This window comes from Burkholderia sp. BCC1988 (assembly GCF_905339895.1).
Classification (GTDB): Bacteria; Pseudomonadota; Gammaproteobacteria; order Burkholderiales; family Burkholderiaceae; genus Burkholderia.
In genome coordinates, this window is the sequence record NZ_CAJPHA010000031.1 from 1 (window position 1) to 57,671 (window position 57,671).

Sequence of the window (57,671 nt, forward strand, 5' to 3'; positions counted from 1 at the left end):
CGAAGCAGTCGGACCGTTGCGTGATCGCGCACTGCATTCGGATTCAGGATGCCGTCACGGCGCGCGTACGTCCCTGCGTCCTGACGACGGCGCCGTCCCGATGTCATGGCGAACCGTCGCGCGACGAACTCACGCACAGCCTGGCGCGAACTCGTCGCGAAACTCGCAAAACAGCTTGCCGCGCGTGGCGAGGTGGTCGATCTGGGCCAGTGTCAGCGATGCGATGCGCGATGCCGTCATTTCCGAGACGCCGAGTTGTCGTGTGGCCTCGCTCCGGTTGACGAGGAGCAGCCACTTCGCAAGCATGAGATACGATCGATTGAATTCCGCGATCGCATCGGAAATGTCGTGTTGTTCGGCCATGGTCGGTCTTGAAGGGCCAGCGCGTGCGCTTTGCCGGTCGATTCGCTTCGACCCGGTGGTTCGGCACTCGCCGGATTTTCGATGACACACTGTACGTCGCGAACGCAGCGCCGGACCGACAAAGCTCTGAACGGATCCGCCAGCGCGCGCAGGCGCGCGTACCGTGGCGCGCACGTCGATTCGCGCGGCATCGCCACGGCGCCATGCGGATCCGTTCAGTCGGCGTCGGCGAGATACGGCGACGTGAACGCGCGCGGCGGGAACGCCGGCAGGCCGCCTTGCGGCGTAAAGCTGTAGCGGAGATAGACGGCCGCCGTCCACTCGCGGTATTGATACGCATTGCCGAACGAAGCCGCTCCACCAACGGCCAGCTGCGGCGCGACCTGGTATTCGCCGCGCGCGGCGAGCGAATACGCGATGCCCGTCTTGCTGCGGGCGGGATACACGGCCCCCGCGTCCAGCCCTACCGCCTGGCTGGCGGCGGCATTCGCGGCCGCTTGCGCCTGCATGCCGGAATCCAGCGGGAAATACGGCACCGCGTTCTGCCGGTAATGCTGCACGCCGAACGAACCGCTCAAATCGTACGCAAACGCGCCCGTTCGTCCCGCGTACTCGACCGGTATATTCAGGATCACGTATTGCTGAGGACTGAAATAGCCGCCCTGGCCGTACGTGAAATACGACTGGTTCTTGCTGAAGCGCATCCACGTCGCATTGACGCCCACAGTGAGCGTCCGGTCGGCGTCGCTCAGCAGGCGCGTATAGGCGCCGCCGCTGCCCTTGCCGGCGAAGTTGCGTTCGACGTGATGGCCGTCGTAATAGTCGAACGCGCCCGCGAGGTACGCGCCGCTGGTGCCGTCGTCCCAGCTCAGCGCGCCACGCGCGCCGCTGCGCGTCACGCCGCCCCACTTGAGGCCGGCACTCGCATCGCGTGCGCCCGCGAACGACAGCAGGCTGTCGGTCACCGCGCGACGCGTGACGGCCAGCGAGTAGGCCGCCCGATCGGTGATCGCACCGTTGAAGCGCACGCCACCGACCACGTCCTGGTACGGAAACCCGACCGGCGTCGCGCCGATGTCGGCCTTCAATTGCTTGCCTTCGTAACCCAGGGAAAGACCGACGCCGCTCGCCGTTTCGGAACCCGGCGAGCCGCCGGCGGCCGACCGCGAGAGCCCCGCGCCGAACCGGGCGAGAGTCGGCACGTCGGTCGCCGAGTTGCCGCCGTCGAGCATGACCGGCGTGGCGGTCACGACGACGTGACCGTTGCCTGCCTTGATACGCCCTTCCAGCGGCGCCTCGATGTCGGTGAGGCCGGACAGCCCCGCCTCGCCCGTCCGGTTTCGGAACACGAGGCCGCCCGATGCCGTGCTGGCCTGCTCGCTGTTCACCTGGGCCAGTTCCGACGCGACGTCGAGCATCTGAGCGTTGACGCCCGCGCCCGCGTCCCGCTGCGGCGCACGGGCCATGGCGTCGCCTCCCGCATAGCCGGCCGGCGGCTGCGGGATATAGCGAGGCGGCGCATCGGCCTGCCCGTAGGCCGATGAAAGAACGGGCGCGCGCGCCGCGGCGACCTTCGTCCCGCCGCGGGCCTGCCGGGCCGGCCTGGTACCCGACGCGGCCGCCGGCGAACCGGTCGCCGCCGCGGCCCGCGACGCGGGCGACATCGGCCACGGCGTGGCGACGTAGCCGGCACAGTCGTCGTTCGGATCGGACTGCGCCACGCATCCCGCGGACGCCCCCGCCGGCGGAACGTCGGCGGCAGGCTCCCGATAGGGCTGATAGCGCCGCGCGGTCGCGGGCCCGCCCGACTCGCCCGCGCCGGCGGCCGCCTGGCCATAGCCGCCGGGGTCGCCAAGATCGGCCGTGACCGCCTGCGGCGACATGGCGGGCGGCACCATGCGCGCGGCCGGCACGGCGGACGGGGTGACGTAGGTCGCGGGCGGCGCGGGAGGCATCGTATAGGGCACGGTCGGAGCGGAAGAAGACGGGGTGGACCAGGAAGGCACGCCCGGCAGCGGCGATACCGCGGCCCCGAAGCCGGTCGACGGTTGAACGACATCGACGGCGGTCTTGCCTTCGAACGGATTGGTACCGGGCAGCGGGTTCGCGCCGATGCGCCGCATCGCGTCTTCCCAGCCGCGCGGCACGTTCGACGGCGCCGGCTTGCTGCCCGGCGGCGGCGTATTGGCGGCCAGCAGCGAACGCTGCAGATACTGCGCGGCGAGCGAAAGATTCCCCTCCGCGCGATACAGGCGGCCGGTCGCGGCAAGCAAGCCCGGGTCGTCGGGCGCGATGCGCAGCGCCGTGGCCGCGAACGCTTCACCGTCGCGCCATGCCTTCGCGCTGCTCGCCGCGTAGATCGCCGCGACCAGCAAGCCCGTATCGTCGGGCCGGCGGGCCAGCGCGACCCGATAGCATTTCAGCGCGTTCGGCGCGTCGCCGGCCGACGTGTACAGCCGTGCGAGCGCGGCCTGGAGTTCGGGACTGTCCGGCATCGCGGCCAGCCACGGCGCGATGACGGCGTAGCCGCCGGCGAGGTCGCCGGCCTGGCGTACCGCATCGGCCTGACGCACGACGATCTCGAGGTTCAGGCGTTCGAAGTCGCCGCGCTGCGCGGGCGACAGCGGCAGCGCGGCGAGCCGGCGCATCGCGTCGCCCAGCAGCGCATCGTTGCGCACGGTCAGCAGCGTCCGCGCGTACTGCAGCAGCAAATCGGCGTTGTCCGGCTCGCGCGCCAGCGCACGCTGCACGATCCACAGCGCACGCGACGTGTCGCCGGCCGCCGCATAGCCCGCCGACAACTGCGCCGCGAGTCCCGGCACCGACTGGCCGATCCCCTCGACGTCGTGCAGCACCCCGAGCGCCTGCGCGCGGCGGCCTTCGCGCACCAGCCGTGTCGCCAGCGCCACCTGCTGGCCCACCCAGAGGCGGTGCTGCAACGTCGTCATCGCCGCCGTGCGTTGCGCGGGCGCGATGCGCTCCAGCCGCTGCAGCCCGAGGCTCCAGTCCTGCGTCTGCTCGGCCAGCAGCGCGCCGGCATAGAGTGCGTCGGTCATGTCGGGCCGTTCGGCCAGCAATCCGTCCATCATGCTGCGCGCCGACGCGATCGCGCCTTGCCGCACGTACACGCGCGCCAGATCCAGCCGCAGCCACGGATCGTCCGGATTGCCGGCAAGCGCGTCCTCGAACAGGCTGCGCGCCGTGCCCAGATCGCCGCGCGCTTCGGCTTGCCGCGCCTGTGCGGCCTCGGCCGTACGACGCAACCGGTCGAGGCCGCCGGCCTTCGACTGCTGCTCGGCGCTCAGTTGCGTCGCGAACTGCAACGCTTCGTCGCCGCGCCCCTGCGCGGCCAGCGCGCCGACCAGGCCGCGTATCGCGTCCGGGTTGTCGGACTGGCGCCGCAGCGCCATCCGGTACGCCTGCTCGGCGCCGCGCGGATCGCGATTCTCCTGCAGCGCATCGCCGAGCAGCACCTGCGCGGTGACGTTCGACGGATCCGCAAGAATCGCGCGTTCGAACAACGCTTTCGCTCGCGCGAAGTCGCCGTTGCTTTGCGCGCCGAGCGCCTCGCTCGTGTACGACCAGTACGTCGCACTGCCGAGCGCCGAGCGCCAGCGCGCCGCATTCCCGCCTCGCGACGCGCGCTCCAGATCGCTGCGTGCCTGCGCGAAGTGCTCCTGCTTCAGCTCGACGATGCCGCGGCCGCCCAGCGCGTCGCTGTCGTTCGGCGACGTGGCGAGCACGGCATTGAAGCGGGCGCGCGCCGTGTCCAGATCGCCGCGCTCGAGTGCCGCAAAGCCATCCTCGATCGCGTGGCCGCGCGCCTCGTTCGATGCGCTGCGTTGATCGCCCTCGCGCGCGGTTTGATCCTGTCGCACCATGCTGTCGTAGCGCGCCTTGACCGGCGGATCGTCGGGCACCACCTTCAGATAGGCGAGGTAGCGCGCCTGATCCGACGGCCTGGCCGCGAGCCACAGCAGCGCCTGGCGCCAGCTCTCGCGCGCCGCCTTCCCGACTTTCGCGTCGGCGGACAACGACTCGAGCCGCGCGATGCCGTCGCGGCGCGTCGCGTCGCGATAGGTCAGATGCTGCGCATACGCGAGTGCGTAGCGCGGATCGTCGGGGTTGTCACGCGCGAGACGTTCCAGGCCGCGGCGGGCTTCGGCCCATCCGCTCGGCGTCGCCGCGAGCGCCTGGAAGTACTCGAGCTGCAGCGCGGGCGACGACGGCGCGCCTTGCAGCGCGCGCTGATACTGTTGCGCGGCCAGCGCGCTCTGCCCCGTCTGCGCGAGGCGGCGCGCGTCGCTGATCTCGCCGTCGCGCACGCTCGTCTCGCCCAGACGCTGGCCTAGCTCGTCGGTCCGCGCGAAGCCGGGCGCGATCCGGCGCAATTGTTCCAGGTAGCGGCGCGCGCCGTCGACGTCCTTGCGGTCGGCGAGCACCATGCCCATGCCGAACAGCGCGTCGGGCTGATTCGGATCGACGCCCAGCACCTTCTTCCAGGCCTGCGCCGCGAGGTCGCCCCGGCCATGCGCCTGCCAGTATCGCCCCTGATCGACGAGTACCTTCAGCGGGTCGCTGCCGGCCGCCGCCGCGTGCGGCAGTGTCAGCGCGAGCAGCAGACTCGCGATACCGCCCGCGCGGGCGGCGCCGAGCCCGCGTAACCGTCGGTTTCGCATGTCACTCCTTCAGCCGGCGCGCCGCACGCGCACGCAGCAGACGATAGAAGAGCGCCGCCGCGACGAACGCGGCCAGCACGCTGAACAGCGCAAGCAGCAGCGGACGCCCCGACAGAAACCAGCGCAGGTAAGTGAGCGGCGGCAGCGCACCGACGTGATACGACGTTTCGTTCGACGTCACCGTGACGGTGCGATCGCGAATCACGACCATCGCGCCCTGGACCGACGTGAGCATGTCGTCGTCGAGCAGTGCGCGGCCGAGCGCCTCGTCCGCCTGCCCGCTCGCGCTGATCAACGCGACGGCGCTGCGCGTCTTGCGCAACGGCGACTCGAAGCCGGCGATCAGCGCGCGCGTGCCGTCCGAGACGATCGACAGGCCGGCGCGCACGCGTTCGCGCTCGGCGCCAGGCGACGGCGCCGCCTCGGCGCCGCCGAACAGGCCACCGAACCGGCCGCCAAACAGGCCGCCGTCGCGATCCGTGCCGAACGGCATGCGCGCCGCCCAGCGCGTCAGCAGCGGCTGGGTGTCCGGCGCGCCGAGAATCAGCAGATCCTTGGACGCGAACGCGCCGACACCGGCGGCGTCCGTCACCGTCACACCGCTGACCGGATAACCCGTCGACACGCCCATGCGTCCCATCGCGAGCAGGTACAGGCCGTAGACGTCCGCGCCCGGCTCGGCGGGCAGCACGACGGCCGTGTCCGACAGGTCGGCCATCCGCGTGAACGGAAAGCCGCTGTTTGCAAACGCGGCGAGGTCGGGCAGCGCCTTGTAGTGCGGAAACGACGACACGTCGATCGTCGAGTCCGGGTCGATCGAACCCGCGACGTTCTGCAGCAGCCGCCCCGTGCATCGGCCCATGTCCGGGATCTCGTAGAAGAAGTGCAGCTGCAACGGCGTGCGCGGCGTGAGCAGCAGCGGCGGCACGTGCAGCGTCGCGCGGTCGATACCGTTGGCGACGAACGGCAGGTAGCGGCTCAGGCTCCAGCGCGACGTTTCCCGTGCCGGGATCGGCAGCGCCTTCACGAACGTGTCGCCGACGCTCAGGTTGAGCGACGAACGGTCCGCGCGCAGCGTCGGCGTGTAGCGATAACGCAGGTCGATCGGCGCGCCGCGCGTATCCCAGGTGAACAGATCGGGGGCGACGCGCAGATCGATCCGGACGGCGCCCGCGTCGTAGCCGGACACGCTGAGCGCGCGCCCGTCGGCCAGTTCGCCGATCCGCACCGGGCGCGTCGACGACAGCCAGTTCGGCGCGTCGTACGGCACGCGCGGCGCGACGTTCTCGAGCCGGCTCACCGTGGCATGCGTACCCGCGAGCGTCTTGCTGCCGAGCACGAGCGTGAGCGCGGCGACCTTCACTTCGTCCGGCGTGCGACCGAGCACCAGCAGCAGCTGGCCGTGAGCCGGCGCCTGCCGCTCGACGACGGCCAGCGTCGGCCCGTCGATCGCCGGCAGCGTCACGCCGTCCAGACGATCGTCGGCCGTCGCGAACACCACCGCGTTGCCCGATTCAGGCAGGCCGCCGGGCCGGGCCGGAAACCGCGCGCCGCGATACGAGGCCAGCGCGCCGAACCACGACGCGACGATGCCCGCCGCTTCCAGCGTCTCCCGCGGCGGTCGCGCGGCGAATGCGAACGGCAGTTCGAGCCGCCGGACGTCCCGCGAATCGAAGAACGGCGCGGGCAGGACGCCGAGTTCCGGCCGCTCCGGCAGCGCCGCGTAGGTCAGCTCGAGCCGGCTCGCGTTGCTCACCGTTGCCCACAGCGACGAGTTGGCGGGATCCTCGCAATCTTTCGTGTAGTGACCGATCAGCTGAACGTTCAGATGGTTGTACTCGGTGACGAAGCGCGGATCGATCGACACGTCGCGCGCAACCGTCATGCCGGCTTGAGCGGCCGGCAACGGCAGCGTCGCCGCCACTTCGCCGTTGATCAGCACCTTGAGCTGCGACAGATCCGGCAGCAGCGCGGGCGAGTAGCTGTAGACCAGATGCAGCGTCGCCCCCATGACGACCTCGTCGCGCCGGACGGAGAACGCGATGCCGTTCTGGCCGTCGGTGCCCCGCAGCTGCAGCGGATCGCGTGCCCCGAGATCCGCGAACGTCAATGCCTGGCGCCGGCCGCCGGGCACGAGCGTGCCGGGCTCGGCCGTGGTCGGCAGCATACCGAAGCGGCGACGCGCGGCGTCGGCCGCCGGCACCGGTTCGGCGAGCGGCGCGGGGCGCGCGGTGTCGGGCCCGACGACTATGGCCGGCGACGGCGGCGCCGCATCGCCCGACGACATCGCGCCATCCGCCGCGCGCATCGCGCCGGGCGCCTGCATCCCGGCGGCCGCTGCCCAGCTGCCCGATGCGATGCCGCCCGCCATTGCCCAGAGCAGTAGCGACACCATCCTGCGCGACACGCGCGCATACCGGCCGACACGTGCAGGAACCGCGACAACCGCGCCCTGCGAAATGCACGCCTTGCGGCGCGTGCTGCCGCGCTGTCGCGACGCCCACGTCATTCTTTCCGCCTCATGCTATTTTTTTTCGTTGCTGCGGCCGCCACGCGCGTACACGCGCAGGTCCGCGTACAGGCGCGCGATCAGGCGAAGCAAGCCCTGCACGCCGACCTTCAACAGATGCAGGAACGCACGCAGCGGCGAATCGGGACGGCGGCCGTCCGTCCAGTCGATCCATGCGTCGGCTCGGGCAAAGGTCGAACTGACGAGATCGAACTCCTGCTGCTGCGACAGGCTCTCGAACCGGATGCCGACGCGGCCTAGTTCGACGTATTCGACCGTCGCGGGAAATGCGTACTCCTCGACACCGCGAAACAGCGATACCGTCACCGGCTCGCCACGCGGAATGCGCGCATCGTCGGGGACTGCCACGCCGATCCCGCCCTCCGAGTAGTCGCGCGTTTCGCATGCCAGCGTCCGGCCATTCGCGAAGCGCAGCATGACCGGAATCCGCGCCGCGACACGATGGGACACGCGTACCTGCCGGCGCTCGTTCGCCGCCGCGACGGCGAGCCCCAGAATCAGGATGTTGTAGGTCGTCCATGCCAGGTTGAACGCCGTCGTCTGGACTTCGCTGCCGACGTGACGGTTGAGCGACAGGTTCAGGACGCCCACCGCGAGGCCAATCACGTTCAGGACCACCAGGCTCAGATACGGTTTCGACACTGCCCAGTCGAAGTAGCCGCGGTCGATGCGTCCGCCCTTGGCCGTCACGTTGAACTTGCCCAGCCGGGGATTGATCAGCGCAAGCATCGTCGGCAGCGCGATGTACGACGCGAGCACGGCTTCGTAGACTTCGGCCCAGAACGAATGGCGGAAGCGGCCCTGCATCCGCGAGTTCGTCACGTTCGCATGGATGACGTGGGGCAGCGCATAGAGCGCAAGCATCGTGGCCGGGGCATGGATCACATGCGCGTCGAAGAACAGGAACGACAGCGGTGCGGTCAGGAACACGAGCCGCGGGATCCCGTAGAAAAAATGCATCATCGCGTTCAGGTAGCACAGCCGCTGGCTCAGCGTCAGTCCGCGCCCGAACAGCGGGTTGTCGATGCGGAATATCTGCGTCATGCCGCGCGCCCAGCGGATGCGCTGGCCGATGTGCCCGGTCAGGCTCTCGGTGGCCAGCCCCGCCGCCTGCGGTATCGCAAGATAGGCCGTCGTATAGCCGCGGCGATGCAGCTTGAGCGCGGTGTGCGCATCCTCGGTCACCGTCTCCGTCGCGATGCCGCCGATCTCCTCCACCATCGAGCGGCGCATCAGCGCGCACGATCCGCAGAAAAACGTCGCGTTCCAGAGATCGTTGCCGTCCTGCACCAGTCCGTAGAACAGTTCGCCTTCGTTCGGCACCTTTCTGAAAATGCCGAGGTTGCGCTCGAACGGGTCCGGTGAAAAAAAGTGATGCGGCGTCTGCAGCATCGACAGCTTCGGATCCCGAATGAACCAGCCTAGACAGATCTGCAGGAACGAGCGCGTCGGCACGTGATCGCAATCGAAGATCGCGATGTATTCGCCGTCGGTGATCTTCAATGCTTCGTTGAGGTTGCCGGCCTTGGCATGGCGATTGTGATCGCGAATCGTCCAGTGCACGCCGACCGACTCGCAGAACGCGCGGAATTCCGGGCGACGTCCGTCGTCCAGCACGTGGATCGACAGCTTGTCGGCCGGGTAATCCAGCGCGAGCGCCGCGTAGATGGTCGGCTTGACGACGCTCAACGGTTCGTTGTACGTCGGAATGAACACGTCGACGCTCGGCCAATGCGCGCGCGACGCGGGCAACGGCATCGGCTTGCGCCCGAGCGGCCACGCGGTCTGGAAGTAGCCGAGGATCAGCACCGCCGCCGCATAGACTTCCGCCGCCGCGAGCAGCGTGCCCCACACCGCGTCGAGCGGATGCGACCACACCAGCGTGCCGGACAATCTCCAATACATGTAACGGCCGGTGGCCACCACCGACAGCACGATCATGACGAGCGTCGCATAGCGTCCGCCCAGGCGACGGACCACCAGCGAACAGGCGATGCAGCAGGTGGCGAACACGAGCTGCCCGATCGCGTCGAGCGGCACCGTACACACGAAATACAGCGCCAGCAGCGTGCATGCGGCCACCGGCAGCGCGACGAACCAGCCGCTTCCGGGCAACGCATCGACGAACCGGTCGACCGCCGACGACCGCGCGACCTCCCCGCGGGCGCTCAAGCGATGCTCCGCGCGGTGTCGCGCCGATCGAGCACGCGCTCGAGCCATGCACCGCACGCGTTCAGGTCGGCGGCGGCCTGCGAACGCGGGTCGTAGCGATTCACGGTCGTCCGGGACGCGAGCGATTCCGCGACTCCTTCATCGCGGTGAATCACGCCGCCGAACCGGGCCGCGCCGAGGCTGTCGCACAGCACGCGCAGCACATCGCGGCCCAACTCGCGCGACTGATCGACCTGATTGACCACGTAGCCGTCGCCCACGAAATCCGCGCGGCTCGCGGCATACGCGTCGAGCATCCGCCGCATCTGCGGAATCGTTGCGTACGAGGCCGCATCGGCCAGCACGACCTTGAGCACGAAATGCGCGGCCGTCAGCGCGGCGCGCATGTATACCGAGGTGCCCGGCGGTGTATCGATGATCACGATGTCGTCGTCGCCGAGCCCGAGCGTGGCAAGCCCGTGCGCGAGCCACGACGGGTCGCGGTCGAGCAGCCGCTCGAAACGGCGTTGATCCGTTTCGCTGACCAGGCCAAATGGAAACACCGTGATCCCGTCGACGACCACGGCCGGCCAGTTCAGCCTGTCGAGCGCGGCATGGGCGAGCCCGTCGGTCATGTCGAGCGGCACGCCGAAATGCAGCTTCAGCGCATTCTGCGGATCGAGATCCACCACGCTCACGCGCCGCCGTCGCGACGCCGCCAACACGGCCGCGAGATTCGCCGCCAGCGTCGTCTTGCCGACGCCGCCCTTTGCCGAAGCGATCGCGACGATTTTCATGAGCGGCCGGTCCACACCGATGGCTTCTTCGGCGCCTCTCCCGTCGGCTCCGTGCGCAGCCGCTCGAACAACCGAACCAGCGGCTGTGACGGACCTTGCGTGTCCGTGCCATCCGGTTCCGCCGGCCTGCCGACCAGTTTCTTCAGCGTGCCGGATGCTTGTTCCCGCCCGCCGTTATCCTGCGCGGACGCAGGCAACGCACGCGTGTCGGCCAGTACGATTTTGCGCAGGCTATCCGCGCCGTCCGGCGACCCGGCGCCCGGCTGCCCCTGCGACTCGCTCGCGCGCAACTCGACACCGCCGAGCAGCGGCCAACGCGCGCGGGCCACTTCGGCATCCGCTTCCGCACGTACTTCGTGATAGCGTCCGGCATCGCCGCCAAAACGCTTGAACAACGATTCGATATCCCGTGAAGTCGACATAGCGTGCCCATTGGTTGTCGCGGAAGTTCCGGCCGGCCCGGTCGCTCAGTTCTTTGCGCGCGCAACACGCAGCTCGATCCGCGAATCGTCCGGCGGCGCGACGTCCTGCGTCACGCGCAAACCGGCCGCGCCGACACTGTCGAACCAGCCCTGATACGCGCCTTCGAGGAAGGCGGAAGACCATGCGAGACAGCCGTCGCCGAACGCGCGCAACGGCGCGGCGTAATGAACGATGCGCAGGAAATCGTGCTCGTCGGACAGTTCGGCGTAACCCCACTGCATGTCGCGCCAGCGGGCATTCAATGCATCCGCGAGATCGTCCGTCGACTCGCAAGGGCCAAGTGGATGCGCGGCCGCGAAGCGCATGCCGATGCGCGCCATCAATTGCCTCAGCTCGTCCCGATCGAGCTGATCGGTGAATTCACCGGCCAATGCCTCCAGGAAGCCGCGCCATTGGATCGACACATGGCGCTCGAGTAGATGCTCCAACATTCCCTGCATGGACGACGAATCCCCGGTGAAAGACAATTATCGGCGTGGCCGCATCGTGTGCTTCGCGTGCGGACATCGTGGCAACAGCGTTTTTGCGCATCGTAGCGAATCCAATTAGACGAATGGGATTCGACATCTAGCCGAAAAACGCCAAACTATCGGCCACCGCCGACAATTGACGGGTGTGGCCACGGCGGCAGCCGAGCTGCGATCGGTCGCGGACAGGCAAGCCGGTATACGGCCGGGCTCGTGCGCGGCGCGACGCATGAAACGTTGGAAAGGTCGCCGTATCAGGCCCGGCCGGGCGAGGATTCCGCGCGGAATTCGCAGAACAATTCGCGACGCTCGGCGAGTTCGTCGATCTGTGCCGGCGTCAATGCGGCGACGATTGCAGCCGTCTCGTCCGACATGCCCAGCTGTTGTTTCGCCGCTTCGCGATCCGCTTGCAGCAAGCGCTGGGCAAGCGTCAGATACGAACGGTTGAATTCCGCAATCGCGTCGAAGATGTCGTCCTGTTCGGGCATGGGCGTTCCTGATTTTGGACGGTGATTGCATTCAGCCGGCCGCAGCGCGCGTATTGGCAATACGCGGAGTTTCGGCCCCGCACTCTACGTGTCGCGCACGGCGACGAGCGGACAAAACCTAGCGGTAATCCGCCACCTCGCGGGTTGCTCGTATTTCCGTTCGTGAAAGCACGACACGACGGAGCGGCGGCATGCGGTTCGGCAAAGTCGCGTGGCGATCGCCGGCCCACCCAAATGCTTGCCGGAACGCGCAGCGCCGCCGGCAGATGCCTGCTATGCAGCCCGTATCACGCGCTCGCGCCAGAAATCCCCGCGGGCGCCGAAAATCTTGCTGCACCATTTGGTGCCGTCCCAATACACGGGAAAGCCGTATGGATGTCCCGGCCATCGGCCCTCACACCACATCGGTTGCGCGGGAGGATCGGTGCATGGAAGCCAGACACCGGCCCAGCCGGTGCGCTGCCGTTGTTCGGATATCGTCATGGTGTCTATGGTCGAATGCGTCATGGTGACTCCACTTTCGCCCTTCTGTTTGGCAATTGCGTTTCAACGCTAAATATATTTTGTTCGGTTCTTGTTCTTTCTTCACATATAGCGGGACCGTGGCGCGCTTTCGTCCACGCATGCCGGAAACTCGACGGCTCCCGGCCACGGGGCCACCATCGCAATCCGGCCCGCACATTTGCCGGCAGGTGTTGCGACGAGACGACGCCAGCGTTGCCATCTACGGCTGCGATTCGCGGCCGACCAGCGCTTCGATCTCGGCCGGTGTCAGCGCGATGATCCGTGACGCGATCTGATTCGAGATGCCCAACTCGCGTGCCGCGACCTCGCAATCGATCTTCAACATCTGCTGCATCAGTTCGAGATAGGCAGGATCGAGTGCGCCCAACGCCCGGCAAATATCATCCTCTTCCGTCATCACGCTCTCCTAAAGACATGCCCGTGAACGCGATGCATCGGCACACACTCGCATCTGCAAAATCCGACCGGGTTCCGGGCTTTCGCTTCGAACCGTATCCCAACCAGGCGAACGCCTGTCGACAAACGACAGCCGTCATCCGCTATATAACGCCGAGTCGGCCATTTGCACACTGTTTCAAAATAATTCTTGCGCCAACGTATGGTTTCGCAATCAACCTGTCGGATTCGCCCAAGATTCAGTCGCCGCTTTATTTCCGAACACATTAGGATTTCCCGAATCGCACGTGCGCGGCCAGGCAATTGCGTCCTGTGCGACTTCGAATCTCTTGTTGCGTCCGGACACCGACATCGCACCTCGACGTTGTCTGCTCTTCATTCCGAACTCATGGAATTACCACTATGTTGAAAGTGACGAAAGCCGTCTTTCCGGTCGCCGGCCTGGGCACGCGGTTCCTGCCGGCCACCAAGGCCAGTCCCAAGGAAATGCTGCCGGTCGTGGACAAACCATTGATCCAGTATGCGGTCGAGGAAGCGATCGAAGCGGGCATCACGGAGATGATCTTCGTGACCGGACGCAGCAAGCGCGCGATCGAGGATCATTTCGACAAGTCGTACGAGATCGAGGCCGAACTCGAGGCACGCGGCAAGGACAAGCTGCTGTCGCTGGTGCGCAGCATCAAGCCGAGCCATGTCGACTGCTTTTACGTGCGCCAGGCCGAAGCGCTCGGGCTCGGCCATGCCGTGCTGTGCGCGGAGAAACTCGTCGGCGACAATCCGTTCGCGGTGATCCTCGCCGACGATTTGCTCGATGGCCCGAAGCCGGTGTTACGCCAGATGATCGACGTCTTCGATCACTATCATGCGTCGGTCATCGGGGTCGAGGAAATCGCTCCCGAAGATTCGAAATCCTATGGCGTGATCGACGGCAAGCGCTGGGAAGACGATCTCTTCAAGCTGTCCGGCATTGTCGAGAAGCCCGAACCGGCGAATGCGCCGTCGAACTTCGGTGTCGTCGGCCGTTACGTGTTGAAACCGAAGATCTTCGAGCATCTCCGCGGGCTCAAACCCGGCGCGGGCGGCGAATTGCAACTGACCGACGCGATCCAGTCGCTGCTCACCGATGAACAGGTGCTCGCGTATCGCTACGACGGCACGCGCTTCGATTGCGGCAGCAAGCTCGGGTACCTGAAGGCGACGATCGAGTTCGCGCTGCGGCATCCGGAGGTTGCGGCGGACTTCGAGCGGTATTTGCTTGCGCGGATGTCGGAACAGCTGGTGGTCTGATGCCGATCGTGCGCCGCGGTGACGCGCGGCGCGTCGCGTTGCCGGCTTCTCATCGCACGAGCGATCGATAACTCCGTTTCGTCCAGCGAGGACCGGACATGTGGCTCGCTATCGGCAACCTCGGTGACGCGGCGCTGACGCTGCCACTTGCCGCCATCTGTTTCGCGTGGCTCACTCGCTCGATGTATGGATGGCGCATTGCATTGTCGTGGGTCGTGCTGCTTGCCGTCGCGATGCTCGCCGTCGGACTGACGAAAGTTCTCTACGCCGGATGCGGGTTGCAGATCCGGTCGATGAACTTCCGCATGATCAGCGGGCACACGATGCTTGCCGCGACTGTCTGGCCGATGGCGTGCCTGCTGATGCTGCACGACGGGTGGAACGTTCGCCCTGGCCCGGCGCTGTTGCCGGGGCTCGTCCTCGCCGCGACGATCGGCGTTGCACGCGTACGCGACGATGCACATAGCGCGTCCGAGGTGATCGCGGGGTGGATGCTCGGCGCGCTCGTTACCGTCGTGTTGCTGAAACGATGGACGGACGCACCGATCCTGCCGCCGGCCATGCGTCCGCTCGCCGTGGCTTCGACGCTTGCCGTGTCCGCCCTCGCCTACGGATATCACGCACCGATTCAGGCGGCGATCGAGATGTATTCGCCGCTGGTCTGCACGCGTCTTTTCTGACGACTGTCTGCCGCATCGGGAAACGCTGCCCGCGGCGTGCAATCTCGCCCACGATTCGCACGGCTGCCGCCGACGATTGGCGGCACCGATCAACATTCTGTCGGACTCGCACGATAAGCATTACCGACAATGCGCTTATAACGCACCGCACCATTTTTATCTTTCGCTGGGAGCCGATGAAGATCCTCGTATACGGCATCAACTACGCGCCCGAGCTGACCGGCATCGGCAAGTACACCGCCGAAATGGCGGAAACACTCGTCGAAAAAGGCCACACCGTGCGCGTCGTGTGTGCACCGCCGTACTACCCCGAATGGCGGGTCGCCGGCGGCTACTCGGCGCTGAGCTACTCGACCGAACGCCGCAGCGGCGTCGCGCTTTGGCGCGCACCGTTGTGGGTTCCGTCGCGACCGAGCGGTGCGCGCCGCATCGCGCATCTCGCGAGCTTCGCGCTTTCGAGCTTCCCCGTCATGCTGCGGCATGCGTTCTGGCGGCCCGACGTCGTCGTGTGCATCGCGCCGAGCCTGCTGAACGCGCCAGCCGGCTGGCTCGTCGCACGGTTGACCGGCGCCCACGCGTGGATCCATATCCAGGATTACGAGGTCGATGCGGCGTTCAGCCTCGGAATGCTCAAGGGATCTCTGCTGAAGCGCGCCGTGCTTGCCATCGAGCGTACGCTGCTGAAGCGCTTCGATACCGTGTCGACGATCTCCGGGAAGATGGTCGAGCACGCGCTGCGCAAGGGGATTCATTCAAGCAAGCTCGTGCATTTCTCGAACTGGGCCGACACCCACTCGATCTATCCGCTCAAACGGCCGAGCGAGCTGCGAACGGCGTTGTACATCTCTCCCGTCGCGACGGTAGTGCTCTATTCCGGCAACATGGGTGCCAAGCAAGGGCTGGATATTCTCGCCGACGCGGCTCAACGACTCGTATCGCGCGACAATCTGGTGTTTGTCTTCTGCGGCAACGGGCCCGCGCGCGCCGAGCTGCTCATGCGCTGCGGCGGCCTCAGGAACTGCCGCTTCATCGAGCTGCAGCCAATCGGCCGGCTCAACGAGCTGCTGAATCTGGCCGACATTCACGTCCTCCCGCAACGCGCCGACGCTGCCGACCTCGTCATGCCGTCGAAGCTGACAGGGATGTTCGCGAGCGGGCGGCCCGTGATCGCGATGGCGAGCCCGGGGACGGAGCTGCATGACGTGGTCGCGCCGCGCGGGATCGTCGTGCCGCCGGGCGATTCCGAAACGCTTGCATCGAGTATCGACGCGCTCGCCGCCAATGCGGCCGAGCGCACTCGCCTGGGACAGGCCGGGCGCAGATTCGCCGAGGCCGTCCTGTCGCGTGACGCGGTGTTGAGCGATTTCGACACCAGGTTGCGCGCATTGCGTCCCGAGCCGTCCAATGCCGACGTGTCAGGCGCACGGCATCCGGATTTTTGAACCCGCAATCGATTCCTCTCCATACGGCAACATGAAAATCACCATCATCGGTACCGGTTACGTAGGCCTCGTGACGGGCGCATGCCTTGCCGAAATCGGCAACGACGTGTTTTGCGTCGACGTCGATCAACGCAAGATCGATATCCTGAACGGCGGCGGCGTACCGATTCACGAACCCGGCTTGAAAGAGCTGATCGATCGCAATCGTGCGAGCCGCCGGCTGCAATTCTCGACCGACATCGAAGCCAGCGTCGCGCACGGCGACATCCAGTTCATCGCGGTGGGCACGCCGCCAGACGAGGATGGCTCCGCCGATCTGCAGTACGTGCTCGCCGCCGCGCGCAATATCGGACGGCATATGAGCGGGCCGAAGGTGGTGGTCGACAAGTCGACCGTTCCGGTCGGCACCGCGCTGCACGTGCGCGATGCGATCGCAACCGAGCTGACCCGCCGCGGCCTGCGCCACGAATTCTCGGTCGTGTCGAATCCGGAGTTCCTGAAGGAAGGCGCGGCCGTCGACGATTTCATGCGGCCCGATCGTATCGTGATCGGCACCGACGCCGACGAGGCCGGCGAGCATGCACGCGAACAGATGAAGCGGCTGTATGCGCCGTTCAACCGCAATCACGAGCGTACGCGCTACATGGACGTGCGCTCGGCGGAATTCACCAAGTATGCGGCGAATGCGATGCTGGCGACGCGGATCTCGTTCATGAACGAGCTCGCGAATCTTGCAGATCGCGTCGGCGCGGATATCGAAGCCGTGCGCCGGGGGATTGGGTCGGATCCGCGGATCGGGTATGACTTCCTTTACGCCGGCGTGGGTTACGGCGGTTCGTGTTTTCCGAAGGATGTGCGAGCGTTGGTGCAAACCGCCGCCGAGTACGGGCAGGCGCTGCGCATTCTGGAAGCCGTCGAGGCAGTCAACGATGCGCAGAAGAAGGTGCTGCTCGAGAAGATCTCGGAACGCTTCGGGGACGATCTGTCGGGGCTCACGTTCGGGGTGTGGGGTCTCGCGTTCAAGCCCAATACCGATGATATGCGGGAAGCGCCGAGCCGCGACCTGGTGGCCGGGCTTTTGAAGCGCGGTGCCAGCGTGCGTGCTTACGATCCCGTCGCGACGGATGAGGCGCGGCGTGTGTTCGCACTCGACCTGAGTGACGAGCCGGATGCGCATTCGCGGCTCGAGTTCGTAACGACGTCGGAAGAGGCCGCTGCAGGGGCCGATGCGCTCGTGATCGTCACAGAGTGGAAGGTGTTCAAGAGCCCGAATTTTGCAGCGCTCGTCGAGTTGCTCAGCGAGCCGGTGATTTTCGATGGGCGGAATCTTTATGAGCCGGAGACTATGCGGGAGTTGGGGGTCGAGTATTACAGTATTGGGCGGGCGGGTGTGGGGGGAGCGCGTGAAGCGGCGAGGACATTGAGAGTCGCAAAAGGTTGAAAATACCGCCCGGGGGTTCTTGGTCGCGGTCGCGTCGCGACTGACTTTGGTAGGGGTGCGTGCGGTTATCGAGGTAATGCGGGAGAGGATCGAGAAGGTGCGAGAGTGAACCGAAAAGAACCACTACCTTCACGGCCGCACACCGTGCTCCGGACCTTTTTCGAATTTTCGAACCTCGGAATGCCATCCAGGTCAGGCGACGGCAGATTTGATGGTCAGGAAAAACACGTCCGCACGAATCGCGTTGCCTGGACCCAATGTGAACGGCAGCAGGATTCCCGAGCCATGCCCCTCATTTCTGAAGAATTCGCCACGGTCGTCTAGGCGATGAACTACCTCTAATGAAGCGGACATATCGGCAAGCCCAGTTTTCCGGCGCGAAAGCAGATCTCAGTTTGGCGTTCCGTATTTGAGAGTTGTGCACGCGATTGCAGGCATCCGACGCGTCGACGTCTGGTATCACCGTATCTTGTTGCGCTGAGCCTCTGGATCGTCGACATGGCTCTGTCGTTGATTGTCGCGGCGGCGTGCCTTTAAGATTTTCACTCGTCAAAAACACAGCCTCGAGCAACGGACAATTGCATTGTTGCTGCCGATCGTCGCACCGGAAGCCGGCGCATCCAGTACTGGGGGGGCTCGCGCCGCATCTTCCGCCGGCAATTGCGCGACAGGTCGCCGGCGTGGCTTACATGCTTTGGGTCTTGTTTTTGCCGCTTGCGTTCTCGATCTTGGCGATCGACGTGGTCCACCTGATCATCGATAAGCTTCCCTCCCCCGTGAATTCAGCGTCACGAGCCGGCTACCCCTCTGTCCGATCGGAATGGGTGCGATCGGTCTCACTACCCTCGGCGACGCTGCCACGAAGGTATTCGCACAAATTGGCCTGGAAGGTGGGGCGACACTGGCGAGCAACTTCGGTGTATTCGGTACATTGCTGCTTTAAGGCGCCGGCCTCTGGTTGCTTGCTACTGCATTGCTCGTCGTGCAGCACTCCCGCCGGGAAGGTCTCCCATTCAACCTCGGTTGGTGGGGCTGACCTTTCCTGTTGGCGTCTTCAGGTTCGCCAGGTTCGGCCTTGCACGCACACCGGCTTCCACGATTTCACGGATATCGGAATTCTGTTCGCGTTGATGATCGGTGTGCCCTGAATCAACGTTACATACCGCACGATTCGCGGGTTGTTGCGTGATGAGTTGTTCCGACCGCCCTGCCACATAGGCAACTAACCCAATGTTCATCCTCGATCGGAGACGGCGCCGGCGGCGTCCTGTCTGTTGATCTGATCCGTTTTCACAATGATCAAATATTCGTAGATTGACTGGAGTGCCGCATACGTGAGCCCAGCCTTTCCGTCCAGAAATCCCCGTTTCCCCACGTAGAGCAACAGGAATTTCGCCAGCGGCCGCATCGGAATACGATAGAAAATTTCCTTTTGATGAAATCGTCGCTCATGAAAATCACGACTCGTCAGTGCCTTGATTACACTAAATGATGCTTGACCTCGTCGATTCTCGACAATCTGCATGGCTTCCAGTGTGCTATAGCTGTTGTGCCGGGCTACCCAATGATCAAGCCCCTTGCTGAACGGAAAATGATCGAGGTAACCCGCGATGCGTGCACTCGGCCCGTCCGGAATCGAGATCGGATTCACGAGGCGTTCATATCGCATTTTCTCGGGGCGAAACAACCGGAGATAGTACGGTGACGTCTGGACATGCTTTAGCCAGGTTCCCATGAAGAAATCCCTGCGCTGGATACTGAACGCCACGACATCACCAGCTGACGCCACTGCCTGTTTTGCGCTACGAACCAGTTCATCCGTCATCCGTTCGTCTGCGTCGATGTAGAACACCCACGGATGCTTGAACCGTATATTGGCAAGTCCCCAGTTTTGATGACTGGCCCAGTTGTCAAACGGACGTTGAGTGACCGTCGCACCGAATGCTTTCGCGATCTCGACTGTCGCGTCGGTACTCATCGAATCGTAAACGTGAATGTCGTCGCACCATGCGACGCTCTCGAGGCAACCTGGCAGATCGCGTGCCTCGTTCTTCGTGAGAATGATGACTGAGATACCGGATGGGCTAGGTGTCATGCTTCGTCCGCTTTCCAATTTTTCTTGCCGGTATCCCGGCATAAACCGCCCACGCTTCCAGTGGGCTGCGAGTCACGACCGAGCGGGCTGCAATCACGGCTCCGGCGGGAACGGTCACGCCCGGCGCAATAAATGCTTCCGCACATACCCACGTATGGGCTTGCAACACGATTGGCGCGGCAATCAGCTGGAAATTTGCCGACTGATAATCGTGAGAACCGCCGCAGAGATGGGCTCCCTGCGAGACAACGCAATAGTCGCCGATGGTGACCACATCCATGTTGTAGATCGTCACACCGTCGGCGACGCCCACGCGATCCCCTATGTGAAGATTCCACGGCGCCCAGACACGCACGGCCGGATAGACATGCACGTGTTCGCCGATGCGCGCACCGAAAATCCTAAGCAACGCGGCACGCCATGCATGACATGGTCTGGGACTCGGACGGAACAGCAGCAGCCACGCCCAGTTCCATATTTGGCGCATCACGCGATTGCGCAGCGTGAACGATGGGGAGACAGTCGGATCGTTGCCCTGGATGATCATCGTCGTTTGAAGGTGCCTGTTCTCGACCATGCAGTGCCGAACTATCAAAGCGCCACATTCGCGTCTCGCGAGGTCACCGCAGCATGGTCGTGTCGAGCAAGAACGCTTGCGCAAAGCTCGCCTCGTCCGAAACGAGCGTGGCGACCCTTGTATCGGAGTACGTGGAAATCACGTGATGGAATCGCGCGCATCGATCTGATGGCGAACAATACCATCGGACCATTTTTAGGCCGGCCATATTCCTGTCGGCTTTCGCCATTGACAACACGGACCGTGCTGGGGTTTCCTGCCGGATCAGGAACGACAAGCGCACCGCTTCGACAATGCATTGGCGGAAATCGACTCTATCCGGCGCATGCGCACTTAGGAAATCTCTACTATTCTTGCGAAACCGTTGCGCCTCAGTGTCGCCGACGTCAACGTGTCGGTCTTACGTCAAGCGCACAATGCTCCGGCGCGGGCGCGCTGCCGCCCTGTTCAAGGTGATCCGCATGCAAGGAAAAGTTGCATCACGATTGTGCAGCTTCGTTTTCACGATTGCCGGGATGCTGACAAGTGCCCCGAGTATCGCGGAATCGACTTCGCCGCCGCAACTCGCCGCCACGACATCGTCATCCATTCCGATTTCGATTCCAATCCGATTTTCGATCGCGCAAGCCGGATTTGTGACGCTAGTTATCGACGATCAAAACGGCAAGCGTGTCAGGAACCTCATCAGCGAAACCCGGTTTCCTGCCGGAAACCATATCGCGTGGTGGGACGGCCTTGACGATCGAGGCCGCGACACCGATGCTGCGGCGCATGGTCAGTATCACATCCCCGGGAAAACCGTCGCTCCAGGTCGATATCTCGTGCGCGGCCTGGTTCGACCTTCTATCAAGATCGCTTACGAACTCACACCATATAGCAACGGTGTCCCTCCATGGCAAACGAAGGATCGCAGCAGTGAATGGCTTGCAAACCATTCAGCACCGAGTTCAGTGCTCTTCATCCCGGCAGGAACGATTTCGGACCCTGCAGGAGTGCGGTCCGCTAACATCGGGCAGGTGATTGTCGGCAGCTACTTCACCGAAGGCGGAAGCAGTCTTGCGTGGCTCGACCTCGATGGACGTAAGCGTTGGGGGCAAATGTGGATCGGCGGCAACTGGACAGGTGCCACCCAATTGGCACGGGATACAGGTGTACACCCGTTGAAGGACGTCTATGCTTACGCTGCGACGTCGTGGCATGGCGACAAATACAATGGCAATGTTCGCGAGCTACGCTTGAACGCGCTGCTTTCGCATCCTCGATCAAAACCCAAAGATGGCCGTTTGGGTACGGGCGAAGATGTGCCGGTGCTCGACCAGCCGTACCGTATACCAATGCCGGCGGATGCAAACGCGTCGGATGTGACTGGTTATACGCAGAGATTCGATCTCACGGGGCTCGCCGCACATGATGGCGTGGTGGTCGTTGCATTTGGCCAACTTAATCAATTGCTATTTATCGATGCCGCGCGGAAGACTGTACTCGGTACCAGCAAGGTTTCCGACCCGCGCGGATTGTCGTTCGATACGTCCGGGCGCCTGCTCGTTCTGACCACGCACGACGTCCTGCGCTTCCGCATATTAGAGACCTCGCCGGCAAAGCTGGCCGTACCGGACGTACTGGTCAAGGCTAGCCTCGACGATCCGCAGTATATATACGTGGACGACAACGGGACTCTGTACATCAGCGATTGGGGGCAAAGCCATCAGGTCAAGGTCTTCAGTTCAGATGGCAAGTTGCTGCGCACGATAGGACATCCTGGTAAGCCGTCCCTCGGACCTTATGACCCACTTCATATGAACCATCCCGCGGGCGTCACGCTCGACGAACGCGGACACATTTGGGTTGCCGAAAACGATAAGACACCCAAAAGGGTTAGCGTCTGGAATGCCGCTGACGGTCGCTTCGTCAACGCGTTCTATGGCCCGAGCCGTTACGGCGGCGGCGGTGCCGTCGATCCAATCGACCCAACACGCGTGTTCTACGCGGACGAAGGCGGCGGAATGGAATTCCGGATCGACCCGAACGATGGAACAAGCGTTCCGCAAGCTATCTACTTCAGGACCGAAGATGGAGACATTGGATTGACCGGCAAAGGAACCGGTACGATGCCCGAGTACCCGATCCATCGAAGCGGCTCGCTCTACTTGACCAATGCGCACGAGTCAGAAGTCAGTGGGCCGCAGTGCGCGATACTCTGGCGCATCGACAAAGGAATCGCACATCCGGTCGCGGCGGCGGGCAGTACACGGGACGGCGCAGGAAAGTTGCTGCCTGCATTCTCGTCGCCAACCATGCGACAACGCATGCCGACGGGTGTTGCGCCGGACAGGCAGTCGCTACTGTTCATCTGGTCCGACGACAACGGCAACGGGCACCTCGATGCCGACGAAGTCCAGTTCCTGTCGCCGGCGCCAATCAAAAAAAACGGAACGCTCGTCGGCGGCGTGGGTATCGGCAACGACCTGTCTTTTACAATCGCGAACGTCGGTGACGTTGCGCTACGCTTTGCGCCGACCCGGATCTCGGCACAAGGCGTTCCCCAGTACACCATTCAGAGCGGCGACGTTCTCGCACGGAACGTGCAATCTCCAGCCAGCTCAGGGGGCGGACAAGTCCTAGTCGGCAAAGGTGGATGGGTCGTGCTGACCACGCCCCCTGCCCCGATGGGGCCGCAAGGCGTTGGCGGCTCGCGCAACGGTACGGCAGTGTGGTCATACCCGAGCTTATGGCCCGGCCTCCACGCATCGCACATCGCCCCCCTTCCCGAGTCTCCTGGTGAGCTGATCGGTACGACCCGCGTGCTAGGCAATCCGATCGACGCACCAGCGCCGTCGGATGCCGGACAGTTATGGGCCATTAACGGCAACGAGGGGCAAGTTTACCTGTTCACGATAGATGGCCTGTTCGTCGCTACGCTGTTCCGGGATGCCAGAAGCCAATTCGATCCACTACCACTGCGCGGCATACGAGGCACGGATTTCACATCGACGAGCCTCCTCCCTGAGAGTTTTCATTCGATCCTGACAGCGACTGACGACGGCAAGGTCTACCTCCAGGCCGGACATACCGGTTCACTGTTTAGGCTCTACGGTCTCGACGGAATACGACGTTTGCGTGATGCTGCAATCACTGTAACGGCGCGGCAACTGGCCGATGCACAGCGTCAAGTCATGCTCGACGAAATTGCCAGTTCCGCGTCCAGGACGACGCAACCCAGTGTTCTCGAAGTTGAACGTATATCCGACGACAGCGCCGTGTTACTCGCCACCGGCTCGCGCTGGCCGGATGACGCAACCCGCTGGGTCACCATCGATGTGCGCAATATTCTCGTTGGAAGTTGGGCGCGCCGCCAGGTCGACACCGACGCAGCGCTCGCGATCTCGCGTGACCGCCTGCTGATCGCGGTGCGAACCGACGATCCTGCGCTGCTGGAGAATAGCGGTGACGCCCTACAGAACTTATTCAAGACCGGTGGCGGAATCGACCTGATGCTGGGTACCAACGCCAGTGCGTCGCGAGATCGAACGCTCGCAGTCAAAGGTGACGAGCGCCTACTTGTCGCACGTGTTGAAGGCAAAAAAACCGCAGTGTTGTATCGCCCCGTCGAACCGGGAAGCACCGGCAATTCGGCGACCTTCAGCTCACCGCTTCGAACGATCCGGTTCGATCAGGTCACCGACGTCAGCGACCAGTTGGAATTGTCGCAAGACGTCGAACGAAGCCCCAGCAGTGGAACCAAACGGTTCATCTATAGGATCTCAATTCCACTGAATACCTTACGACTCGTCGCGCCTGCTGGTACCAGCTTGAAGGGCGATATCGGCGTGCTGCGAGGAAACGGAATCGAGACACTTCAGCGCTCGTATTGGTCAAACAAGGTGACGGGGCTCGTAAGCGACGTGCCAAGCGAGGCCGAGCTCACACCGAAACTGTGGGGTGATATTCACTTCCCCCGCTGATGCCGTCGACCGCACGCCACCATGCGTGTGCAGCTGCAATCGCCCAGATGTTGTCGGATTGCGAACACCGATGGCCTCTACACTGTCCACCAGGTTGCGCACCCTATAGGTGTGCGTCAGAACAAGACGAGCAAGTCGACCGGAGTAGCAATGCACAATCACGAGAAATTCGATGCTTTCCGTGGCGCCTCAGCGCTGATTGTCGGTTTATCACACATCTGCCAGATCTACTTTGTCAGACTAATCGGCCAGGAGCATCCGGCATGGATTCTGTCGCGCACACTGGGATTGCACGCGGTGATCGTATTCTTTTTGCTGAGCGGCTATCTCATTACGCTCAGCATCCTGAAGAACAACGAATCGGCCGGTGGCTTCGGAATTAGGGAATTCTTCGCCGCGCGCATCGCGCGCATTTATCCGCCGTTCGTTGCCAGCCTCGTTGTAATAGCGCTCTGTTGGTTCACGTTACACATATTTCATCTTCCCGGTGCGAGTTCACGGTTCGGTTTGCCAGCCGACGCCTATGCTGTTCCCGCCATGACCCTGTCATCACGCGAGTTCGTGGAGTCCCTTATGATGCTCAAGGGCATGACCCGCGCAAATCCGCCGCTCTGGTCGCTGTATCTTGAAGTCTGGAGCTATGTGATCGCGTTCTTCTTCGCACTAGGCTGCTTCGCTCGCCATCGCGGCCTCCGTACGGTGGCACTCACAATCGCCGTGACAGCGGCCATCGCTGCGTCGATTGGAAAGGAGAGTTTCGCCTTCTTCTTCGCGATCTGGTCATACGGCGCAGCAGCTTGCCTGATGACGCATTATCGCTACCGATATCGCAATGCGGTGCTGGCAACAACCAGCATCGTCGGCGTGGTCCTGATCGCCAAGCTCGCGGCAACCAACCCGCGGATGATTGCCGCGGCATTCCCGGTTCGCTCGATCGAGTTGACCGCCGGTGCTGCTTTTGCCTGCCTATACGGCTACCTACTATTCGGCTGGCGCGCGCTCGATCGCGCCTATCCCCGCTGGCTGGTTCGGACCGGTGATTTTTCCTATACGCTGTATGTCGTACATTTTCCAATTCTAGCGCTTGTGTTGGCCTTCTCGCTCGGCTGGATCGGCATGTCTCTGTATCGGTCGGCCGCGTGTGGCACCGTTGCCTTCGCGATCGCTATCGTGTTTGCACGGGCGCTCGCGAAGTTCGTCGAGCGCCCGAAATATTTCAAGGCACTGCTGCTGTCTGCGCGATTTCCGATCGGCGGCTCCGAATCGCTGCGACGCGGACAATAGAAGTAGCAAGCAGCAACGTAGCGCCAGTCGCGACACCCCGCTGCCTGCCCGCAGGGGACGCGATATGCGGGACAACGTTCCCTGCTACCAGGGGAGTGAGTAGACCGACAGCTTACTTACGCTGCCCTGCGAATATACGTCGGCCGGATAGATCGCCGGCATCTCGTCAGACACCCTTGCCGCACGTGCCTCCCTGCGCACTTTGAATCTCACACCAGCGCTACGATCAACACCTGCTCGAACAGATGCGAGTGCCAGCCGTTCGGTTGGCGTCGGCGGAATATCGGTCAATTTGTCGTATGCGCGAGGCGCAGGCATTTCTTCAGGCGCCCCGAAGCTCGCCAGTTTGGCGTCGTCATACCCCGGCGGACCGCCAAGTAACGAATCCGGTGCCGTGCCGCCGGTCGCTACAGGCGTGCGGGGCCCGTTCGCAGCAATGCTTGTCGATACGCCGACATGCTTCGCCGAATCGATACGAAGCGCCTTTCCTGTTTGGGCCTCAACTACCACGCTCGAAAGTGCCAACGCCATGCACAGCGATACTCGAGTAATGTTCGTTTGCATACTGATCGCAATCATCCCGGCTCCTATTGTCCGCCGACAATCCGCAAATAGCTTAACGCGACCTGTTCGATATGGAACTTCTCGTTGAAGCACGCGAGCGCTCTCTCACGCATCAGTTGCTTGGTCGCATCCGTCGTATTCACCCAGTTCCGGAGCACCTCGGTCACGCCTTCCACCGTGTCGCTTGCCGCGTACCCGGCTCCATATTCAATGATCTCGCGCCAGATATTTACCTTGTCGGTAATCAGCACCGGTACGCCACACCCTAATGCCTCCGCCACGGCGATACCGAAGTTCTCCTGATGCGACGGCAGGCAAAACACGTCGGCAGAGTACATCAGGTTCCACTTGTCGCGCCCAGTCACCATGCCAGCCCATGTGATGTCCCGATCAATTCCAAGGCGGACAGCTTCAGCACACAGCCGTTCTACTAACCCGCTTTCGTCGGGCCCCGCAATTATCAATCGATACTCGCTCCGCAACGCTCCTAGTGCCGCGAACGCGCTCACCAGCAGATCGCAACCCTTCTTTTCGTGAATACGTCCGAGAAACAGGATGATCTTCCTCGAGTCCGCCGACTTCCCTGTGTCGGGCAAATGGCGGCCAGGCTCGGCAACCGGCGGTGGCGCGGTACCGTAGACCGTCACGGCTTCGTTCGCACGGTACAGCGGAAACGACGTGCGCGCGAGCACACGCTCCGTCTCACTCGTAAAAACGATCGATTTCGCGTGATTCACCACCCTTCGCTCGATTACGAGCCAGTACAGCAACTTCTTCAGGTACTTGATCGGATAAACCTTGTTGAACCATGGATCCAGCATGCCGTGCGAATACACAAAGTACGGGATCGTGCAGCGACTTAATGCCGCCCGTACCGCAGCGCCGTGAAACTGCCAGAGGCCATTCACCACAACCGCGTCGTACTCTGACGCGTGCTCCTCTAGCCATCGGGTCAATTTTGGATTGAAGCCGTATTTTCCCTTGCCCTTTCCCAGGCGAATCACTCGACCAAACGGACCGTTGCTCGGCGCATCCCGCTCATCGTCGTCCAGACACGCTATATCGATGCTGTGCCCCAGCAGTTTGACTTGTGCCGCCAGACGCGTCACACCTTCGATCGGGCCGCCTCCGGTTGCATCGATCGACGAAATAACATGAAGAAGCCTCAATCGCCCACCTCGATTAGTCATCGCATATCAATTTACACAATATTCCACTATGCATTTAGCAAGCGCCTGACCGCATCTTCCATTCCGTGCTCGCCGAACATCGTTTCGGCACGCGATTGCGCTCGTTTGATGGCATTTCGGCTTGCTCCGTACAACTCGGCCGCGTTTCGCAGTAGCTCAACGAGTGTAGAAAGATCATCTCCGACGACGTGCAGCGCGTCGGTAATCTCACTGATTCCTATGTCCGGCAGAGATGTCGACAGCACTAGCCGCCCTGACGCGACATACTCCATGACCTTGAACGGAAATACGCCACCGCTCATCTTCTCGATCGGACTATGAAGGTTGAGCAACACATCGCATGCGGAGATCCTTTCGAATAACTGGTCATCGGGGAGAACTCCGTGGAAGGTTAATGTGCTGGAACGCCGCGCTGCAGCCTCGAACGCGCCGGACAGCGGACCAGCTCCGCATACATGGATCTCGAGCGTGGGATCAGCATATTCCGCCAGCGCCAGCACCTTCCCCGCTCCCTTTTCAGCGTTGAGACTCCCGAAATATCCAACAACGATCTTTCCCCGCGTCGGGTCCGAAAACGGCGCGCGCTGCGCGCATGCAATCGTCAGTTTCCGCGAAACCACACCGGGGCATAGCATCGTTCGACAACCACTTCGCTCGGCTTCTCGGCTCTGCAGCGCCTTGTTGACGGCGAGGCACAGCACCGGCTTCGGTAACACATAACGCCATGCCATCCAGTCGAGAGTCGATTTCGGATGCATCGTGCGTCTCGCCAGCACCCAGTCCTCGAACTCCAGGACAACACCCTTTCCGTATCGGCGATGCAACGCTCTTGCAAGCATCGATTCGAGTGCGTATGGGTTGTATATCCATATCAACGATGGTTTGCCATGTCGCCCAATCTCTCGGACGATGGCATTCACTTCAAGCAGATTAAGCATCTTTCCGACCGGCCGAACCGGATACGTACGCAGCGATATCTCACGGATGCGGGAGCCGGCCAGAGTCCACTCGCGCACACGGCGCTCCTGCCAAGCGCTTTCGTTATGCGCTGTATTGACCAGCAGTACATCGCGCGACAAGCGTCCCAGCAGTCCGAGGAAAAACTCGATCTTTCTAACCGCGCCCAGGCTGGTATGGGCGATTCGGTCGGGCGGACTGTAGGCCGCGATGAATACGATCATAATTTTCGTTTCCGTCGATTGAGCGACACGATCATCGCGGCCTCACTTCGCCCGCAATCAGCGCGCGAGGGGCTCGATAGGCCGACACTGTCGCCGCCGTGCGCGCCTCCAGACGGTCTCCCCAGAAGAGTGTTCCGAAGCCTACGAAGAACGACGTCAGCAGAAAATAGTGTTCTAGGACATTTCCGCCGTTGAATGTCACCATCGTGATGATCAACAACGCCCAGTATCGGGCCTTAAGGGAGCGATTCCATTTCGGCTTTACCTTGCATAGAAAGGCAAACATGCCACTCGCAAATACCAAAAGACCCGCGATGCCAGTCTGGAAAATCAGCGTGATGAACGCGTTGTCGATCAACCAGTTGAAGCGGAATTGTTTCGGATCAATGCCGCTCGCTTGCAGATATCCAACCGCAGTATTGGTTCCTATACCCAGGCCACGTCCGACAAACAGCTCGTCGAGATCTGCATTCTCCAGATCCGACAAGGTCGTCACCGCGTTGGAAATCCGACCGCCTTTCTCTAGCTGCGAGCCGACAATGTCACCGCGGCCAGCCGCAGCCATTAGCGACACGTAGCCGGCTGCAGCGGCACCCAGTGCAAAAGGCACGATGAAAACCGTGAGCAACATCTTCTTGCTCCTCTCGGCGCCTTCAGCGATCAGTTCCCAGCAAAGCACGGCAGCTAGCAACGCAATCGATAAGACCGCAAATCGTGTACCCGATAGCAGAGCGGTCAGGAATGCAGAAGCGATCAATGCGACACGCTGCCACGCATGCGCGCGATCGAGTAGCAAGGAGAAGATTGCGAGTGCAAGACCGAACATCCCGGCGATTCCGGCATTGCTGAACAATCCCGTCACACGACCTTGCACCAATACGACGTGCGATAGCGACGCGCCCAGCGACGCCTGCTTATTTGCGACATAGACATTGAGCATGCCGAGCACCAACAGCAGCACGATCAGCGTGCGCTGAACCGCCGGCGTCCGCGGGAAATCCCGCGAGAAGAGAAACAACCCAAACGAACAGTGGAGAAGCATCACCCAGCGGATACCAGCTGGCAGGAAAAACGCCGGACTAAGTTCGGCCACGAAGGCGATCAGACCAATGGATACGAGCGTTGCGATCCAGGCGAAGTAGAACGAGCAGATCTTCGAAATTTCGACGGTCTGTCTTCTCCGCAGTATGACGATAGGCCAATAGACGCCGAACCCGAATACGAACAGATCCTTGAGGTAGCGAGTCGGGCCCGCGCCATCCAGTGCGCCGGAATCGACCGTCCATAATTGGACATTTCCGCGAATGATCGAATCGATCGCCAGCGGCGCATACTGCGCCATCCCGACCACGAACAGCAAGGCGACGACATACGCAAAATAATGGGACCGCCGCATCACATCCTCGCTTCGATCATGTCTTTCATCAGTCGCCGGTATCGCTGCCAGTTGTAGACGTCCCGTACGAGCGCCCGCCCGCGTATACTCATGCCGGGAAACTGCTGGCGCGACGCGATCGCCTCGAGAATGCCTTCGCCGAGACTATCCATGCTGTCCTCCACCACGAATCCGCACACACCCGCAACGTCTTCGATTCCCGTATAGGGCGTCACGACCAGCGGCAGGCCAAAACTCAACGCCTCGAGGCACGCGAGCGACAGCGACTCGGACAGCGACGGCATAACGAAAAGGTCCGCATTTCCATATAGTTCTCCAACTAGATTATGCGGAATCGTACCGTGAGTGATCCTCACGTTCCGTGGGATGGCGAGCGCGCTTAATTTCCCGACGAGGGAAGGTGTCAGTTCCCCCAGCACGCTGACCAGCATGGTGCCGCCGCCGAGTGCCGCCACCCAGCGCTCGCCCCAGGACTCGATGGCGGACAACAGGAGATGTCCGCCCTTGCGGATCGTATTCGCGCGCGCGACGACACGGAATTCTTGCCGCTCGCGAGCGGCGGTGTGTGGGACCGCGTGTTGCGGCTCAAAAAAAGCGCCGTACGGAATCTTGTAGATGTCACCCGGCGGAATACCGCCGCTCAACAACGAACGCTCATAGTACGTTGACGGTACCGTGATCACTTGCGCTTTCTGCAGGATCGCGTCGTTCTTCGATTCGTCGTGGTCCGGGATGGGCAGTCCGAGAACACGATGGTGGGCTGCGATACGAGCCATCGCGCCATCCGTCTGGTTCAGGATCTGGTCGGACCAGATTCGAACGCCAACCTGCACTGCGGCATCGACCGTTCGGGGCATGTAGTCCTGCAACGTCACAAGCCACTCGAATCGACCTGCGGACTCCAGAACGTAGCGCGCGGTCATCCGGTCAAACGCATCGCGAAAGGCGGCGGGCCGCGTTGTACCCAGCGCAGCACGCAATAGTGTTGCCGCAAGCGGGCAACGCACGTTCGACGCGGGCAGCCCCGGATGTGCATAGCCGCTCGCGCGGCGACCGGCATTCATTGGAAGTCGGGACAGCAATGCGGTCAACCCCTTGCTGTAAAACGGCGTCACGAACTGCACATTCCGTCCGGCCTCCGCGATCGCCGCGCCCAATTCGAACGCGTGGTGCTTGTACGGATGAGCAACGAGAACATCATTTCCCATACTCGCCTTCCAGCTTCGTCTGATTATTAGTCCCCACCCAAGCCTCGAAGGGCGCACTGAACAGCGCTGGGTCGTAGGTCAGTCTCTGAACTCGCTGTCTGGCAACAGGAGTCGCTGGGTTGCCGACCACAACTGTGTAAGGCGCGACGTCGGAGCGCACAACCGCACCGGCCCCGATCACCGCGCCGGTTCCGACATGGACGCCGGGAAGAATGGTCGCATTGGTTGCAATCCATGCGTAATCGTCGATCCGGACTTCGCGGGAGTACATGCGCCAGTGCGGATCGTCGAGTGCATGCGACGCCGTCAGGATATTGACCCCGTCGTTGATCACGACGCGGGACCCGATTGTGATCCTGTCATGCGCCGCCATCATCACGTTCTCGGAGACGAAACAGTGTGAACCGATGCTTATCCGAGCTGGCGATCCCTGGATCCTGAAGCGATAAAGCACCGATAGCTCTCCGATTTTCACGCCGTTCACGCGCAGCCGTGCCTGGATCAGTGCAAGCCGAACCAGGCGGCGCAACATCAGTGCGCGCTTTGCCCAAACCACCAACCAGCGACGCGACCCAAGGCGAGGACGCTCTCGATGGATCCACAAGTATTTCATCGCGTTAGAACCCTCCCGCCGTCATGACGCGAAACGCCCGTGTGACTGACATGAAAATCGCGATCTCCGCGATGACAACCGCCGTGATCGGGCCCGTCATTCCGACAAAGGCGGACAGCACCCAGCCGGCGCCTACCGCTATGGCGGAAATCACGCAGAACTGAACCGACACGCCGGTGTGACGGTTCGTCGCCATCAAGGCAACCAACTTCACCTGATACAGTGACGTAACCACGGCGACCGAAAGCAGGCAGACAAGAACGATCGGCTGGTATGGCAACTTGCCACGTCCCCAGAACTCGATCAACGGGCGGCTGAAGGCGACTAACAACACGAAGGTCACTGCGGCGGCGATCGCGACACTGGCCTCGGCTCTTCTGCGCAGTGCCGTCGCCTCACGATGTTGTCCTCGCGCGTAAAGGTTCGAGAAACGCGGCCATACGGCGCGACTGACTGTAGTGATGAGTTGCGTGATCGATCTCGACAGCGTGCGATACGCATTGAAGACAACGACTTCGCGCATGCCGATAAAATGGCCGACCACCAGAGTCATTCCCTGGATACTCAACGCATTACCGAGCGGGAACCCGAGAAACGCTGCGCCCTGTGGAAGAAGCGACCGCAGTTCAGCAAACGAGCTCTTCGACCAACCCCACTTCAGATTACTGTCCGAGCGCTTTAGGCCGAACAGGATCGCGAGCTGGATTACGGCGCGTGCGCCGCACGCTGCCGCGGCTGCGGCGACGATCCCGCCCCCCGAGGCAACGCACACGACAGTGGCCAGCCATTCACCGAGGCGAGCAAATGAAAGCAGGAACACCCCGGCCGCATAACGGTCAATCACGCGAAAGGAAGCATCGAACAGACCTGAATACAAATTTAGCAACGCTGTCGTCACTAACAGCAACAGAGCCCAGGGTTCGCCGTGCGTGTCCGAATCGAACAGGAACACAAACGCAGCGCCCGTCAGCGTTCCGAGCACTACTAGCCCTGTTACGCCCGCGAACGCGCTTTGCAGCGTGATATTTGCCTGCTCGACCTCGCCCCGCGCATGAAACATACCGATCTTGTTGATCGCGACCGAGACGATACCAATGTCGGACATTGCGAAATACGCGGGTACCGCGGAGATGACGATCCACTGGCCATAGCGGGTTGCTCCCCAGAAATGCAGGAATATCGGCAGCGAAGCGAGCTGAATGATGACTGTGATGCCCTGGTTGAAGATGTTTGCGACGACCCCGGACAACACCGATGACGACCGCAGCTTGCTTTTCCTGATCTGATTCCTGAGAGTAGCAAGCATGTCACTTCCGGTACGCCGAATGCAGGAAGTCGTCATAGGCACGCCGTAAGCCGTCGGCCAACGCCATTTGCGGTACATAGCCGATCGACCTAAGCTTCGAAACGTCCAAGAGCTTGCGCGGCGTACCATCAGGCTTCGACGTGTCGAATTCGAGCGCGCCCGAATAACCAACGACATCCGCGATCAGGGTGGCCAGATCCGCAATCGTGGTATCCATGCCAGTTCCGACGTTGATGTGGGATTCCATCGGATCGGTGATGTTTCGGTACTGGTCGGAAGTCAACTCCATCACGAGCACCGATGCCGCGGCCAGATCGTCCACATACAGGAACTCGCGAAGCGGCTTACCTGATCCCCAGACGCGCACGACCGGTAACTGATCGACTTTCGCCTCGTGAAAGCGCCGCAACAACGCCGGGATCACGTGACTGTTATCCGGATGGTAATTATCGCCCGGGCCATACAAATTGGTCGGCATGACGCTGCGATAGTCGACGCCGTATTGTCGACTGTAACTTTCGCACATCTTGATGCCGGAAATCTTCGCGATCGCGTACGGCTCGTTCGTCGGTTCAAGCTTTCCCGTCATCAGGTAGTCTTCGCGTATCGGCTGCTCTGCGAATTTCGGATAGATGCAGGATGACCCAAGAAACAGCAAGCGCTTCACCCCTGCCTTGTACGCGTGGTGGATGACGTTAGACTGCATCATCACGTTCTCGTAGATGAAGTCGGCCGGATAGTAGCTATTCGCCAGGATCCCGCCGACCTTCGCGGCAGCGAGATACACCTCGTCGATTTTGTTCTCTCGGAAGAACGTTTCTACCGCATGCTGGTTGATAAGGTCCAGTTCGCTTCGCGATCGCGTCACGACGTCCACTTTCCCCTGCATTTCAAGCAGCCGGACAATCGCTGAACCGACCATGCCACGATGACCGGCGACGAAGATTCGTTTAGTGGTAGTCATCGCGCTCACTCGTTGTATTCGAACGCCTTGAAACCCGCCAGCTTGATCAGTGCATCGCGCTTTGCGGCCTGATGGTCGGAATGAACCATCTCACGGACGAGCTGCGAAAACGGTGTCGCGGGCTTCCAACCCAGCTTCTCATGAGCCTTCGACGGGTCCCCGAGGAGGGTTTCGACTTCCGTTGGACGAAAATAGCGCGGATCAACGCGGACGATTACATCGCCGACAGCAATTTTGCTTTCTTTGTCGTCGACCGCTTCGACGACGCCGATCTCATCGACACCCTGTCCCTCAAACCGGACGGTGATGCCAACTTCGGCCGCCGCAGTCTGAACAAAATCGCGCACGCTGTACTGCACGCCCGTGGCGATCACGAAGTCTTCCGGCTGCTGCTGCTGCAACATGAGCCATTGCATCTCGACATAGTCACGCGCGTGCCCCCAGTCACGCAGCGCGGATAGATTTCCGAGGTACAGGCAATCCTGCAGACCGACCGCAATACGAGCAATTGCACGCGTGATTTTCCGCGTCACGAACGTCTCCCCCCGCACGGGCGACTCGTGATTAAACAGAATGCCGTTGCACGCGTAGATGCCGTATGCCTCTCGGTAATTGACCGTAATCCAATACGCGTACAACTTCGCCACCGCGTAAGGGCTGCGCGGATAGAACGGTGTCGTTTCCTTCTGCGGAATTTCCTGGACGAGCCCATAAAGTTCCGACGTCGATGCCTGATAGAACCGCGTCTTCTTCTGGAGCCCGAGGATACGAATCGCCTCGAGAATTCTCAGTGCGCCAATGCCATCGGTGTTTGCCGTGTACTCGGGCTCCTCGAACGACACGGCAACATGGCTTTGCGCGGCAAGGTTATAAATCTCGTCGGGCTGCACGCGCTGAATGATTCTGACGAGGCTGGTCGAGTCCGACAGGTCTCCGTGATGCAGAAAGAACTGTGCGTCAGAGACGTGAGGATCTTGGTACAGGTGATCGATGCGATCCGTGTTGAACAGCGACGAGCGGCGCTTGATGCCGTGCACCTGATAGCCTTTGTTCAGCAACAGCTCGGCAAGATACGAGCCGTCCTGGCCGGTCACACCTGTGATCAACGCAACTTTGCGGTCCATGTTGTTTTCCTCACCCAATTCCGTAATGGTTTCAATTGCCTTCAGAAAGCTTCAGCTGGCTTTGCTCTCGTAACCGTAGTAGCCGGCGTAGTACGTTCCGTATCCAACCCGTCGCTGTGGTACGTCGGTAAACAGCGCTCCCTTCACGACCACGCCACCGTTCCGGAGTCGCTTGACGCTCTCCCGGATCTCGGACAACGGATGGAAGCCGTGACGCACGACCAGCAGCGTCGTCGCCGCATGCTTGCCGATCAGCACGCAATCCGTGACCGCAAGCACCGGCGGCGTATCGACAATCACGATGTCGTAGTGACGAGAACCGTAGTCAAGCAACGCGCGGAACTGTTCGCTCATCAGGAGTTCGGACGGATTCGGTGGCGACATCCCGTTGAGCAGCACATCGAGTCCCGGCACGATGTCGCGGACGATCACACTGTCGAGCGCGGCACCACTGATCACATCGGACAGGCCCGACCGCCTCTTCAATCCGAAGTACGTATGCACGTCACCGCGCCGCATGTCGGCGTCGATGAGCAGGACACGCTTTCCGGTCGCAGCCAATACCGCCGACAGGTTCGATGAGATGAACGTCTTGCCGACTTCCGGGCGAGACCCGGTCACCATCACGATGTTGTTTTCTGCATTGATAAGTGCAAACTGCAGCGCCGTGCGCAGGCTGCGCACGCCTTCAATTGCGACGTCGGTTGGCGCCTCTACTGCAAGCACGCGTGCGTCTGCATTACTGACTTGCAAACCGCGATGGATCTGCCGTTGTTTCTCACTGTGCGGCACCACGCCGTAGACCGGCAGGCCAATCGACTCGATTTCCTCCGAGTGCTCGACGCCGCCGTACAATGCCTTGCGCACATATGCGGCGATCACGCCTGCGAACAGACCAAGTACAGTGGCAAGCGCCACGACGACTGGGCGATTGGGCCGGAAAGGCCGCTCCGCGAGTTCCGCATAGTCGACCACGCGAACGTTACCGACCTGGCCGGCTTTCACGATCTTCAGTTGTTGTGCGCTGTTTAGTAGGTTCGAGTACAGCTCGGTGTTGACCCGGACGTCGCGCAACAGTCGGAGCGCCGTCTGTTCAGTGTCGGGTAGCATCGATATGCGGCGCGTCAATGTGTCCTGCGCCGCCTGCATCGCCTTGATCTGTGCATCCAGAGCAGCGATCGACGGATGCGTCGCCGCGAAGCGCTCGGCCAACCCGAGTCGCTGTTGTTGCAGGTCAAGGAGCTTGGTTTTGTTGTCGACGATCTGCTGCAGCAGCAATCGGCTTTCCTCGGACAAGTCAACCGTACCGTTCTTGTTGCGGAAAGCGTTGTACCGGTCCTCTGCCTTGTCGAGCTCCTTGCGCAACTGCGGCAGCTGTTGATCGAGGAAGGACAGCGTATGTTCCGCCTCGGCCGACTTGCGGTCGATGTTCTGCTTTACGTAGTTGCGCGCGATCGCATTGACGGTCTCGGTTGTCCGTGCGTTGTCAGAACCGTCCAACTTCAGGCCAATGATCCCGGAATCCTTCGTCTTCTCGTCGATCGTCAACGACTTCTGGATCGCGTCGATGGTCGCGAGCGTGGAAGTACGCATCAATTGGAATTCGGTCTCCGGGCGCGCGACGAGTTGCTCGACAACAATGTGCGCCATGCCCTTGTCCTTTAGCGCACCGTTTGCCTCGACGCCGACCTTTCCTTGCAACACCAAATTTGCGTCCTCGTCGTACAGCTCGTACGACTGATTTTTCGTCGCCTTCAGCACAAATGCCTTGCGGTTCCACACATCGGGTACGTCGAATTTGGATACGACGATGCGCTCCCCACCCCATGCGAACCGCTTCAGACCCAGCATAGGTGCGGCAACACCATCTCTGCCCGTCCGCCTCGCAAACCATGCACCGACGATCGGGAAATACCGCGGCCGAACTTCAATATCGAGATGCAACTGTCGTACCGCCTCGCCCACGACCATCCGCGAGCGAATCAATTCGATTTCTGCGGCGGCTGTCGCCTTTGTATCGAAGATGGACGCCAATTCGCCGAGCGCATCCTTCGCCGATCCCGAGTTGTCCTCTACCTGAATCATTGCGTCGGCACGATAGATCGGGTGCGATAGAAACGCATACAACACGCCGACGAACAGCCCCATTGCGGTGACGACGGCGATCAGTCGCCAGTTCTCGGCAAGGACGACGAGATAGTCTGCCAAACGGACGGCGTCGCCTGCAGCAGCGTCGTTGAGTTGGTTTTCGGGTATCGTGGCCATACGATCAATGAAATATTCGAATAATTGTGTCGATCCAGCTCGACACGTAATGCTCGATCTGAGCGATCGACGCTTCAAATACGGCGCGATCCTGTCGATACGGATCGATCACGTCTTCGCCGTTGCTTTCCCCCAGACGAAACACCTTGCCCTTGGCAAAGGCATAACCCTCTTCAAGCCTCCTTTTTTGTTCCATCGTCATCGCGAGCACCAAGCTGGCGTCGCGCACGTATTGCAGGTTCACCGGCGATGCGATATGGCCGCTGATGTCGATGCCGCGCTCGGCCATCAACTCGACCGCCGTCGAATCTGCGGGTCTGCCGGACAATGCACTCAGGCCCGCCGATACGATGCGCATGGTCGACAGCTTTGAAGCCAACAGGCCTTGCGCCATTGGGCTTCGACAGATGTTCCCTTCGCAGACAACCAGAATCGTGGCTTTCATTTCGTCGCGACCGCACCATACAGACCGGCATTGATTGCCGGCAACAGCAGGTTCAACACGCGGCTGATTCGCACCAGCCCGTTGCCGTCGATGTAGACGACGTCCTTCGGCTGCAACTCGAACTGATTCGCCAGAATCATCGCGACCGGAGAGCGCGCGTCCAGATGGAAGACCTGCGGGGCCGTATCACTGGACCCACGAATGACATACAGTTGCGCGGCGTCGGCCGTCGCACTGTTGAGACTGCCGACCTGGGAAATCGCATCGCTCAGCGACAGCTTCCCGTTACGCATCGGGATAGCAGTTGCGGGCTTCGACACTTCGCCCATCACATAGACGCCGTTGTCGTCACGAGACACGACGCGCAGCAGGTCGCCACTCTTCAACATGATGCTTGCCGGGTTCTTCCCTTGTGCGAGCAGCTGCGGAAAATTGATCGGATAAGTTGTTCCATTCCGGACCAGCACCATTCGGCTCTGGTCCGCTGTCTGAGAAAAGCCGCCCGCTCGACTGACGGCGTCGTACAAAGTCGTTGGAATGTCGCTGATCGCCTGCGGGCCAGGCGTATGCACTTCACCGTCAACATAAATCTGCTGCGATCGGAACGACGCAATACGAACCGTCAGTTGCGGCCGCTTGAAGACCGACGCGAGTCGCTCGTAGAGCTTCGCCTGCACCTGGTCGACACGAAGTCCGATCACATGCATCGTTCCGGCATATGGATATGTCAGGTTACCGTCCTCGCTGATCACGAAGCCAGATGCCGGATCTGCCGGACGAACCGCGCTCTGCGTCTGCGTCGCCACTGCGCCGGACAATTCCGGATGGTCCCAAACCGTGATCTGCAGCACGTCGCCGACACCGAGCGTATATGGCGGTGGCTTGCCGATCAGGCTGAGAATCCGACTGTCGCCGGCATTGGCGTCCGCATCCCGCAATTGCCGAATCAGATTAAGGTTGATATCGGTAATAGGTACGTCGACATCTTTTTGCGGCGTCTGCGCATCGCCACTCGCTACAGGCAGCGTCGCAGGCGACGCCATGCGCATCCCAGGCGCGATGCCGCAGCCCGCCAACATCGTGCTAGCTGCCGCCGCAGCCATGATTCGGGCAGTGTTTCGACGAATCCGCTTCGTCGACTCGTCGGGCCCTCGCCAGAAACATCCCATCAGATCTTCCCCGGTTCTTGTTGAACTGCATGTACCTGCATCGACTTCCATCACCGCTCAATAAGCATTCGCATTCACCAACCCCTTCGCCACCGTCGCCAACACGATCCGCATATCCAGCGCGAACGACCAGTTCCGCAGGTAATAAAGGTCATACTCGACACGCTTCTGCATCTTCTCGAGACGATCGGTTTCCCCGCGATACCCGTTCACCTGGGCCCATCCGGTGATCCCCGGCTTGATCCGATAACGATGGATGTACCCGTCGACGACTTTCTGATAAAGCCGATCGTGCTCAATCGCATGCGGCCTCGGCCCGACCACCGACATCTCCCCGCGCAGCACGTTAAGAAACTGCGGCAGCTCGTCGAGACTGGTTCGCCTGAGAAAGCGTCCCACACGGGTGATGCGCGAGTCGCTCTTCGTCGCCTGCGTGACTACGCCAGCCTGTTCGGCGTGCACGCGCATCGTGCGGAACTTCAGGATCTGGAACTTGCGCCCGTCCGCACCCTTGCGGTATTGCTTGAAGAACACCGGCCCGCGCGACGACAACTTCACCGCGATGGCGATCAGCACCATCAGCGGCAGCAGCGCCACCAGCGCGACTGCGGCGAACAGGCGATCGAACACCTCCTTCTGCCACATTGCATGACGCGGAAGCGGCGACGCCACGAGATTGATCGCCGGCGCGCCGATGAGGTCGATCATCGCGCCGTCGAACAGCGCGACGCTGCGCACGTCGGGAATGAAGCGGATGTTCACGAGATCGTCGCCGAACGTATTGACGAACCGCAGAACGGTCGCCTCCTCCGACAAAGGCAGCGCGAGCCAGATTTCCTGGACACCGTTCTCCCGGACGAACTGCGCGAACGCATCGAGCTCCGTGAATACCGGCAAGCGATGCGAGGCATTCGCGGTAACGGGGCGCAGGTCGAATACAGCCGCCGGCCGAAATCCGCTCGCCGGCGACTCCTCGATGTTTCGAACCACCTGTTGGCAGTGCTGAGCGTGTCCTACAACCGCGACACTGCGCAGGTTGATGCCCGCATGACGAACACTGCGCAAAAACAGATGCGTGCCGATTCGCGACGCGATCAGTGCGCCCCCCGTCATCGCGGTCCAGTACACGAACCACAGCCTGGAAATCACGTCCGAGCGATGGAGCGAGAACATCAACACGATCCCGCACGCCTGAACGACGAGCCACGCGAGCGAGATCTTCCCGCTCAACCTCAGCATCGACCGTCCCCGCCACGATTCGTACACGCCGAATACCGGAAACAGCACCAGCGTGAACGCGATCGCGAACGTGACGAGTGCGCTGTCGAAGTGCCCCTCGGAAACCGTCTGATAGCGAAATTGCGACGCAAGCAACGAGCCGGCGACGATCAACGCGATATCCACGAGTCGAGCCATCAAGCCTTGTAGACCGAACATTTCAATCTCCCGTCTGACGCCAACGATCACAGTCGAATCGGGGCATTACGCACGCCCGTACGTATCGTCGAACCGCACGATGTCGTCCTCGCCGAGATACGATCCCGATTGGACTTCGATGAGCTCGAGCGGCAACTTTCCCGGGTTCTCGAGCCGATGCGTCACACCAAGCGGAATGAAGGTGGACTCGTTTTCGCCGAGCATGAATTGCTCGTCGCCGCGGGTAACGAGCGCAGTTCCGCTCACGACGATCCAGTGCTCGGCACGGTGGTGGTGCAGCTGGAGCGACAACCGTCCGCCCGGATGCACGACGATGCGCTTCACCTGGAATCGGGCGCCGTGATCGATCGAGTCGTAGTAGCCCCACGGGCGGCGCACCTTCCGGTGCGTGTCGGCTTCCGGCGCCTGTTGCGCGCGGATCCGGTTCACGAGGCCCTTCACGTCCTGGACGCGCGAGCGGTCCGCCACCAGCACCGCGTCGGCGGTTTCGACCACCACCGCATTGGTCATGCCGACACATGCGACGAGCCGCCCTTCCGAATGCACGAAGCTCGACGTCGCACCTTCGAACACGACCTTGCCGCGCCCGACGTTGCCGTCCGCATCCTTGTCGAGCGCCTCCCAAACCGCATCCCACGAGCCGAGATCCGACCAGCCCGCATCGAGCGGCACGACCACGCCCTCCACCAGGCTCGTGTCGGACACGAGGCGTTCCATCACCGCGTAGTCGATCGAATCCGACGGCGACTTGAGAAAGGCATCCTCATGCGGCCGGAAGAAAGGACCATCGTGCTTGCCGTCCACATGTGCCGCGAGGCATGCGGCGTGCATATCGGGCTGGAGCGTGCGCAACGTGTCGAGCCAAACGCTCGCGCGCACGACGAAAATGCCGCTGTTCCACCAGTACGAGCCCGATTCGACGTACTGCGCCGCGAGTTCGGCGGCCGGCTTCTCGACGAATCGCTCGATGCGGTGCGCACCGGCGCCAAGGGCCTCGCCGATCTTGATGTAGCCGAACCCCGAATCGGGCCGGGTCGGCGGCACGCCAAGCGTCGCGATCGCGCCGCGCCGCGCGTGCTCCACCGCGAGTGCGATCGCACGATGAAACGCGGCGGTATCGGCAATGGCGTGATCGGCCGGCATCGCGACGACGATCGCGTCCTTCCCGTCCGCACTGGCGGCAGCGACCGCCAGCGTCAGTGCGGGCGCCGTATCGCGCCGGGCCGGCTCGACGATGACGCGGGCATCGAGCCCGCTGGCGCGAAGCTGCTCCGCCGTGACGAAACGATGCTCGTCGCCGCAAACGACGATGGGCGCCGCTACATCGCCTGCTTCGATCGAAAAACCCGTCATGCGCTGGACGGTTGCCTGAAGCAGAGAATCCGCACCCAGTACGCCGATCAACTGCTTCGGATACTGTTCGCGCGACATGGGCCACAAGCGCGACCCCGATCCGCCCGCGAGAACGACGGGCGCGACGCTGACCTTCACGTCGACTGCGTCGCCGCGACCGGAGCCGACCGGTCCTGTTTCGCCGCCCTCTGTTTCGATGGATGCCGACATAATCTGCACTCCTATTCTCTCAGGCAATAATTCGATCTGAAAATCCGGGAATGAGCTCCGTCCCTTCGCCGAAGCTTATCCAGCCTTCTCTACAACTCCAGTTCCGTCTGGCCCGAGCGCGCCTGGAACCGGTATTCCGAGGGTGTCACGTCGAGGTGTCGCCGAAAAATCTTGGCCAGTCGATCACCGTTCCCCCACCCGCATTGCCGCGCGATCGTGCCGATCGGCAAGTCGGTTTCCATCAACATCTGCACCGTGCGCTCCAGGCGAACCCGCAGCAGAAATTCGGACGGCGTCACGCCGATTTCCTGCTTGAAATGCCGCAGGAAGTTCCGTTCGCTCATTGCAGCAACCCGCACTGCATCGCTGACGGATATGGCTCTTCCACAGTTCTTGCGCAACCAGCTCGCCGTCGCGCGGATCCGATCGGCAGGCGTGCCATTGCGCACTTCACCCTCCTGCTCGGCCGGCTCGAATGCGTCGCTCAGCGCGAGCCGCGCCGCAATGCCTCGCACCGCGTCGCCACCCAGGTCACGTTCGATGAGCGCCAATGCGGCTCTTGCCGGCTCGTAGCCGCCGCGACCCACGCGCACCGCATCCACTGCGTCGATCACGTGCGAGCCATTCAGCGCCGCATCGATCAACATCCTGCCTTCGCCGATCGTCTCGACCATGCCCGCCTTCGGCAGCACGATCCGCAACCAGTCGATCACCCGGGCGTCGCGCGACGCGCGCCGCGCACCTTCGCCACCCGCGACGAAGAGCGCATCGAATGCGTGCGCCGAGCCCGCATCGCATGCGAATGTCCGCACGCTGATGGCCGACGACCAGACGATGTTTCCACCTTTCGACGAATAGAAGCGAATGTCGTACAGCGGAAGCCCTGTCGCGCGCGGCGCATAGATTTCATTGGCTACTTCGAACACCTCGAATACCGCGCCCGCCGCAAACAACGAGAACCCGTCGAAGACGACAACGCCGATATCCCGATTCCTGCGTGACCGCTTTCCCCCAACATCTGCTGCCGCTTCATCTCCCGAATGATCGACACTCGTGTGCGTCATGGCGTGCTCTCGGACAATCAGTCCAATCAACTTCGGTCGTCGTTTTTTACTCCGTTGCGACGCATCATACCGAGGGCGCCGAATGGCGTTTAAACACTGGCCGATTCGAACAAACAGTCGTCGGATTAGTCTGCGGGAATTCCCTGATCGGCCAAATGTTGGCGTTTTTCGACTACCTCGCCGCCGCGAAACGGATGACGAAGAGCTTGCATAAATAGCGGCGCTCGCACGACGAGCGAGTGATATCCGACGGCAGTCGTTCGGTGATCGAAGCGTCGTGGTGCGCCCCACGGGCGGTCAGGCGTTCGGCAAGATGCGCGGCACCTTCGTGCATGAATCACGACGGCAAGCAATGTGGTGCGACACGATCATGTGCAGACGGGCATCGTCGTGGATCAGTCGATTCGGCCGTGGAACTCGACAGTACGGTGGCGCAACGCGATCGGCGTCGTTGACGATCAGCCTGCATCGATGCGTCGTATTCGGCCACGGGTGCCGCGCAAAGCCGATTAGCCCGGATCCGCCAGCCCGGCGCCTGGCGAAACGCGCTGACGACGCGATGCAGCAATCCGCCGCCCCTTCAGTTCATTGTATTTTTTTGTTCGAGCCGGCTGGTACTCACTCCAGCCGCATGACGACGCACACGCGAGCCGGGCGTCTACGACATCACCGCGCTCGCAACGAGCGACGCAATCGCCACGGGTAGCGCGAACAGCGCCGACAGCGCCATCCTTTTCAAGATTCGAGCTCGCGCCACCTCACGCGAGCCGCGGGCCCGGCGCGACTGAAATTCGAGCAGCAGCAGCCCCTGACCATGACGTGCGCCGGCCCAAAGGCCGGACGCGGTGCTGAAGACGAGGTAGACGAGAATCCAGATGAAGCAAATCCTCGAGAAGATAAGAAGCGCGACGTTCATGGCGGCGATGCTCCGTTTTCGGCGAGATACCGCGCATCAGATGGCGCGCGGTTCGATGCCGATAGCGTACATTGCAATGCAGCATGCCGGACATGACAATTGATCCGACGATTCCGCCAACCGGTTACCGTACGTTTCCTCCGGATGGCGCGCGACGCGAAGCACCACGCGCGTGCAACAATGTTCGCACTGCTTCGCAATGTTCGAAGCCAGGCCAGACGGATCGTCTTGCGGATCCACGACTCGAACGACGGCGACTGACATTCACCGTACGTGCAGCTCGACCCGTGATGAATAAAAAGGCCTGCGTGCCACACGGCACGCAGGCAAAATTCCGAGGAGAGTTCCGGGGTGAACGCGTCTCCTCGAAAGGCCAGACAAAAGCGTAACGTCGAATCGACCGTTTCAAAACGGAATGGCGGCTTCGACCACGATCATGGCCGAATGAAAATGTATTGATGCACGCGCACACGTTTCTCGACGGGCATTGCGCCGTCACGCCCGATTTGCTTCCTGCAATTGGCGGATTGCTTCGGTGTTTTGGCCGACGAGCGAAATCTCGACTGGCCATGATGAGATGCGTGCAGACGGACATTCAACGTTCGCTCATCGACGAAGCCGGCATGTCATCGTCGTGACCGAGTCGCCTCGAACGCGCAACGATGCCGATGCACTTCGACAGACTTCCAGGAGCCCATCCGCCATGCTTCCGCTGGACACTTTCTTGCGCGTCGTCGACGCAACCCCGCTCGTTGCGATCGACCTGATCATCTCGAACGGCGATGGCGCGTATCTACTCGGTCACCGTGTCAATCGTCCCGCGCAGGGTTTCTGGTTCGTGCCGGGCGGCCGGATTCGCAAGAACGAGCGTCTCGACGATGCGTTCAATCGCATCGCGCGCGACGAACTCGGATGTAGCGGTCTGGAGCGTGCCGATGCCGAACTGATCGGCATCTACGATCACCTCTACGATGACAACTTTGGCGGCGAACCGGGCATCTCGACGCACTATGTGGTGATGGGATACAAGCTCCGCGGCACGTTCGACCTCGTGTCGCTGCCGAATGCCCAGCACACTGCCTACCGATGGGCGACCGCCGACGAGATCGTCGCCGATCAAACGGTCCATTCGAATACGCGAACCTACTTCGGCACGTCCGCCTGAAATCGGGCGAACGCTGCTCCGGCGGACAAATCGACTACCCGACGCCGGTCGTTAGCCCGGCGCGGGCATCAAAGCGACGATGTACCGTTGCGAATGTCCGAGCCGCCAACCGACGCGAACATTCTGTCCCGAGCGGCCGCGCGATACTCCGTCGGCGACATCGACAGATGCTGGCGGAACAGCTTGGCCAGCCGGTCTCCACTGCCGAGGCCGACCCGCCGCGCGACCTTGTCGGCGGGCAAATCCGTCTCGACCAGCATGGAGCATGCCTTTTCGAGCCGCACCCGCAGCACGAATTCGGTTGGCGTCACGCCGATTTCGTTCTTGAAGCGCCGCAGGAAATTCCGCTCGCTCATCGCAGCGGCCTGCGCTGCATTGGCGATCGAGATGCGATTCGCACTGTTGGCTCGAAGATGCTGAGCGGCCGCGCGAATCAATTCACTGGCTCGCGCCTCCTGCGCCCCGAACAGGACGCTCGCAAATTTCCGGTTCGCCCCCGGCATCATGTACGAAACGATCTCTTGCGCGACTTCGTAGCCGGCGTCACGCACGACGATCGACAACGCGGCCGCGAACATGCCTTCGCCATCGTCGTCGGATGGCCCCGATTCGCCCGTACCGCCAACGGCAAGCACCGCCTGTGGCACGACTTCCGGAACTTTCTGGTTCAGGCGAATCGCCGTCAGCATTTCGGCGCCGGCATTGTCGCCCTTGACCACGCGGGCGCGCTGATGGGCATGCTGCAACCAGCTGATGAACGCATCGTCGAGGCCGCTTGCCCGCCCCTGTCCACCGAGCACGAACATGGCCTGCACACTGCTCGCATCGAGCGGACGAGCCGCTTCCGTCCAGATCTGTACACCCGACGACGAACGAACGGCACCGCCGTGACTGGAATAAAGCCGCAATTCATAGCGATCGGCAAACGCGACGTTCACGCCTTCGAGCTGATTTGCAAGTTCGAATACCGCGGCCAGCCGGCCCATTTGCATGATCGAAAATCCGTCGAGCAGCAGGATGATGACGCTGTCCCGCCGACGACCGACGCTTCTTCCCCGGTCACCACTCACTCTGAACCCCGTAGTCGTTTCGTTCGGCGCTATTTGCATCATCTCGGCCTCTTAACAATTTTTTGCATTTTCTGCAGCGCATCATATGCGGCTAAATCGTCGGCCGATCCGTCGGTGTCCGATCCCGCCTCATTGTTGACGGAATCAGTCAAGGCGATGATATGGAACCAATTATTTGTTGATAATCAGGAATAGGAGCTGGCGTGACGGCACAAAGTCATGGAGATTTGATCCAGATCATTGACGAAACATTTTTGCAACACAACGAGCAGTGCATGTTTCACTCCGGAAATAGAACATGCGTTCAGTTCCTTACAGATCCTTACAGCATTGGTCATAAGGAATCGACGCGTTCGCGTTGTCCGCCGCCTCGACGGCTGGAGGGGATGAGACAAAAAAATATGCGCAATGCCTCCCTCTGCGGGAGGGGATATTACCTTGCAAGCTTTACCATGCAAGCGCGATACGAAAAAATCATAGATGGCAAGCGCTTTAACGTTTGCCTATATTAAGTAAATTCTTCCAGATGCATTCGAAATATTATTTGCCGATGATAGCCGAATTTCGGCAGATAAATCCGCGCGACTGGGAATGCCCGAATATTTCGTAACATCAAACCCGACGTGCGCCACGGCCCGCGCGTCACATCACCGGGGCCATCGGTTTCCGGAACATGCGACTCTGCCGCCGGCCGATCGTGATGCTTGCCGGGTCGTCGATCGCTCGAAGGCGCATGCGGCAACTCGCGAATCGGAGATATCGCCCTGCCAATCGCTAAGGAAAACGAATTGTCACGGGTGTAATCGTACAACGTGCGCGTTGACATCCGACGCTTGGCGGCGCTCGCCTCAACCAATCACGCTCGGGAATCGAATTCCTGCCGGCATGACTTCGGTCGCGATGATTGCTCTCGCTGTGAAGCGTCGTCGAACAGGCTTTACATACACCATTCGATTGAACGGTCGACCCGCACATCGATCTCGCTCATCGTGCAGCGATTATCGGTTCGCCATCGTCTTCGAATTTTCCGGCAATTGATTCCTGCGTCTGCAACGCCCATAACCGGAATTTTCCGATGTGGCACCCAGTTTGAAAACGCCTTCCTTCCCGGATGCTGTCGCTTGCGGAACAACCATGAGTTAATACCGCAGCGCCTGTAGACAAAGCATGCAGAATGCACTGCACCCCAGCCTCGGAAATGAGCGTGTCTGCACCACCATCACTCGATGCGGTTTCCTTGCCGGTCCGACTCCGCGCACGTCTCGCTCCGGATCTTTCGATACGCCTCGGCACGGTTTCCCGAAGAGTCGGCACATACCCCGGACGATGAGGCCGCACGACGAACGAGAGTGCCGACTCCGCGCCGGCTCGCCCCGGACTCGCCAATAATAAAGTCGAAAATCGCTCCAAAAAATCCATGAAGTCCGATTAAATCAAATCATTGGCGTATCACGACTATGTTACCCGCTGCACCCTCATTTATTCATCGAAAAAAATCACCCTCCCTTCTCTCCGCACACTCCACTTCGATCAAAGACATCGTCAATTCGACCAGCCTGTACGAACCGAAATGCATCACTCTCCGTTATTTTTTGGAGACACCTCGCCATTTTAATTTCGCACTAGAAATCTCTCGATGTAGTCTGCTTCCGCTCATTTGAACGCAGGCATGCTTGCAAAAGGAGAGACCATGAAACACGCATTTTTTCCTGTCCTTGCGATCGCGTCGGTCGCGATGGGCGGCGTAGCCCACGCGCAGTCGAGCGTGACGCTTTACGGGACGATCGACACGTCGCTCACGTACGTGCGCAACGCCGATGGCGGCAAGAACCTTTGGGCGCTCGGCAACAGCAGCGCCGGCAATCTGTCGGGCAGTCGTTGGGGGCTCAAGGGTTCGGAAGATCTCGGCGGCGGCCTGGCGGCGATCTTCCAGCTGGAAAACGGTTTCAATCCGAGTACGGGCGGCCTCGGTCAGGGCAGCCGCATTTTCGGCCGCCAGGCCTATGTCGGGTTGACCAGCAACCAGTATGGCTCGCTCACGCTCGGTCGCCAATACGATCCGCTGATCGACCTCGTGCAGCCGATTACCGCCGACAACTACTTCGGCAGCGTGTTCGCCACCGCCGGTGATGTCGACAACTACGACAACAGCTTCCGCGTCGACAACGCGGTCAAATACACGTCGCCCGTCATCGCCGGACTCCAGTTCGAGGCGATGTACTCGCTGGGCGGTGTCGCGGGCAGCACCGGCTCGAAGCAGTCGTATTCGGCCGGCGTGTCGTACGCCAACGGTCCGCTGAGCCTCGCCGGCGGCTACTTCTATGCAGCCAACGCGAATCCCGTCACGGGCAGTCGCACGACATGGTCGAGCACATCGGACGGCACGTTCGACGGCGCGATCAATACCGGCTACCAGACGGCCCATTCCATCGGCATCGCTCGCGTGGCCGGCCAGTATGTGATCGGTGCGTTCACCGTGGGCGCCGGCTACAGCAACGCCCAATATCGACGCGACGGCGCATCGGTGTTCGCGAAGAACGAACACTACAACACCGCCCAGGGCTTCCTGAACTATCAGGCGTCCGCGGCGCTGCTCGTCGGGGTCGGCTACAGCTTCACGAAGTCGGGCGGCGACACCGCGGCGCACTACCACCAGGCATCGGTCGGTGCCGACTACAACCTGTCGAAGCGTACGGATGTCTACATGACGGCCGCTTATCAGCATGCAAGCGGGAATACCGGGGACGGTGCCGGCGGTGCGGTGCCGGCGCAGGCGTCGATCGGTTCATACGGCTACAACGGCACGAAAAAGCAGGCCCTGGTCAATCTGGGGCTGCGTCACCGGTTCTGATCGTCACTTCGGGGCGCCGACATGTCCGGCGGTCGTCCCCAAACACTCGTGACGGCCGGCCGGCGCGGCGCTCGACGAACCGGCCGTGCTCGCCGGCAACGGCCGCCTTGCCGATATCGTGGCATGACTCGACGAGCATGCATGTGGCGTTCGTCCAGGCGGTACGGTAGCCGCTCGATGCGCCGGACCTGCACGCGGTCGAGCGGCGGACCGCGTTGCTGAAACACATCGGCATCGCCGATGCGTCGAAACATACGCCGTTCAACGCCGAACCAGATATGGATATACCCGAACCTGCATAACCGTCACCGGCGCGCCGCCGACGGCGTGAAGCGCCACACCCGCCACACCCGCCGCATCGTCGACACCAGCGCCGCATCGTCACCCGGCGCAGCTGACGCGTCCTGCGCGACTTCCCGCTTGCGCCGTTTCGGATCGAGCCCGGTGCCGCCGCTCCGCCGCCGCGCCGCATGCCGCTCGATGATCCGCTGCAGCAGGCAGAACACGCACAGCAGCGCGCCGATCACGATCCGCGTCCACCACGAGCTCAGCGTGCCGTCGAACGTGATCAGCACCTGGATCGTGCCGAGGATGCCGACGCCGAACACCGAGCCGATCACGTACCCAACTCCGCCGGTGAGCAGCGTGCCGCCGATCACGGTCGCGGCGATCGCGTCGAGTTCCATTCCCTGCGCCTGCAGCCCGTAGCCGGACAGCACGTACAGCGTGAACACCACACCGCCGAGCGCCGAACAGAAGCCGCTCAGCGCATACACGCCGACCTTCGTGCGCGCGACCGGCAGCCCCATCAGCAGCGCCGAGCGCTCGTTGCCGCCGATCGCATACACGTTGCGGCCGAAGCGCGTGAAATGCGCGACGTAGATCGCGGCGGCCAGCGTCGCGAGCGCGATCAGCGCGCCCGCGCTCAGCGTCCCGCCACCGACCGGCACGCTGATGCCCGCGAGCGCATGAAAGGTCGGCTCGTTGATCGTGATCGACTGCGTCGTGATCAGGAAGCACGCGCCGCGCGCGAGAAACATCCCGGCCAGCGTGACGATGAACGGCTGCAGCCGGAAGTAATGAATCAGCGCGCCCATCGCGGCACCGTACAGCGCGCCGAACACGAGCACGAGCGGCACGATCGCCCAGACGGGCCAGTGCCATCGTTCGGCGCCGACCGCGCAGAAGATCGTTGTCAGCGCAACGACAGAGCCGACCGACAGGTCGATGCCGCCCGACACGATCACGAACGTCATCCCGATCGCGACGATCAGCAGGAATGCGTTGTCGACGAGCAGCCCGGTCAGCACCTGCATCGAGAAGAAACCCGTATACATCACGGATCCGAAGCCGAACAGCGCGGCAAACAGCACGATCGTCACGACGATCGGCAGCGTGCGCGGGTCGGCGAGCCGTGCGAGGAATCGGTTCATCGCGGCGTCGCTCCGGTGGTGGCGCGCGAACGCGCGGAAGGCAGCAGCCGCGACGCGTGCCGGACGACCAGCGCGCGCGCCGCGTCCGACTGGATCAGCGTCACGACGATCACGACCATCGCCTTCACGACGAGCGTCGCCTCAGGCGGCACGCCGATCGAATAGGTCGTGTAGGTGAGCGTCTGGATGATCAGCGCGCCGAGCACGGAGCCGGCGAGGCTGAAGCGGCCGCCGAGCAGCGACGTGCCGCCGAGCGTCACCGCGAGGATCGCGTCGAGCTCGAGCAGCAGCCCCGCGTTGTTGCCGTCGGCGCTGCGCACGTTCGAGCTGGCGAGGATGCCGGCGAGCGCCGACATCACGCCGGAGCACAGATACACGCCGAACACGACCGCCCCCGCGCGCAAGCCCAGGAGCCGCGTCGCGACCGGGTTCACGCCGATCGCGCGGATGAACAGGCCGAGCGCCGTACGGTTCACCAGCAGCGCGCTCGCCGCGATCGTCGCAAGCGCGATCCAGACCGCGCACGGCACGGCCGCGAGATAGCCGCCGCCGAGTGCGAGGTAGCCGGGCGCGCCGATCGGGATGATCTGCCCGCCGGTCAGCAGCTGCGCGATGCCGCGTCCGGCAACCATCAGGATCAGCGTCGCGATGATCGGCTGCATCCCGACGAACGCGACGAGCACGCCGTTCCATGCGCCGGCGAGCAAGCCGACGCCGAGCGCGGCGGCGAGCGCCGTGCCGACCCGCGCCGGATCGCCGTCGAGCACGATCGCCGCGGCGGCGCCCGCGATCGCGACGATCGCACCGACCGAGATGTCGATCCCGCGCGTCGCGATCACGAGCGTCATGCCGAGCGACACGATCACGAGCGGCGCCGCGCGATTCAGGATGTCGACCGGCGCGCCGAACAGGTGACCGTCGAGCAGCGCGATCGACAGGAAGCCCGGCCGATGCGCGACGTCGAGCGCGAACAGCAGCGCGAGCGTGAGCACCGGCCACACGAGCGGATGACGAAGCAAGGCACGAAGCCGCATCATGACCGGCCTCCCGCAATCAGTTGATACACGTGTTCCTCCGACGCGTCGGCACCGGTCAGTTCGGCGACCTTGCGGCGGTCGCGCAGCACCGCGATCCGGTGGCTCACGCGCACCACTTCGCTGATCTCCGACGAGATGAACAGGATCGCGAGCCCTTGCGCGCACAGCGCGAGCACGCGCTCCATGATGTCGAATTTCGCGGCGACGTCGATGCCGCGGGTCGGCTCGTCGAGGATCAGCAGCTTCGGCTCCGTCGCGAGCCAGCGCGCGAGCAGCACTTTCTGCTGGTTGCCGCCCGACAGCAGCCCGATCGGCTGCTCCGCGTCGCGCGCCTTGATGCCGAGCCGCGCGATGTACGTGTCGGCGAGCTCGCGCTGGCGCGCACGGCTGATCAGCCGCCACCAGCCGCGCCGCGCCTGCAGCGCGAGGACGATGTTCTCGCGGATCGACAGCGCGGCGACGATGCCCTCCTTCTTGCGATCCTCCGGGCAATACGCGATCCCGTTGCGGACCGCGTCGTGCGGCGACGCGAGCCGCTTGCGCGCGCCGTCGATCTCGATCGCGCCGGTGTCGGTGCGCTCGGCCGCGAACGCGAGCCGCGCGGTCTCCGTGCGCCCCGAGCCGAGCAGCCCGGCCAGCCCGACGATTTCGCCGGGCCGCACGTCGAGATCGAGCGGGCTCATCATCCCGCGCCGGCCGACCTGCCGCATCGACAGGAACGGCGCGGCCGCATCGGCATCGCGCTGCACGGCCGCCGCGCCCGCCTGCAGCGTGCCGGACATCGGTTCGCGGCCGGTCATCTTCGCGACCAGCAGGTCGACCGGCAGGTCGCGCGCGAGGTACTCGCCCTCGCGCTCGCCGTTGCGCATCACGGTGATCCGGTCGGACACCGCGTAGGTCTGTTCGAGAAAGTGCGTGACGAACAGGATCGCGATGCCCGACGCCTTCAGCCGGCGCAGCACGTCGAACAGCCGCGCGACCTCGCCGTCGTCGAGGCTCGACGTCGGTTCGTCGAGTATCAGCACGCGCGCGTCGACCGACACGGCCCGCGCGATCGCGACCATCTGCTGCACCGCGATCGGATACGCGTCGAGCGAACGCGTGACGTCGAGCGACAGGTCGAGCTCGGCGAGCGCATCGCGTGCCCGCGCGTGGATCGTCTTCCAGTCGATCGCGCCGCGCCGCATCGGCTGCCGGCCCGCGAAGATGTTCTCCGCGACCGACAGGTTCGCGCACAGGTTCACTTCCTGGTACAGCGTCTGGATCCCGGCCGCCTCGGCCTCGCGCGGCGCGGCGAAACTCACCGGCGCGCCGCCGACGCGAATCTCGCCCGCGTCGTGCGCGTGCACGCCGGTCAGCACGTTGATCAGCGTCGACTTGCCGGCGCCGTTCTGGCCCATCAGCGCGTGGATCTCGCCCGGAAACAGCCGGAAGTTCACGCGCTGCAGCGCGTGGACACCCGGAAACGCCTTGTCGATGCCGATCATCTCGACCACCGGCGGACTCGTCATGGATCGCCCTCGATTCGAAGCGGCGGCCGGACGGCGTCGAACGCGCCGCCGTCCGCGTGCGCCGGGATTCAGTACTTGCGGGTCGGCAGCACCTGCGCCGCGACGCTCATCGGGAACACCGTCTCGTTCGTGACGATGCGCTTCGGCAGCTGCTTGCCGGCGACCACGTCTTTCACCGCGGTCATCAGCTGCGGGCCGAGCAGCGGGCTGCATTCGACGTCGACGTTGATCTTGCCGGCGACCATCGCCTGGAAGCCGCCCTTGGTCGCATCGAACGACACGACACTCACGTCCTTGCCGGGCTTGATGCCGGCTTCTTCCATCGCCTGGATTGCGCCGAGCGCCATGTCGTCGTTGTGCGCGTAGACGACGTTGATCTGCTTGCCGTAGGTCTTCGCGAACGCTTCCATCACCTGCTTGCCGCCGGCGAGCGTGAAGTCGCCGCTTTGCGACGCGATCACCTTGAACTTCGGATTGTTCTTGATCACTTCGAGCAGGCCCGCGCGGCGGTCGTTGGCGGGCGCCGAGCCGACCGTGCCCTGCAGCTCGACGATGTTGACCGGGCCCGCGTCGTTCCTGTAGCGCTCTTCCAGCCAGTGGCCCGCGCGCCGCCCTTCCTCGAGGAAGTCCGAACCGATCATCGTCACGTACAGCGACGGATCCTTCACGTCGACGCCGCGATCGGTCAGGATCACCGGAATACGGGCCGCCTTCGCTTCGGTCAGCACCGGCTCCCAGCCCGACTCGACGACCGGCGAGAACGCGATCACGTCGACCTTCTGCGCGATGAACGAACGGATCGCGCGGATCTGGTTCTCCTGCTTCTGCTGCGCGTCCGAGAATTTCAGGTTGATGCCGGCCTCCTTCGCCGCGCCCTTCACCGACACGGTGTTCGCGGTGCGCCACGCGCTTTCCGCGCCGACCTGCGAGAACCCGAGCGTGATCGGCTTTTGCTGCGCGTGCGCGCCGGTGGCCAGCACCGTCGCCGCGGCGACGATCGCGCCGGCCGCCAGCTTCCTGATGAATGTCATGGTCCGTCTCCGATGGTGTCGTTGTATGCCGCGGCGCCGGCCTGGCGCGGTGCCGTGTCGTGCTGTTGTGGTTCTGCGTGGCACGGGCGCGGTTCGGGGCGATGCGGCCCGGCCGTTGCGGCCGGCCCGAGATGTACGCCCCGGATCAGTCTAGGAACAAGTCCGATAACCTTCCAATGAAATATTGGATTGAAGCGATATCGGTATCGGCATACGTATAAACACCTAAGCGGACGGGGCCGCTCGTGAAATGAACTCGGGGCAATCAACGAGAACGCCACACGGATTGTTTTTCTCCATGATCGGCCGGCGCAACGGTAACGGCATGGCTCAGAAAGCACGGCGCACGCTTCTTGCTGTCACGCTCCGAATCGCGCGAACGACAAGGAGAAGACGATGCCCGCAGCAGCGACGAGCGGAACCCGCACCGCCGATGCGCGGATCAACCGCGCGCGTCGATCGACGCATCGCAGCATGAAGACGCGCACGCCCCGCGCGGCACCTTCGGACGCAGACGTGTCCGCCGTGCCGCTGCGCCACGTCGACGACCGGCGCCCCGGCTACACGCGCCGGCGGCTGCGCAACGGCTTCGCGTACTACGCGCCGGACGGCACGCGGATCCGCGACGCCGACGAGATCGCCCGCATCAACGCGCTCGCGATTCCGCCCGCCTACACCGACGTGTGGATCTGCACGGACCCGCGCGGCCATTTGCAGGCGACGGGGCGCGACGCGCGCGGACGCAAGCAGTATCGTTATCACCCACAGTGGCGCGCGACACGCGACGCGAACAAGTACGCACGGATGGCTGAATTCGCCCGCGCGCTGCCGCGCATCCGCGCACGCGTCGCACGCGATCTCGCGCTGCCCGGCATGCCGCGCGCGAAGATCGTCGCGACGGTCGTCCGGCTGCTCGACACGACGCTTGCGCGGATCGGCAACGCCGAGTATGCGCGCGAGAACGCGTCGTACGGGCTGACGACGCTGCGCAAGCGCCACGTGACGATCGGTCCGGGACAGGTGCGGCTGCGCTTCACGGGCAAGAGCGGGATCGAGCACGACGTGACGGTCGACGACCCGCGCGTCGGCCGCATCGTGCGCCGTTGCGCGGAGCTGCCGGGACACGAGCTGTTCCAGTATCTGGACGAAGACGGCACGCGCCATTCGGTCGGCTCGTGCGACGTGAACGACTATCTGCGCGACGCAGCGGGCGCGGCGTTCACGGCCAAGGATTACCGGACGTGGGCAGGCAGCGTGCAGGCGCTGGCGTTGCTGCGGCGCGTCCCGCAGCAGGACGTCGCGCACGCCAGCAAGCAGATCGTCGAAACGGTGCGCACCGTCGCCGAGGTCTTGCGCAACACGCCGGCCGTGTGCCGGCGCTGCTACATTCATCCGGTGGTGCTCGATACGTTCGAGGCCGGGATGCTCGCGGCGCTGCAGGTGCGCCGCACGCCGAGGGGCCTGCGCGTCGACGAAGCGGCGTTCGCGGCGCTGCTCGAGCAGGCGGCGCGGCAAGCGGTCAAGCGATCGAACAAGTGAGGCTCACCGACGTGCCGCCCGCTGCCGCTCAACTCGCGATCGAATTTGCAATACTGCGAAAGATCAGCGGCCGCTCGTCCTCCCGCGCTGCCCGCCGCGCGAACTGCACGACCTGTTCGACCCGGCCGTGATGTTCGGACTTCGCGCAGACCGGATCGGCCTGCGCCGGATCGCCGGCCAGCATGTACGCCTGGCAGCGGCACCCGCCGTGATCCGTGTGACGCTCGTCGCAGGTGCGGCACGGATCGCGCATCCACCCGTCGCCGCGAAACGCGTTGAATGCGTCGCTGTCGTACCAGATCTCCTGCAGCGACCGGTCGCGCACGTTCGGCAGCGCGAGGCCCGGCAACCCGCGCGCGGCATGGCACGGCAGCGCGGTGCCGTCCGGCGCGACGCCGAGGAACACCGAGCCCCAGCCGTTCATGCAGGCCTTCGGCCGCTGCTCGAAGTAGTCGGGCACGACGAACAGGATCTTGCACCGTTCGCCGACGAGCTTCCGGTAGCGATTGACCGTTTCCTCCGCTTCGCGCAGCTGTTCGGCGGTCGGCATCAGCTGGTCGCGATTCAGCATCGCCCAGCCGTAATACTGCGTGTTGGCAAGCTCGAGAAAATCCGCGCCGAGGTCGAGCGCCATCTCGATGATCTGGCCGACGTGCGGCAGGTTGTACCGGTGCAGCACGCAATTCAGCACCATCGGATAGCCATGCGACTTGATCAGCCGCCCGACGCCGCGCTTGAGGTCGAAGGTGCGCGTGCTGGTCAGGAAGTCGTTCAGCTCGCGCGTCGAATCCTGCAGCGACAGCTGGACATGATCGAGCCCGGCCGCCTTGAGCCGGCCGATGCGCGCGGCATTCAGGCCCACGCCCGACGTGATCAGGTTGGTATAGAAACCCAGCGACCGCGCGTGCTCGACCAGCACCTCCAGATCGTCGCGCTGCAGCGGTTCGCCGCCGGAAAAACCGATCTGCGCGGCGCCGAGCGCGCGCGCGTCGCTGATCACCGTGCGCCACGCGTCGGTGTCGAGCTCCGCGCCGTGCGTCGCGAAGTCGACGGGGTTGTAGCAGAACGCGCAGTGCAGCGGACAGCGGTACGTGAGCTCGGCGAGCAGCCACAGCGGCGCGCTCGGGCGGTTCGGAGGCGGTGTCATGTCCATGTCAGTCGAGCCAGCCGCGCAGTCGCGCATGATCGAGGAAACGATAGACGTCCGACGCGAGATCCGACGTGCTGAACAGCCGCTCGAGCTCGTCGATGATGTCGTCGAGCTCGCGCTTGCCGTCGCAGCGCGCGAGGATCTCGCCCGCGCTCGGGTTGAGCCGGACCATGCCTTCCGGATACAGGAGCACGTACGCATCCTGGGCCGCCTCCCACTGCAGGCGGTACATGCCCCTCAGCGCGGGGCGCAGCGGCACGCCGCTGACGGCTTCGTTGGAGTTCATGCGGAGTACGCCTTTTCAATCGCGTCGAGAATCGACCACAGCACATCCAGCTTGAACGACAGGATGTCGAGCGCGCGCCGCTGCGCGTCCGGTGTCGTGAAATGGCTCAGCGTCACCGCGAGCCCGTGTTCGACGTCGCGCTGCGCGAGCGGCACGCGGCTGCGGAAATACTGCAGCCCGTCCGCCTCGATCCACGGATAGTGGGACAGCCAGCCCGCGAGCCGGTCGAGGTGGATCTGCGGCGCGAACATCTCGGTCAGCGACGAGCACACGGCCTCCTGCCACGGCGCGTGCCGCGCGAAATTGACGTAGGCGTCGACCGCGAACCGCACGCCGGGCAGCACGTGCGCGAGCGACCACAGCTCCGCGCGCTCGATGCCGACCGCCTCGCCGAGCCGCGCCCAGGCCTCGATCCCGCCTTCCTGGCCGCCGTGACCGTCGTGGTCGAGAATCCGCTCGACCCACAGCCGGCGCGTGTCGCGGTCCGGGCAGTTGGACAGGATCGCCGCGTCCTTCAGCGGAATGCTGACCTGATAGTAGAAGCGG

The 57,671-nt window shown here is 62.8% G+C and carries 45 protein-coding genes (1 of these 45 running past the window's edge); 9 read left to right on the plus strand and 36 right to left on the minus strand.

Annotated elements, in window-relative coordinates:
* Positions 1-129: 129 nt before the first annotated feature.
* From U4012_RS31975 to U4012_RS32015, 9 genes are all read right to left on the minus strand, one after another.
* Positions 130-363 carry a flagellar transcriptional regulator FlhD gene (locus U4012_RS31975; RefSeq protein ID WP_044846956.1) on the minus strand — a complete coding sequence of 78 codons (234 nt, stop codon included), beginning with the start codon at positions 361-363 and terminating at the stop codon, positions 130-132.
* A gap of 215 nt (positions 364-578) precedes the next feature.
* On the minus strand, positions 579-5,042 hold the full coding sequence (locus U4012_RS31980) for a cellulose synthase subunit BcsC-related outer membrane protein (RefSeq protein WP_321803541.1): 4,464 nt from the start codon (positions 5,040-5,042) through the stop codon (positions 579-581).
* A 1-nt stretch (position 5,043) separates the two neighbouring features.
* Positions 5,044-7,551, minus strand: a complete 2,508-nt coding sequence (gene bcsB, locus U4012_RS31985) for a cellulose biosynthesis cyclic di-GMP-binding regulatory protein BcsB (protein ID WP_321803543.1) — start codon at positions 7,549-7,551, stop codon at positions 5,044-5,046.
* Positions 7,552-7,566: 15 nt separating this feature from the next.
* A complete protein-coding gene (gene bcsA, locus U4012_RS31990; protein WP_415750421.1) occupies positions 7,567-9,792 on the minus strand; it encodes a UDP-forming cellulose synthase catalytic subunit in 2,226 nt (741 codons plus the stop codon).
* A complete protein-coding gene (bcsQ, locus tag U4012_RS31995) occupies positions 9,741-10,520 on the minus strand; it encodes a cellulose biosynthesis protein BcsQ (RefSeq protein WP_257774179.1) in 780 nt (259 codons plus the stop codon). The genes bcsA and bcsQ overlap by 52 nt, the downstream gene beginning before the upstream one ends.
* The gene (bcsP, locus tag U4012_RS32000; protein WP_321803548.1) at positions 10,517-10,942 is read right to left on the minus strand and encodes a cellulose biosynthesis protein BcsP; all 426 of its coding nucleotides are present in this window, start codon (positions 10,940-10,942) and stop codon (positions 10,517-10,519) included. The genes bcsQ and bcsP overlap by 4 nt, the downstream gene beginning before the upstream one ends.
* Positions 10,943-10,987: 45 nt before the next feature.
* Entirely contained in the window at positions 10,988-11,443 is a 456-nt protein-coding gene (gene bcsD / locus U4012_RS32005) for a cellulose biosynthesis protein BcsD (protein WP_321803550.1), read from the minus strand.
* A gap of 281 nt (positions 11,444-11,724) precedes the next feature.
* Positions 11,725-11,958, minus strand: coding sequence for a flagellar transcriptional regulator FlhD (locus U4012_RS32010; protein WP_124668008.1), 234 nt, complete (start codon positions 11,956-11,958; stop codon positions 11,725-11,727).
* A gap of 724 nt (positions 11,959-12,682) precedes the next feature.
* Complete coding sequence (locus tag U4012_RS32015; protein ID WP_321803553.1) at positions 12,683-12,880, minus strand: flagellar transcriptional regulator FlhD; 198 nt, start codon at positions 12,878-12,880, stop codon at positions 12,683-12,685.
* A 401-nt stretch (positions 12,881-13,281) separates the two neighbouring features.
* Between U4012_RS32015 and galU the strand changes: the two genes are divergently transcribed.
* The 4 genes from galU (at position 13,282) to U4012_RS32035 (ending at position 17,729) form a co-directional block, all read left to right on the plus strand.
* Entirely contained in the window at positions 13,282-14,166 is an 885-nt protein-coding gene (gene galU / locus U4012_RS32020) for a UTP--glucose-1-phosphate uridylyltransferase GalU (protein WP_044846964.1), read from the plus strand.
* Positions 14,167-14,264: 98 nt separating this feature from the next.
* Positions 14,265-14,846, plus strand: a complete 582-nt coding sequence (locus U4012_RS32025; RefSeq protein ID WP_044846965.1) for a phosphatase PAP2 family protein — start codon at positions 14,265-14,267, stop codon at positions 14,844-14,846.
* Between the two features lie 176 nt (positions 14,847-15,022).
* Positions 15,023-16,288, plus strand: coding sequence for a glycosyltransferase WbuB (locus tag U4012_RS32030; RefSeq protein ID WP_321803634.1), 1,266 nt, complete (start codon positions 15,023-15,025; stop codon positions 16,286-16,288).
* A 31-nt stretch (positions 16,289-16,319) separates the two neighbouring features.
* A complete protein-coding gene (locus U4012_RS32035) occupies positions 16,320-17,729 on the plus strand; it encodes a UDP-glucose/GDP-mannose dehydrogenase family protein (protein WP_321803555.1) in 1,410 nt (469 codons plus the stop codon).
* Between the two features lie 1,013 nt (positions 17,730-18,742).
* Here U4012_RS32035 and U4012_RS32040 read toward each other — a convergent pair.
* The 3 genes from U4012_RS32040 to U4012_RS32050 are packed head-to-tail and all read right to left on the minus strand — an operon-like array spanning position 18,743 to position 20,371.
* Positions 18,743-18,967, minus strand: a complete 225-nt coding sequence (locus U4012_RS32040) for a hypothetical protein (RefSeq protein WP_321803557.1) — start codon at positions 18,965-18,967, stop codon at positions 18,743-18,745.
* Complete coding sequence (locus U4012_RS32045) at positions 18,964-19,824, minus strand: glycosyltransferase family 2 protein (RefSeq protein WP_321803559.1); 861 nt, start codon at positions 19,822-19,824, stop codon at positions 18,964-18,966. The genes U4012_RS32040 and U4012_RS32045 overlap by 4 nt, the downstream gene beginning before the upstream one ends.
* Positions 19,814-20,371: a putative colanic acid biosynthesis acetyltransferase gene (locus U4012_RS32050; RefSeq protein ID WP_321803561.1), complete on the minus strand. Its 558-nt coding sequence runs from the start codon at positions 20,369-20,371 to the stop codon at positions 19,814-19,816. The genes U4012_RS32045 and U4012_RS32050 overlap by 11 nt, the downstream gene beginning before the upstream one ends.
* A 491-nt stretch (positions 20,372-20,862) precedes the next feature.
* Between U4012_RS32050 and U4012_RS32055 the strand changes: the two genes are divergently transcribed.
* Together U4012_RS32055 and U4012_RS32060 are read left to right on the plus strand one after the other, a co-directional pair.
* A complete protein-coding gene (locus U4012_RS32055; RefSeq protein ID WP_321803563.1) occupies positions 20,863-24,363 on the plus strand; it encodes a hypothetical protein in 3,501 nt (1,166 codons plus the stop codon).
* A gap of 150 nt (positions 24,364-24,513) precedes the next feature.
* Positions 24,514-25,647, plus strand: coding sequence for an acyltransferase (locus U4012_RS32060; RefSeq protein ID WP_321803565.1), 1,134 nt, complete (start codon positions 24,514-24,516; stop codon positions 25,645-25,647).
* An 84-nt stretch (positions 25,648-25,731) separates the two neighbouring features.
* On the opposite strand, the gene U4012_RS32065 is transcribed toward U4012_RS32060, so the two are convergent.
* The 16 genes from U4012_RS32065 to U4012_RS32140 form a co-directional block, all read right to left on the minus strand.
* A complete protein-coding gene (locus U4012_RS32065; protein ID WP_321803567.1) occupies positions 25,732-26,226 on the minus strand; it encodes a hypothetical protein in 495 nt (164 codons plus the stop codon).
* Between the two features lie 8 nt (positions 26,227-26,234).
* Positions 26,235-27,380, minus strand: coding sequence for a glycosyltransferase (locus U4012_RS32070; RefSeq protein WP_124921544.1), 1,146 nt, complete (start codon positions 27,378-27,380; stop codon positions 26,235-26,237).
* A gap of 47 nt (positions 27,381-27,427) precedes the next feature.
* Positions 27,428-28,582 (minus strand): glycosyltransferase, encoded by a 1,155-nt coding sequence (locus U4012_RS32075; protein ID WP_124921545.1) that lies wholly within the window; start codon positions 28,580-28,582, stop codon positions 27,428-27,430.
* Positions 28,583-28,613: 31 nt separating this feature from the next.
* Complete coding sequence (locus U4012_RS32080; RefSeq protein WP_321803573.1) at positions 28,614-29,978, minus strand: hypothetical protein; 1,365 nt, start codon at positions 29,976-29,978, stop codon at positions 28,614-28,616.
* A complete protein-coding gene (locus U4012_RS32085; RefSeq protein ID WP_321803576.1) occupies positions 29,978-31,186 on the minus strand; it encodes a glycosyltransferase family 4 protein in 1,209 nt (402 codons plus the stop codon). Before U4012_RS32085 ends, U4012_RS32080 begins: the two co-directional genes overlap by 1 nt.
* The gene (locus U4012_RS32090; protein ID WP_321803578.1) at positions 31,176-31,799 is read right to left on the minus strand and encodes an acyltransferase; all 624 of its coding nucleotides are present in this window, start codon (positions 31,797-31,799) and stop codon (positions 31,176-31,178) included. Before U4012_RS32090 ends, U4012_RS32085 begins: the two co-directional genes overlap by 11 nt.
* Before the next feature lie 4 nt (positions 31,800-31,803).
* The gene (locus U4012_RS32095) at positions 31,804-33,105 is read right to left on the minus strand and encodes an oligosaccharide flippase family protein (protein WP_321803580.1); all 1,302 of its coding nucleotides are present in this window, start codon (positions 33,103-33,105) and stop codon (positions 31,804-31,806) included.
* Position 33,106: 1 nt separating this feature from the next.
* Positions 33,107-34,069, minus strand: a complete 963-nt coding sequence (gene fcl / locus U4012_RS32100) for a GDP-L-fucose synthase (RefSeq protein ID WP_321803583.1) — start codon at positions 34,067-34,069, stop codon at positions 33,107-33,109.
* A 5-nt stretch (positions 34,070-34,074) separates the two neighbouring features.
* Complete coding sequence (gmd, locus tag U4012_RS32105; protein WP_321803584.1) at positions 34,075-35,193, minus strand: GDP-mannose 4,6-dehydratase; 1,119 nt, start codon at positions 35,191-35,193, stop codon at positions 34,075-34,077.
* 51 nt (positions 35,194-35,244) lie between these two features.
* Positions 35,245-37,458, minus strand: a complete 2,214-nt coding sequence (locus tag U4012_RS32110) for a polysaccharide biosynthesis tyrosine autokinase (protein WP_321803587.1) — start codon at positions 37,456-37,458, stop codon at positions 35,245-35,247.
* Between the two features lie 4 nt (positions 37,459-37,462).
* On the minus strand, positions 37,463-37,903 hold the full coding sequence (locus U4012_RS32115; protein WP_321803589.1) for a low molecular weight protein-tyrosine-phosphatase: 441 nt from the start codon (positions 37,901-37,903) through the stop codon (positions 37,463-37,465).
* Positions 37,900-39,072, minus strand: a complete 1,173-nt coding sequence (locus U4012_RS32120; protein WP_415750423.1) for a polysaccharide biosynthesis/export family protein — start codon at positions 39,070-39,072, stop codon at positions 37,900-37,902. The genes U4012_RS32115 and U4012_RS32120 overlap by 4 nt, the downstream gene beginning before the upstream one ends.
* 57 nt (positions 39,073-39,129) lie before the next feature.
* Positions 39,130-40,509, minus strand: coding sequence for an undecaprenyl-phosphate glucose phosphotransferase (locus U4012_RS32125; protein WP_124921554.1), 1,380 nt, complete (start codon positions 40,507-40,509; stop codon positions 39,130-39,132).
* Between the two features lie 45 nt (positions 40,510-40,554).
* A complete protein-coding gene (locus U4012_RS32130; protein WP_321803591.1) occupies positions 40,555-42,072 on the minus strand; it encodes a mannose-1-phosphate guanylyltransferase/mannose-6-phosphate isomerase in 1,518 nt (505 codons plus the stop codon).
* Positions 42,073-42,161: 89 nt separating this feature from the next.
* The gene (locus U4012_RS32135) at positions 42,162-43,136 is read right to left on the minus strand and encodes a GlxA family transcriptional regulator (RefSeq protein ID WP_321803593.1); all 975 of its coding nucleotides are present in this window, start codon (positions 43,134-43,136) and stop codon (positions 42,162-42,164) included.
* 658 nt (positions 43,137-43,794) lie between these two features.
* Complete coding sequence (locus U4012_RS32140) at positions 43,795-44,052, minus strand: hypothetical protein (RefSeq protein WP_321803595.1); 258 nt, start codon at positions 44,050-44,052, stop codon at positions 43,795-43,797.
* A gap of 703 nt (positions 44,053-44,755) precedes the next feature.
* Between U4012_RS32140 and U4012_RS32145 the strand changes: the two genes are divergently transcribed.
* Positions 44,756-45,217, plus strand: coding sequence for a GDP-mannose mannosyl hydrolase (locus U4012_RS32145; protein WP_044846982.1), 462 nt, complete (start codon positions 44,756-44,758; stop codon positions 45,215-45,217).
* Between the two features lie 68 nt (positions 45,218-45,285).
* On the opposite strand, the gene U4012_RS32150 is transcribed toward U4012_RS32145, so the two are convergent.
* Positions 45,286-46,329, minus strand: a complete 1,044-nt coding sequence (locus tag U4012_RS32150; RefSeq protein WP_185640906.1) for a GlxA family transcriptional regulator — start codon at positions 46,327-46,329, stop codon at positions 45,286-45,288.
* Between the two features lie 1,648 nt (positions 46,330-47,977).
* Between U4012_RS32150 and U4012_RS32155 the strand changes: the two genes are divergently transcribed.
* Complete coding sequence (locus U4012_RS32155) at positions 47,978-49,138, plus strand: porin (protein ID WP_321803598.1); 1,161 nt, start codon at positions 47,978-47,980, stop codon at positions 49,136-49,138.
* A gap of 305 nt (positions 49,139-49,443) precedes the next feature.
* Here the strand turns inward: U4012_RS32155 and yjfF are convergent, their stop codons facing one another.
* The 4 genes from yjfF to U4012_RS32175 form a co-directional block, all read right to left on the minus strand.
* On the minus strand, positions 49,444-50,571 hold the full coding sequence (yjfF, locus tag U4012_RS32160; protein WP_321803601.1) for a galactofuranose ABC transporter, permease protein YjfF: 1,128 nt from the start codon (positions 50,569-50,571) through the stop codon (positions 49,444-49,446).
* On the minus strand, positions 50,568-51,608 hold the full coding sequence (locus U4012_RS32165; RefSeq protein WP_321803603.1) for an ABC transporter permease: 1,041 nt from the start codon (positions 51,606-51,608) through the stop codon (positions 50,568-50,570). The genes yjfF and U4012_RS32165 overlap by 4 nt, the downstream gene beginning before the upstream one ends.
* The gene (locus U4012_RS32170) at positions 51,605-53,119 is read right to left on the minus strand and encodes a sugar ABC transporter ATP-binding protein (RefSeq protein ID WP_257775629.1); all 1,515 of its coding nucleotides are present in this window, start codon (positions 53,117-53,119) and stop codon (positions 51,605-51,607) included. The genes U4012_RS32165 and U4012_RS32170 overlap by 4 nt, the downstream gene beginning before the upstream one ends.
* 68 nt (positions 53,120-53,187) lie before the next feature.
* On the minus strand, positions 53,188-54,150 hold the full coding sequence (locus U4012_RS32175) for an ABC transporter substrate-binding protein (protein WP_124523762.1): 963 nt from the start codon (positions 54,148-54,150) through the stop codon (positions 53,188-53,190).
* A 474-nt stretch (positions 54,151-54,624) separates the two neighbouring features.
* Here U4012_RS32175 and U4012_RS32180 point away from each other — a divergent pair, with 474 nt between their 5' ends.
* Positions 54,625-55,689 (plus strand): DNA topoisomerase IB, encoded by a 1,065-nt coding sequence (locus tag U4012_RS32180; RefSeq protein ID WP_321803639.1) that lies wholly within the window; start codon positions 54,625-54,627, stop codon positions 55,687-55,689.
* A gap of 28 nt (positions 55,690-55,717) precedes the next feature.
* Here U4012_RS32180 and pqqE read toward each other — a convergent pair whose 3' ends face one another.
* The 3 genes in view from pqqE to pqqC are tightly spaced (at most 7 nt apart) and all read right to left on the minus strand, a layout consistent with a single transcriptional unit that may run on beyond the window.
* On the minus strand, positions 55,718-56,836 hold the full coding sequence (pqqE, locus tag U4012_RS32185) for a pyrroloquinoline quinone biosynthesis protein PqqE (RefSeq protein ID WP_321803607.1): 1,119 nt from the start codon (positions 56,834-56,836) through the stop codon (positions 55,718-55,720).
* Between the two features lie 7 nt (positions 56,837-56,843).
* On the minus strand, positions 56,844-57,125 hold the full coding sequence (pqqD, locus tag U4012_RS32190) for a pyrroloquinoline quinone biosynthesis peptide chaperone PqqD (protein WP_044849078.1): 282 nt from the start codon (positions 57,123-57,125) through the stop codon (positions 56,844-56,846).
* Positions 57,122-57,671 carry the 3' portion of a pyrroloquinoline-quinone synthase PqqC gene (gene pqqC, locus U4012_RS32195; RefSeq protein WP_321803610.1) on the minus strand. Its footprint extends 170 nt past the window's final position, so only the last 550 of its 720 coding nucleotides appear in the window; its start codon lies beyond the right edge, outside the window; its stop codon occupies positions 57,122-57,124. Before pqqC ends, pqqD begins: the two co-directional genes overlap by 4 nt.

Bases quoted from the DNA above. Each gene is read 5' to 3' on its own strand.
- U4012_RS32055 (WP_321803563.1), top strand. From the start codon at position 20,863: ATGCAAGGAAAAGTTGCATCACGATTGTGCAGCTTCGTTTTCACGATT.
- U4012_RS32180 (WP_321803639.1), top strand. From the start codon at position 54,625: ATGAAGACGCGCACGCCCCGCGCGGCACCTTCGGACGCAGACGTGTCC.
- pqqE (WP_321803607.1), bottom strand. From the start codon at position 56,836: ATGACACCGCCTCCGAACCGCCCGAGCGCGCCGCTGTGGCTGCTCGCC.
- U4012_RS32090 (WP_321803578.1), bottom strand. From the start codon at position 31,799: ATGAAATACTTGTGGATCCATCGAGAGCGTCCTCGCCTTGGGTCGCGT.
- U4012_RS32075 (WP_124921545.1), bottom strand. From the start codon at position 28,582: ATGATCGTATTCATCGCGGCCTACAGTCCGCCCGACCGAATCGCCCAT.
- galU (WP_044846964.1), top strand. From the start codon at position 13,282: ATGTTGAAAGTGACGAAAGCCGTCTTTCCGGTCGCCGGCCTGGGCACG.
- fcl (WP_321803583.1), bottom strand. From the start codon at position 34,069: ATGACTACCACTAAACGAATCTTCGTCGCCGGTCATCGTGGCATGGTC.
- U4012_RS32045 (WP_321803559.1), bottom strand. From the start codon at position 19,824: ATGACACCTAGCCCATCCGGTATCTCAGTCATCATTCTCACGAAGAAC.
- U4012_RS32125 (WP_124921554.1), bottom strand. From the start codon at position 40,509: ATGTTCGGTCTACAAGGCTTGATGGCTCGACTCGTGGATATCGCGTTG.
- U4012_RS32025 (WP_044846965.1), top strand. From the start codon at position 14,265: ATGTGGCTCGCTATCGGCAACCTCGGTGACGCGGCGCTGACGCTGCCA.
- U4012_RS32050 (WP_321803561.1), bottom strand. From the start codon at position 20,371: ATGATCATCCAGGGCAACGATCCGACTGTCTCCCCATCGTTCACGCTG.
- bcsA (WP_415750421.1), bottom strand. From the start codon at position 9,792: ATGGCTCGAGCGCGTGCTCGATCGGCGCGACACCGCGCGGAGCATCGC.
- U4012_RS32065 (WP_321803567.1), bottom strand. From the start codon at position 26,226: ATGATTGCGATCAGTATGCAAACGAACATTACTCGAGTATCGCTGTGC.
- U4012_RS32165 (WP_321803603.1), bottom strand. From the start codon at position 51,608: ATGATGCGGCTTCGTGCCTTGCTTCGTCATCCGCTCGTGTGGCCGGTG.
- U4012_RS32175 (WP_124523762.1), bottom strand. From the start codon at position 54,150: ATGACATTCATCAGGAAGCTGGCGGCCGGCGCGATCGTCGCCGCGGCG.
- U4012_RS32015 (WP_321803553.1), bottom strand. From the start codon at position 12,880: ATGACGGAAGAGGATGATATTTGCCGGGCGTTGGGCGCACTCGATCCT.
- gmd (WP_321803584.1), bottom strand. From the start codon at position 35,193: ATGGACCGCAAAGTTGCGTTGATCACAGGTGTGACCGGCCAGGACGGC.
- yjfF (WP_321803601.1), bottom strand. From the start codon at position 50,571: ATGAACCGATTCCTCGCACGGCTCGCCGACCCGCGCACGCTGCCGATC.
- bcsD (WP_321803550.1), bottom strand. From the start codon at position 11,443: ATGCAGGGAATGTTGGAGCATCTACTCGAGCGCCATGTGTCGATCCAA.
- U4012_RS32035 (WP_321803555.1), top strand. From the start codon at position 16,320: ATGAAAATCACCATCATCGGTACCGGTTACGTAGGCCTCGTGACGGGC.
- pqqD (WP_044849078.1), bottom strand. From the start codon at position 57,125: ATGAACTCCAACGAAGCCGTCAGCGGCGTGCCGCTGCGCCCCGCGCTG.
- U4012_RS32085 (WP_321803576.1), bottom strand. From the start codon at position 31,186: ATGGGAAATGATGTTCTCGTTGCTCATCCGTACAAGCACCACGCGTTC.
- U4012_RS32110 (WP_321803587.1), bottom strand. From the start codon at position 37,458: ATGGCCACGATACCCGAAAACCAACTCAACGACGCTGCTGCAGGCGAC.
- bcsB (WP_321803543.1), bottom strand. From the start codon at position 7,551: ATGACGTGGGCGTCGCGACAGCGCGGCAGCACGCGCCGCAAGGCGTGC.
- U4012_RS32130 (WP_321803591.1), bottom strand. From the start codon at position 42,072: ATGTCGGCATCCATCGAAACAGAGGGCGGCGAAACAGGACCGGTCGGC.
- U4012_RS32060 (WP_321803565.1), top strand. From the start codon at position 24,514: ATGCACAATCACGAGAAATTCGATGCTTTCCGTGGCGCCTCAGCGCTG.
- U4012_RS31975 (WP_044846956.1), bottom strand. From the start codon at position 363: ATGGCCGAACAACACGACATTTCCGATGCGATCGCGGAATTCAATCGA.
- U4012_RS32030 (WP_321803634.1), top strand. From the start codon at position 15,023: ATGAAGATCCTCGTATACGGCATCAACTACGCGCCCGAGCTGACCGGC.
- U4012_RS32145 (WP_044846982.1), top strand. From the start codon at position 44,756: ATGCTTCCGCTGGACACTTTCTTGCGCGTCGTCGACGCAACCCCGCTC.
- bcsQ (WP_257774179.1), bottom strand. From the start codon at position 10,520: ATGAAAATCGTCGCGATCGCTTCGGCAAAGGGCGGCGTCGGCAAGACG.
- U4012_RS32150 (WP_185640906.1), bottom strand. From the start codon at position 46,329: ATGATGCAAATAGCGCCGAACGAAACGACTACGGGGTTCAGAGTGAGT.
- U4012_RS32080 (WP_321803573.1), bottom strand. From the start codon at position 29,978: ATGCGGCGGTCCCATTATTTTGCGTATGTCGTCGCCTTGCTGTTCGTG.
- bcsP (WP_321803548.1), bottom strand. From the start codon at position 10,942: ATGTCGACTTCACGGGATATCGAATCGTTGTTCAAGCGTTTTGGCGGC.
- U4012_RS32170 (WP_257775629.1), bottom strand. From the start codon at position 53,119: ATGACGAGTCCGCCGGTGGTCGAGATGATCGGCATCGACAAGGCGTTT.
- U4012_RS32115 (WP_321803589.1), bottom strand. From the start codon at position 37,903: ATGAAAGCCACGATTCTGGTTGTCTGCGAAGGGAACATCTGTCGAAGC.
- U4012_RS32010 (WP_124668008.1), bottom strand. From the start codon at position 11,958: ATGCCCGAACAGGACGACATCTTCGACGCGATTGCGGAATTCAACCGT.
- U4012_RS32120 (WP_415750423.1), bottom strand. From the start codon at position 39,072: ATGGGATGTTTCTGGCGAGGGCCCGACGAGTCGACGAAGCGGATTCGT.
- U4012_RS32095 (WP_321803580.1), bottom strand. From the start codon at position 33,105: ATGCTTGCTACTCTCAGGAATCAGATCAGGAAAAGCAAGCTGCGGTCG.
- U4012_RS32140 (WP_321803595.1), bottom strand. From the start codon at position 44,052: ATGAACGTCGCGCTTCTTATCTTCTCGAGGATTTGCTTCATCTGGATT.
- U4012_RS32155 (WP_321803598.1), top strand. From the start codon at position 47,978: ATGAAACACGCATTTTTTCCTGTCCTTGCGATCGCGTCGGTCGCGATG.
- U4012_RS31980 (WP_321803541.1), bottom strand. From the start codon at position 5,042: ATGCGAAACCGACGGTTACGCGGGCTCGGCGCCGCCCGCGCGGGCGGT.
- U4012_RS32040 (WP_321803557.1), bottom strand. From the start codon at position 18,967: ATGAACATTGGGTTAGTTGCCTATGTGGCAGGGCGGTCGGAACAACTC.
- U4012_RS32135 (WP_321803593.1), bottom strand. From the start codon at position 43,136: ATGACGCACACGAGTGTCGATCATTCGGGAGATGAAGCGGCAGCAGAT.